This is a genomic window from Collimonas sp. GW821-FHT02H07, from assembly GCF_059421505.1.
Genome location: NZ_JBWKVC010000007.1, coordinates 171,055 through 226,615, shown reverse-complemented (window position 1 = coordinate 226,615; position 55,561 = coordinate 171,055). Strand labels below are relative to the sequence as shown.

The following is a 55,561-nucleotide window of genomic DNA, read 5'->3' as shown; positions in this document are numbered from 1 at the left end:
TGCTGAATCAATTAGGATTCCCCTGGAAGCTGGCCTGGATCATGTGGCCGCTGCCGGCGTTCATACGGGATGCCGTCTACCGCTGGTTCGCCCGCAACCGCTATCGCCTGTTTGGCCGCAGCGACGCCTGTTTCCTGCCTGCCGCCGCAGACCGCCTGCGCTTCATCGAAGACAAGGCGGATACGCTTCGCCCTTGAACGCAGCCGGAATGCAAAAGGCAGGACCGCCGCAAAGTGGTCCTGCCCTTTTAATACCCGCCAGCGGCCAGGCCGCCGCGGATCACTTCAACAATAATTTCAAATCATGCGCGATCGGCTCCGGTCCCTGACCATGGCGTATGAACAGACGGATGTGGCCTTCCGGATCGAACACATAGCTGCCGGCGGTGTGGTCCATGCTATAGCTGCCCGGGGTCTTGCCGGGTACTTTCTGATAGAACACGCGGAATTCCTTGGCCACCTTTTCGGTCGCTGCCGCATCGCCATACAGGCCGACGAAGCTCGGATCGAAGGCCGGCACATACTTCGACAGCAACTCTTGCGTATCGCGCTCCGGGTCGACCGTGACAAACAATACCTGCACCCTGCTCGCCAGCGGGCCCATTTGCTTCAGCACATTGGCCATTTCCACCATGGTGGTCGGACAGACGTCGGGACATTGGGTGTAGCCGAAAAACACCACCACGGCCTTGCCCTTGTAATCGGCCAGCGTGCGCGGCTTGCCGGTATGGTCGGTGAGAGCGAAATCGCGGGCGTAGCCGAGACCGGTGACGTCGGTATTGTTGAACGCGGTCTTGGCCGGCGACAAGGTCATTTCCTGGCCGCCGCCGGACGATTTGTCGCCGCAGGCGGCCAGCGACAAAGCCATCAACAAGCCGGCAAACAGGGAAATGACAGGGGTAATACGCTTCATGATTGCTTTCAGAATTTGAGGTAGTGATCGACCAGCAGCGCGGCGAACAGCAGCGACAGGTAGATGATCGAATAGGCGAAAGTCTTGCGTGCGATCAGATCGGTGTAGTGCCGGTAGATCTGCCATGCATACCACAAGAAAACCAGCCCGAGCAGGGCCGCGCTGGCCAGGTAAATCAGGCCGCTCATGCCGACGGCGAACGGCAGCATGGTGGTGGCGACCAGCGCGATCGTATACAGCCAGATCTGCAGCTGGGTGAATTTCATGCCATGCGTGATAGGCAGCATCGGCAGGCCGGATTTGGCGTAGTCGTCGCGGCGGTACATCGCCAGCGCCCAGAAATGCGGCGGGGTCCAGACAAAGATGATCAGCACCAGGATCCAGGCCTGCATCGGCACGTCGTTGGCGATCGCGGCCCAGCCCAGGGCCGGCGGCATGGCGCCGGCGAGACCGCCGATGACGATATTCTGCGGCGTCGCCGGTTTCAGGACGATGGTGTAGATGATGGCATAACCGACAAACGTGGCGAAAGTCAGCCACATGGTCAGCGGATTGACGAAGTTGTACAGCACCCACATGCCGCTGCCGCCAATAACCCCGGAAAACACCAGGGTCTGGTTGACCGTGATCTCGCCGCGCGCCATCGGCCGCCGGGCGGTGCGCGCCATGCGGGAATCGATCTCGCGCTCGACCAGGCAGTTGACGGCAAAGGCAGCGCCGGCCAGCAGCCAGATGCCGATCGTGGCCGCCACCAGCCGTTGCCAGTCAGGCAAGCCAGGCGTTGCCAGGAACATGCCGATCACCGCGCAAAACACCGCCAGCTGCGTCACCCGCGGCTTGGTCAGCGCCCAATACTGGGCAATTCGATTAGGAGGTATGGTCAATGCGGTCATGGATGCGGGTTGAGGCTGTCAACAATTGCTGAATGGCTAGCTGCCGCCGAAACGGCATGCCGGCCGGGAGCGAGTCTAGCCTTGTAGTTTAACATGACCAGCAGCACCAGCAGCGCCGCCGCCCCACCGTTGTGCACGACGGCTATCGCCAGCGGCCAGTTAAAGTAAATGGTAGACAAGCCGGTCAACAATTGCAATCCAATAACAATCAGCAGCCAGCGCCCGGTATTCCGCAAGCCGGCGGTGCGCAGCGCTTTCCAAGCCAGCCAGACGATAACGGCGATCACCACGAAGGCAAAGCTGCGATGGGTCCAATGGATCGCCGTCAGCGCCTGGAAGGTCAGGAAATCGCCGTCGGCAGTCATGCCCAGGTGTCGCCACAACGTAAAGCCGTTGGCGAAATCCATCTGCGGCACCAGCGCGCCGTGGCACAAGGGAAAGTCGGTACAGGCCAAGGCGGCATAGTTAGTACTCACCCAGCCGCCGAGAGCGATCTGGATCACCAGCAGGACAAGCGCAATCGCGGCTGGCCGGACCAGGCCGGCGCCGCTGGCAGCCACCGGCGCATGGTCGTTCTGGCGCGCTGCCAGCCAGGCCATCATCGCCAGCAAGCTCAGGCCGAGCAAGAGATGGGTGGTGACGATCGCCGGCTGCAGTTTCTGCGTCACGGTCCAGGCGCCGAAAGCCCCTTGCAGGCAAACGCAGAAAAACAGCAGGGTCGGATACCAGGGCGAAAACTTGGCCAGCCTTTGCGCCGGCTGCCGGCGCGACTTCAGCCAGCGCAGCCAGCTGATCGCCATCAGGGCAATGATCAGCACGCCAACGCCCATGGCAAAATAGCGGTGGATCATTTCGATCCAGGCCTTCTTCACCGTCACCGGCCCGAACGGCATGGCCTCCTGCGCGGCGCTGATGTGCGCATGCGCCAGCAGCGGGTTGGAATGGCCATAGCAGCCTGGCCAGTCGGGGCAGCCGAGGCCGGAATCGGTCAGCCGGGTAAAGGCGCCGAACATGATCAGGTCGAAGGTCAGGAACAGCGTGACCCACACCAGCTTGCGGTATTTATTGGTGTCGCTGGAAGCCCAGACGACGCAGAACGCCAGCACGGCGACCAGCACTCCCATGCTGCCGAGCTGAACTAACATTGGTGCTGTCATTGAAAACCCGTCATGGCAAAATCATCCTATCGCCGAAGCGCGCAGCAGCTTGGACAGATCTTTCTTCACCTTGTTCGGATCGGCATCCTTGGGGAAGCGCATCATCAGGTGGCCGAGCGGATCGATCAGATAAATATGGTCGGCGGCGCTGGTGCCCTCTTCCGTCGGCAGCCATGCTTTCAACAGCTCCGGCTTGACCCGTAACAGCTTGGTGCCGTCGTATTCGCGCATTACCATGGTTTCCAGGGGCTGCGCGTCAGTAATCAGCCAGACCCGTTCGATGCGTTCCATTTCCTTGCCCTGCATCAGGCGCAGCTGGCGCATTTCAAACAGCTTGTCCTGGCAAGCCTTCTGGCAATCGCTGCCATCGACCTGCACCATCAGCCATTTGCCTTTGTAGGATGCCAGCGATTCCGCTGTGCCGTCGAGCGCGGTGCTGCCCAGTTCGGGAATCGGATATGCGCGCGGATCGATCAGCGCGCCGTAATTGGTGCGGCTCTGCGGCTTGATCACGTAATACGTGAAGTAAGAGGCGAGCATAGGCGCCGCGCATACCGCGATCACCGCGAACAGTTTCCAGCGGCCGCTCTGGCGCTGCTTGTCCGGCGCCGGCGGATTAGCCGGACTGCTGAGCGGCTGGCTTCTTGGTATTTTCTGATCCACGTCTAAATCCTGTCACAACAAAAAAAATGAATGCCGTCACCGCCAGCGCATACCACTGGAAGGCATAGCCGCGGTGCTTTTCTATTCCTAGCGAGGGCCTTGGCCAGGTCCGCTGCAAATGATCGCCAACGTCGCTGGTCTGCTCCACCACGAACGGCTGCAGCTTGAATTTGCTGGCCGCGGCAAATTCGCCGATAGCCAGGTTCTGCACAATCGCCTTGGGCTGCAGCGGGCCGGCGTCGCCCAGCTGCATCACATGGCCGAAATCGCGCCTGACCAGCCCTTCTATCTCGATCGTGCCGGCCGGCGTCGGATAGGACGGCAGCTTGCTACGGTCGGACGGGTCGCGCGGCAGCCAGCCGCGCGCCACCAGTACATAATTATCCGGCCCAGTGCCCGCGTCAGCCAGCTTGAACGGCATCAGCACATAGAAGCCGGCCACGCCGTTCAGCGGACGGTTGTCGAGATAGACAGGCCAGGCGCCAATAAATTCACCGCGCAGCGCCAGACGGCGGTATTCGAGCTGATCGAGGTCGGCCGGGCCGGCGCCAAACTGGAGCACCGGTTCAGCCTGCCGTTGCAAGAGCTTGCTTTCAATCAGCTGCTTCTGGTCGCCGCGCCGCGTTTGCCATTGCGCCAGGGCGATGCCGAGCACTACCAGGATGACGGTCGCGATAAAGGGTATCAGGCGGAAACGGAAGCTGGGCCTGGAGTCGGGTGTAGAGCCGATTAGCATTACAATATTGCCTTAGTCAACATTTCCCCTGGCACAAAATGAAAATCGTCGTCGCCATTGCCTTCATCCTGATCATCGGCAGCCTCTTCTCCGCCTTGCTGTTCCTGATGCGCGACAAAGGTAAAAGCAACCGTACGGTGCAAGCCCTGACCTGGCGCGTCGGCCTGTCGGTCTGCCTGTTCCTCATGATACTGCTCTTGTACAAGCTGGGTTATATCCAGCCGACCGGCCTGCACTGAAACGCATGCCAACACCGTCGTAAAAAAGGCCGCACCGAGGTGTGGCCTTTTTTTCATGCTGCTGCCGCGCCGGCTTTACAGCCAGTACACCACGACATACAAGCCAAGCCAGACGACGTCGACAAAGTGCCAGTACCAAGCCGCGCCTTCAAACGCGAAGTGGTGATCCGGAGTGAAATGGCCCTTCAGCACGCGGTACAGCACGACCGATAGCATGATCGCGCCGATGGTGACGTGGAAACCGTGGAAACCGGTCAGCAGGAAGAAGGTCGAACCGTAGACGCCGGACGTCAGCTTCAGGTTGAAATCGGTATAGGCCTCGATGTATTCGGCAGCCTGGAAGCCCATGAAGGTGGCGCCCAGCACGATAGTGGCAAACAGCCAGGCCGCGGTCTTGGCGCGATGGCCGGCGCGCAGCGCATGGTGGGAAATCGTCAGCGTCACGCCGGAAGTCAGCAGCAGGAAAGTGTTGATGGTCGGGATCGGAAACGGACCCATGGTGCTGAACGGCTCGATCGTGCCGGCCGGGCCGGCATTGCCCCAGTGCGCGGCGAAATCAGGCCACAGCACCTTGTTGTCCAGGTCGCCCAGCCATGGCATCGAAATGCTGCGGGCATAGAACAGGGCGCCGAAGAACGCGGCGAAAAACATGACTTCCGAGAAAATGAACCAGCTCATGCTCCAGCGGTACGAGGTATCGATGCGCGCACTGTACATGCCGCCTTCGGATTCGCGGATGGAATCGCCGAACCATTTGTAGAGCACGACCAGGAACGACAGCAGGCCGAGGCCGCACAGCTCCGGCCCCCAGACAACGCCGTTGACCCATGCCGCGGCGCCGGCCATGGTCGCCAGCAACGCCGTGCCGCCCAGCACCGGCCACTTGGACGGACCGGGAACGAAATAGTAAGGTGCACTGCCTTGTCGAGAACTCATTGCCATCTCCAGATACAAATTTAATTAGTAATTTCAATATTTGCGGTCTTGTGCTGCACTTACCTGTTACTTGGCGACCACCAGCTTGACGATCGTGATCAGTATCCCAATAAAAATCAACACCCCGAGGATGGCGGCGATAACAACATGCACCGGATTGAGCTGCGCCGCATCGCTTTCATAATCTTTCCTCTTGCGCACACCGAAGAACGACCAGAAGATCGCTTTCATGGCGGCGCCAAACGAGGCTTTACGGCGACTTGCTTCTTTCAGATCCGACATTCGACACCCCTGCCTGGCCCCACTGGTTTAACTTGCCGGCTTGTCCGGCTGGCCCGCAATTTCAAAAAACGTGTACGACAGCGTAATCAGCTTCACATCCTTAGGTATAGCAGGATCTATGTAAAACACCACCGGCATTTCCTTGGCCTCATTCGGGCCCAGGGTCTGCTGGGTGAAACAGAAACATTCGACCTTCTTGAAGAAAGCCGCCGCCTGCATCGGCGCATAGCTAGGAATCGCCTGGGCGTCCATCTTGCGCGGCTGCTTGTTCACCACTTCGTACACCACCGTGGTCATCTCGCCCGGATGCACCTGCACGCTGTTGACGGTCGGCCGGAAGCGCCATGGGCCTTGCGTATTAGCATCGAATTCAACAGTAATGGTGCGGCTCTTGTCGACCTGGGTATTGGCCGGCGCTGCCACCGTGCCATCCTTGGGCGTCAGGTAATTGACGCCGGTGATTTCGCAAATCTTCTTGTACACCGGCACCAGGCCGTAGCCGAAACCAAACATCATGACGGCAATCACCAGCAGCTTGCCCAGCATCTGCCAGTTCAGTTTCCGCGATTCTTCCTTGACGCCGTTGTCTTCCGGATTGCTCATCTACTTGAACCACAACATCTTGACGAAGATCGCGATGAAGAAACTCAGGGCAAGCAAGCCCACCAGCAAGCCGGTGCGCAGGTTATTCGGTTTTTTCTGCTGATTCATGTTGGATACCCATGCAGAGCCGGCGGTGGCATGCGCCCCCGCCGTTTCCATTATTTAAAGACTGGCGGCGTTTCGAAGGTGTGGAAAGGTGCAGGACTTGGAACGGTCCACTCCAGGCCTTCAGCGCCTTCCCATGGCTTGTCAGCCGCCTTCTTGCCGCCCTTGATCGATGGAATGATCACGAAGAACAGGAAGTAGACCTGGGTCAGGCCGAAGCCCAGCGCGCCGATCGAAGCCACCATGTTGAAGTCGGTGAACTGCGCCGGATAGTCAGCATAACGACGCGGCATGCCGGCCAGGCCCAGGAAGTGCATAGGGAAGAAAGTGACGTTGAACCAGACCAGCGAATTCCAGAAATGGATCTTGCCGCGGGTTTCGTTGTACATGAAACCGGTCCACTTCGGACCCCAGTAGTAGTAGCCGGCGAACAGCGCGAACAGGGAGCCGGCCACCAGCACGTAGTGGAAGTGCGCCACCACATAGTAAGTGTCCTGCATCTGGATGTCGATCGGCGTCACCGCCAGGATCAGGCCGGTGAAGCCGCCCATGGTGAACACGAAGATGAAGCCGATCGCGAACAGCATTGGCGTTTCGAAAGTCATCGAACCGCGCCACATGGTGGCGATCCAGTTGAAGATCTTGACGCCGGTAGGCACCGCGATCAGCATCGTCGCATACATGAAGAACAGCTGCGCAGTGACCGGCATGCCGGTGGTGAACATGTGATGCGCCCAGACGATGAACGAGAGGATCGCGATCGATGCGGTTGCGTACACCATCGATGCATAGCCGAACAGCTGCTTGCGGGCGAAGGCCGGGATGATCTGCGAAACGATGCCGAAAGCCGGCAGAATCATGATGTACACCTCAGGATGGCCGAAGAACCAGAAGATGTGCTGGTACATCACCGGATCGCCGCCGCCGGCCGCGTTAAAGAAGGATGTGCCGAAATGACGGTCGGTCAGGGTCATGGTGATGGCGCCTGCCAGCACAGGCATCACGGCGATCAGCAGGTAAGCGGTGATCAGCCAGGTCCAGCAGAACATCGGCATCTTCATCAGGGTCATGCCAGGCGCGCGCATGTTGAGGATGGTGGTGATGATGTTGATCGAACCCATGATCGACGAAGCGCCCATGATGTGGATCGCGAAAATCGCCATATCCATGCCAGGGCCCATTTGCGTCGACAGCGGCGCGTACAGGGTCCAGCCGGCCGCGGTGGCGCCGCCGGGCACCAGGAACGAGGTCGCCAGCAGCAGCGCCGCAGGCGGCATCAGCCAGAACGAGAAGTTGTTCATCCGCGCAAACGCCATGTCGGAGGCGCCGATCTGCAGCGGGATCATCCAGTTGGCGAAGCCGACGAAGGCCGGCATGATGGCGCCGAACACCATGATCAGGCCGTGCATGGTGGTCAGCTGGTTGAAGAATTCCGGCTTGAAGAACTGCAGGCCAGGCTGGAACAGCTCGGCGCGGATCAGCAGCGCCAGCACGCCGCCCGATAGCAGCATGGTGAACGAGAACCACAGGTACAGGGTGCCGATATCCTTGTGGTTAGTGGCGAACAGCCAGCGGCGCCAGCCATGAGGATGGTCATGCGCGTGGTCGTCGTGAGAATGATCGTGTGCGTGATCGACTGCGGTAGTGCTGCTCATCTCAATCTCCTGAATTATTTACGCGCAGCCAGCACTTCTGCCGGTTGGACAATATTTTCTTGTGCCTTGTTGGACCAGTTGTTGCGGGTATAGGTGATCACCGCGGCAATTTCTGTATCCGACAACACGGCTTTCCAGGCCGGCATCTGCATGGCGCCGTCGACCTTGCCGTTCAACACGACATTGATCTGGGCCGCGCGCGGGCCATTCACGACCGGGTCGCCGTCGAGCGGCGGGAAGGCGCCAGGGACGCCCTTGCCGCTAGCCTGGTGGCAAGCCGCGCAATTGGCGGTGTAGACCTTTTCGCCGCGCTGTTTCAATTCATCGATAGTCCAGGTCTTGCTCGGATCGTCCGCCTGCGCAGCCATTTCCTTTTTCTTGCCGTCGACCCAGGCCTTGTAGTCGGCGTCGCTCAGGACGTTGACGACGATAGGCATGAAGGCGTGATCCTTGCCGCACAGCTCAACGCACTGGCCGCGGTAGACGCCGACCTTTTCCGCCTTGAACCAGGTGTCGCGCACGAAGCCGGGAATCGCATCCTGCTTGACGCCGAAAGCCTGCACGGTCCAGGAATGGATGACGTCGTTGGCGGTAGTGATGATGCGGATCTTCTTGTTGACCGGCACCACCATCGGATTGTCGACTTCGATCAGGTAGTTGTCGTTCTTGACCTTGGTCGAATCGACTACCTGTTCGTGCGGTGTGGAGAGATTGGAGAGGAAGGAAATGCCGGCGCCATCGCCGTTGAGGTAGTCATAACCCCATTTCCATTGCATGCCGGTGACCTTGATGGTGATGTCGGCATTGGAGGTGTCTTTCATCGCCACCACCGTCTTGGTGGCCGGCAAAGCCATGCCGATGACGATCAGGAAAGGAATCACGGTCCAGGCGATTTCGACGCCGGTGCTTTCATGGAAACTGGCCGATTTGGCGCCCAGCGACTTGCGGTGCTTCAGGATGGAGTAAAACATCACCCCGAAAACCGCCAGGAAAATCACCAGGCAGATGATCAGCATCAAATTGTGCAGATCGTAGATTTGCTGTGCAATTTCGGTGACTGGCGGCTGAAAGTTCATCCCGAGTACTTTAGGACCACCCGGACTATCGACCACCGCCCATGAAGGCATTGCTGCCGCCAGGAGCGACGCACCGAGCGTCAACGATGTAAGGCGCTTCGCATATTCCATGATTTCCTCAAAAGCCCAAAAATTATAATTTTATCAAGCACCAGGCAATGATCTGCGCTGTATCTCCTGCTTCAGCTCTCGCACAAACTCACGCCGCTTCCATTCCGTCAAAAACTGGCCTACTTCTACCCGTGTGCCTAGCGCTTCCAGGCCGATGAGGCCCTTCTTTGTCTCCTGCACTGCAATCCGGATGGAACGCAAATCCAGTTTAAATTGTCGAATTTCCTGCGCCTGTATCAGTTCTACAAGCAGATAGTCGTCGTCCAGCATCGCGATATGCTCGCGGTCCGTAGCGTGCCGCGCATAAATCAGAAATGCGACAGCCACCGCCGACATTTCCAGCACCGCGAACAGCAATACGAACCAGGCCCCGCGCAAAGTAAAAGCTATCGCCACGGCCATCGAGGTCGCACAGAGGATTACGTAGAAAAAACCAAGCTGGCGCGGCGCGATAGCGCAGTTACGCCTCAAGTCCCATTCTCGCTTAATCATGATGCACCATCGACATCAAGCATGTTGCCTGTACGCACAAGCTAAAACCTTTGAAGTATAAGGGCTAATCGAACTTGTTATCAAGGAGAATCAAATCCTCGGAACCAGCCCCGCAAACACCCCCAAAACCCCGTTTTCAAGCCGCCCCGCCAACCCCAGACTCACGCTCCGCCAGCCCCGCAATAACCGGTTTCAGATAGTCGCTATATGCGAAAACCAGTATATCTGCCAGGACCGGAACACGGCTCACGAGGCAAATTGACAACACTTTCCTTTATACTTTAAAAACAATTAGGGTCAGAGTCGATTTACTACCAGCCAGCGGCGTACAAATCGATTCCATCAAGAAAGGGAGCAGCCTCAAGGCCGCAAGTAGGCGTAACCCTGCGATTGCAGGTCTGCCAGCATTACCACCGCGCCCTTGTCGGCCACGCCGAAACCTGGCAACAGGTCTTTCAGCTCGACTTTCTGCGCTTTCATGGTGTTGATGCAGGCGTTCATTTCCAGGCCGGTTTTTGCCAGCTCGGCGACTTGCGCAATGAAATCCGGGCTGGCCTGGGCGGCATGGAAGGCCCTGAGCGCGGCGCCGTGTATCACCAGCACGATCTTCACTTTGTCCGGACCGCCCATGCCTTCGAAATGGCTCTGGATATTGCCGAGCACGAAGGCGACCCGGCCCTGCTCGCTCAAGTGATAGACAACCTTGGCTTTATCCACCGCGGCGGCATGCGCCGGCTTGGCGCCCGCCGCCAGCACGGAAGCCGCGCCGATTGATGAAAACATAGTCCACAGGATGCTGCGTCGTTGCATCTTCACTCCCGGTCGGAAAAATGAAACAGGATAAGCCGGCCTTGTCCAAGGCCGGCCAGGCAGTCAACCTTAACCCAAATCCGCCAGCGGGTGATCGTTCGCTGGCCACGGATCGTCGAAAAAGCCGTTGCCCCATTCCGTGCTGACGTCCGCCAGGATAGCCGGCTGCCATTTCGGCTGGCGGTCCTTGTCGATGATCAGGGCCCGTATGCCTTCGGCAAAATCGGCACGGGCGGCGCAATGCAGCGACACCACGTATTCCAGCCGGAACACTTCGGCCAGCGACATGTGCAGCGCGCGCCGTTGCAGCGCATGCGACAGCCACGCCGAAGCCGGACTGCCGGCAACCAGGGTGGCGATGCCTTTTTGCAGCCAGGCGTCGTCGGTTTGCAAGCCGACGATGTTTTGCACGACTTCATCCAACGTAGGCGCGCTGCACAGCTGATGTATCAATTCGAAATGCTGGCGCAACGGCGCCGGCGCGGCGGCGAATGCCGGCTGCGCCCGCTGTTCCGCTGCCAGCAATACCCGCGTCAGCAGCACATCATCCTGCTTGCCGTCCCACGGCTGGCTCAACAAGCTTGCCAGCAGCGCCTGCTTCTGACCGTGTTCGATCTGATAGTCCGCCAGGCGGGCGAAGACAGCGTCGGCCGCGCCGAAGGAAGCGCCGGTCAAAGCCAGGAACAGGCCGAGCTGGCCCGGCATGCGGTTCAGGAACCAGGTGCCGCCGACATCCGGGTACAGGCCGATGGTGATCTCCGGCATGGCCAGCCGCGACTTCTCGGTCACCACGCGGTGGCTGGCGCCAGCCATCAGGCCGACGCCGCCGCCCATCACGATGCCGTGCGCCCAGGCCAGCATCGGCTTGGGATAGGTATGGATCAGGTAGTCGAGGCGATATTCGCGCTCGAAGAAATCGCAAGCGTAAGTGTTGCTCTTGATGTCCGCGCTCTGGCCGGACGCATGCTGGTCCAGCATGGTGCGATACAAATCCTGCAGGTCGCCGCCGGCGCAGAACGCTTTTTCGCCGGCCGCCTGCAGCAGCACCATGGCGATCTGCGGATCGCCGGCCCAGGCGCGCAATTGCGCATCGAGCAGATCGACCATTTCCAGCGAGATCGCATTCAGGGTCTTTTCAACATTCAGGGTGGCGACGCCGATGCGCTTGCCGTTGGCAGCGACCAGTTCTTCAAACAACGCCGGCGCGGCAACCTTCACTACATCTTCCATTATTCATTACTCCAGACTGGCGGACGTTTTTGCAGGAAGGCGTTGACGCCTTCCTTTTGATCCTTGGTGTCGAACAGATCGAGGAACAGCTCGCGCTCCACCGGCAGCAATGTGGCCAGCGGATTGGCGCGCGCGCCCTGGATCAATTTCTTGCAAGCGCTGACGCTCGACGGACTTTGACGGGCAACCTGCTCTGCCAGCGCCAGTGCGCGCTGCCGGGCTTCGCCTTTTTTCACCAGTTCTTCGACCAGGCCGATGCGCAATGCGGTGTCGGCATTGACGCGCTCGCCGCACAAGATCATGCGCTTGGCCCAGCCTTCGCCCACCAGCCATGGCAGGTTCTGGGTGCCGCCGGCGCAGGGCAGCAAGCCGACCGCGGCTTCCGGCAAGGCCATCTGCGCCTGCTCCTCGGCGATGCGCAGGTCGCAGGCCAGCGCGCATTCCAGGCCGCCGCCCATGGCGTAACCGTTGATGGCGGCAATCGAGACGCCGCGGAACGCCGACAAGGCTTCGAATGCTGCGCCGAAGCGGCGCGCCATTTCGCGCGCCACGACCTTGTCGCCATCGGCAAACAGTTTCAGGTCGGCGCCGGCGCTAAAGAATTTCTCGCCTTCGCCGGTGAGCACCAGGCTGTAGATATTGTTGTCGGCATTGAGCGCCTGCACCAGCCGCGTCAGGTCGCGCAGGGCGTCGCCGGTCCAGGTGTTGGCCGGCGGGTTGGCCATGGTCACAACGGCTGTGTGGCCGATGATTTCCAGGCGCAGGTTGGCGTAGTGATCTTCAGTGTAGGAGCTGCTCATCGGATGTCCTCGTTGGATGCATTGCCCAGCAACTGACGGGCGATAATCACGCGCATGATTTCGTTGGTGCCTTCCAGGATCTGGTGCACGCGGACGTCGCGGAAATGGCGTTCCAGCGGATACTCGCGGATGTAACCATAGCCGCCATGGATCTGCAGCGCTTCATTGCAGATCTGGAAGCCGATGTCGGTGGCGAAGCGTTTCGCCATCGCGCAATAGGTGGTGGCGTTGGGATCCTTGGCGTCCAGCTTGCAGGCAGCCAGGCGCACCATCTGGCGCGCTGCGACCAGCTCGGTCTGCATGTCGGCCAGCTTGAATTGCAGCGCCTGGAAATCCGACAGCGGCCGGTTGAACTGGCGGCGTTCGCTCATGTAGGCATGCGCTGCATCGAGCGCGGCCTGGGCCGTGCCGACCGAGCATGTCGCGATGTTGATGCGGCCGCCATCCAGGCCGCGCATCGCCAGCCGGAAACCTTCGCCTTCCTGTCCCAGCAGGTGGTCGGCGGGAATCCGCACATTGTCGAAACTGATAGTGCGGGTCGGCTGGCTGTTCCAACCCATTTTTTCTTCCTTGCGGCCGTAGCTGATGCCTGGCGCATCGGCCGGCACCACGAAGGCTGAAACGCCATGGGCGCCGCCGGCGCCGGTACGTGCCATCAGCACCAGCACATCGGTAGAACCCGCGCCGGAGATAAACGCCTTGGAACCGTTGATGACGTAATGGCCGTCGGTCAGCACCGCGCTGGTCTTGAGGGACGCGGCATCGGAGCCCGAGCCCGGCTCAGTCAGGCAGTAGGAACCGAGTTTCTGGCCAAGCGCCAGCTTGCCGCACCAGGCGTCTTTCACGGCCGGCGTCGCCCAGTTGGCGATCATCCAGCTCACCATGTTGTGGATCGTCAGGTAGGCCGTGGTGGAAGTGCAGCCGCGCGCCAGTTCCTCGAACACGATGGTGGCGTCGAGCCGCGACAAGCCCAGGCCGCCGACCTCTTCCGGCGTGTACAAGCCGCAAAAGCCAAGCTCGCCGGCCTTGGCGATGACGTCGACCGGAAAGATCGCCTCGGCGTCCCATTTGGCCGCGTGCGGCGCCAGTTCTCCTGCGGCGAACTCACGCGCGGTCTGCTGGAATGCGCGTTGATCTTCTGATAATTCAAAGTCCATGGTGGTCTGTCTCCAAAACGAATAAGGGGCGGTGATTGCTGCTGACGGCAATTTATATCCCAGCAGAATAACAATAATTGACGTTAACGTAAACGTCACCCCTTACCCTTGGGACGAAAAAAAGGGCGACGGGGAGGATGCCGTCGCCTAACTCGCTGCCACTGAAACGCTTAAATAAACGCTTGAACCCGGCCTATCCGCCTTGCTTATTTAGGCAGCAACACGGTATCGATCACGTTGATCACGCCGTTCGACTGATTCACGTCATAGGTGCTGATATTGGCAGCATGGCCGCCATCGTCCACGACATAGATGTTACGCGGGCCGTTCTGCATGAAGGTCAGCTTGCCGCCGCTGGCGGTGGCCAGTTCAGCCTTGCCGCCGCCCTTCTTGATTTCGCTTTCCAGCTTGGCGTAACCGTAGCGGCCAGGCACCACGTGGTAAGTCAGGATCTTGGTCAGGGTGGCCTTGTTTTCAGGCTTGACCAGGGTTTCCACCGTACCGGCCGGGAGCTTGGCGAAAGCGGCGTTGGTGGGTGCGAAGACGGTGAACGGGCCCTTGCCCTTGAGCGTATCGACCAGGCCGGCGGCTTTTACCGCCGCCACCAGGGTGGTGTGGTCAGCCGAATTGACGGCGTTATCGACGATGTCCTTGCTGGGGTACATGCTTTGCCCGCCCACCATCACGGTGTCTTCTGCATGAGCCGCGCTGGCGGCGATCAAAGCGGCGGACAAAGTCAAAGCATAAGTAAGTTTGCGCATGATGATTCCTTCGAATGAGATTCAGATTTCGGAGCCTGCACAGTCATATACGCAACTGGCCCGAAACTGGATTCGCCGGATTCAAAAAATCATGCACGAAGATGATGGCGATGCCGATGTTGCATCTGCCGAAAGAAAATGAAGTAAGCCGATAGGCCGGATTCTGTTACGACACTCAGGCTTGCGCCCTCGCGTTATGACAGCCATTCCTCTAGGCGCTGGATTGCTCCAGCGCTCCAGCTCTCTACCCGCACGCTCCGCGAGCAACATCAACGCGTGCCTATTTGAGATTGCTCCGAGTGGAGGTTACCGCGTTTCACCGTAACTTAATACGCTCGTCTCTGTGGCCCTATTCCTCGCCTCGCGGCGGACGGCCGTTAACCGTCACCCTGCTCTATGGAGTCCGGACCTTCCTCCCGCCGGCGCCTTGCAGCGCCAGCCAGCGGCTGTCTGGCTTACTTCAGGCGGCATTCTACCGCAATGCGCAGCCGGGCCCGCCGATACCGTGCTGATATTTCGCTATTATTTGATTAGAGGCAGCGATTTGCGGCGCCCGGCGCAGTCCGGCGATGCCAAATTGGCATGAGACAGACGCCCTGCGCCTACGTATAGTATCCAGGAATTATTGCAGTGCAAAACCGCAAACGCTGGACCGATCGACAGCGCGGCGGCTTGCAGCGGCGCCTTTCAAACCTTGCGCAACAGGATAGAACACATGCATATCTGCGTACTCGGCGCCGGCATCATCGGCGTGACCTCCGCCTACCGCCTGCTGGAAGCCGGCCACCAGGTGACCCTGGTCGATGCGGCAGCGCAGCCCGGCAGCCAGACCAGCCTCGGCAACGGCGCGCAGCTGAGCTACTCGTACGTGGCGCCGCTGGCCGATCCCTCGGTCTGGACGCACTGGCCGGAATATCTGTTCAGTGCCGATTCGCCGCTGACCCTGCGGCCGAAAATGGATACCGCGCAGTGGCGCTGGCTGCTCAAATTCCTCGGCGCCTGCAACAGCAAGCGCGTGCGCCAGACCACCATCGACCTGCTGCATCTGTCTTCCTTCAGCCGCGATCAATTGCGGCAGCTGACCACGACCGTTCCGCTCGATTTCCAGCACCGCACCGCCGGCAAGCTGGTGCTGTACAGCGACGCCAAAGGGCTGGAAGGCGCGCGCAGGCAAATCGCATTCCAGGCGCAGCATGGTTGCGAACAAGAGATCATCGACGCCGCGCGCTGCCTGCAGATCGAACCGGCGCTGGCCGGCGCCAAACGCGACTGGGCCGGCGGCGTCTACACCGCCAGCGAAGAAGCCGGCGATTGCGCCAGGTTCTGCCAGCAGCTGGTGGCGGCAATGTCGCAGCAGCCCGGCTTCCGTTTCGCTCATTCACAGCGCATCGGCAAGCTGGAAATGCGCGCCGGTACACTGACCGCGGTGCATGCCGGCGCTGAAAAAATCGAAGCTGAAGCCTTCGTGCTGGCGCTCGGCGCCGACAGCGCCGGCTTCGCACGCCAGGCCGGCTTCTCGCTGCCGCTGTATCCGCTCAAGGGCTACAGCATCACCGTGCCCTTGCACGACGCCAGCCATCAGGCCGCGGCGCCGCAAGTGTCGATCACCGACCTTTCCAGGAAAATCGTCTACGCGCGGCTCGGCGACCGTCTGCGCGTTGCCGGGCGGGTGGAACTGGTCGGCATGGATCGCAGCATACCGGCCGCCGCCATCGACGAACTCAAGCGCGGCGTCGGCGAACTGTTTCCCGGCTGCGCCGATCTGTCGGACAGCGCCAGCCTGTCGCCATGGACCGGATTCCGGCCGGCGACGCCAAGCGGCGTGCCAATCGTCGGCGCCTCGCCACTGAAGAACCTGTACCTGAACGTCGGCCACGGCAGCCTCGGCTGGACCCTGGCGCACGGCAGCGCGAGCCTGCTGGCGCAGTTGATTGCCGGCAAGGCTACTGCCATCGACGCCAGTCCCTTTGCATATATCACCTGAACAGCGATCCCAACCATAGGCCGAGGACAAACATGAAACTCATCACCAACCAGCAAGTCGCCGAACTGATCAACACCGGCGATGCGATAGACGCCATGCGCCAGGCTTTCAAGGGCATAGGCCAGGGCGCGCAGCAAGCGCGCATGCGCACCAGCGCCGCCGGCAGCAACGGCCCTATCATGATGTCCAGCATGGGCGCCCTGCTGCCCGCCGCCGGCATCGCCGGCTACAAGGTCTACACCACCATCAATGGCAAGTTCCATTTCGTCACCGTGCTGTTCTCCACCGAAGACGGCCGGCCGCTGGCGACGATCGAATCCGACACCATGACCGGCCTGCGCACCGCTGCCGCCACCGCCGTCGCCGCCGACCATCTGGCCAGCCAGGATGCCGCCACGCTGGCGGTGATCGGCACCGGCGTCCAGGGCCACTCGCACGTACCGGCCTTGCTGGCGGTGCGCAAGTTCAAGGAAATCCTGATCGCCGGCCGCAGCGGCCAGCAACAGTTTGCCGAGCAGATCACGCAACAGACCGGCGTGCCGGCGCGCGCCGTCAGCATCGACGAAGCGGCGCAAGCGGGCGACGTGGTGGTGACCGTCACGCGTTCCGCCGAGCCGCTGTTTGCCGGCGACTTGCTGAAGTCCGGCGCTTTCGTCGCCGCCGTCGGCGCCAGCAAAGGCAACCTGCGCGAACTCGACGACCGCGCGATCGCCCGCGCCAACGCGCTGGTAGTGGAATGGAAGCCGCAAGCACAGCAGGAAGCCGGCGACCTGCTGCTATGCCAGCCAGGCACGTTCGCCTGGGAGAATGTGTGGGAACTGGGACAGATTGTCGACGGCAGCAGCGGCTACCAACGCCGGCCCGACGATCTGGTGATCTACAAGGCGATCGGCGTCGGCGTCGAAGACATCGCGCTGTCCGGCCTGGTCTACCGGCGCGCATGCGAGCGCTTCGGCTGGTAACAGCACTTATCATTGCGCGCCTGGCGGCATCACTTGCCGCCGCCAGGCCGGCGGTCTAGAATCGGGCTCTCACCGCCGGCGGCGCTGCAAATCGCCGCCGGCAGTCAATGCACGATTACCGACGACTAGCACACATGGAATTCCACTTACTCAGCTTCATGAAGACGGTGCTCTTTGTGCTGGCGGCGCTGTTGCCGATCATGAACCCGCCCGGCGGCGCCCCGATTTTCCATTCGCTGACCATCACCGCCTCCGACACCACCCGCAATTCGCTGGCGCGACGGGTCGCCATCAACTCCTTCCTGCTGCTGATAGGCGGCATGTTCATCGGCACCCACGTGCTGGCCTTCTTCGGCTTGTCGCTGCCGGTGGTGAAGGTCGCGGGCGGCCTGCTGGTGGTGGCCACGTCCTGGAAAATGCTGAACTCTGACGAAATGCCGAAAGGCGAAGCGGTGCCGGAATCGCTCTGGACCGAGGAGCTGGCGTCAAAGAAAGCGTTCTATCCGCTGGCTTTTCCGCTGACCGTGGGACCGGGATCGATATCAGTGGCGATCACCCTGGGCGCCGGCGTACGCGTGCCCAACGTACCGCTGCCGCTGTCGCTGGTGGCCGCCGTGGTCGGCCTGGCGCTGGCGGCGCTGGCGGTCTATCTGAGCAACCGCTTTGCCGGCGTCCTGATCCGACTGCTGGGCGACACCGGCACCACCGTCATGCAGCGCATGACCTCGTTCATCCTGCTCTGCATCGGCGTGCAGATCCTGTGGGATGGCGTCAGCGGTCTCTTGATGTTATGGCAAGCGCATTGATTTAAGCGTGGACAAAGCAGGGGCTGATGATAAGATTATTGCCTCACCAACCCACACGGAGAACACAATGCTCAAGAAAATCATGGTCATTGCAGCAATGTTTGGCATGTTTGGCGCGATATCCGCTTGCAACACGGTAGCAGGCATGGGTAAGGATGTGCAGACCGGCGGTGAAAAGGTGCAGGACGCTGCGCAGGATGTGCAGAAGAAAATGTAATTCCGGGAGGATAAGCTTGGGGCGGGCAGTGTTATCGGCCGCTCCTTGCCGGTCCCCATTTCAGTAATATCTGGTTATTAAACGTCGTTTCGTAAGCCCGGCTCGGACAAAAAACTTCATCCCGCATTTGGCTACGCCAATCAGCGTCAGACATACACATCCAATTTTAGAGTCGTTCCAATCACCCAGAAATGACGATCATCGAACTGCCTTTTCGAGCGACAACTGAGCAGGCTTGCCACTGGCTTGCACAGCAAACCGGCGAGCCATGGACATTGGCGCGCATGATAGAAAGCGGCTTGACGCCCTACGTTTGGCTGGACTATGACGCCGACTATCCGGCGCTCTTCGGCGACGCCAACGGCGGTTATGCAGCGCCGATCTTTTTCGAAGGCGACACCAGACGGCTCGCGGCCGGCAGCGAAGATGTGCTCATCACGATCACCAAAGACGTCTACAAGATCGTGGCGCAACTCAAGCCGCCAGGATTTCGCAGGGCTTTGCATGAGCTGCGTTTTCTGAAAAAGGATCTGGAGCGCATGCCAGGCAAGCTAAAGCGCGAGGCCGAAGCCAAGTCCCAACCAGTCAAGATTGAAGCGGCGATGGAATCGCAGACTGGCGTCAACAAAGATCAAGTGTTGATGGCATTTTCCAATCTGGTGAAAATTGATTTAGCGCAGGCCCTTAGCGATGGCGGCGGCATATTCGGCGATGAAGGTGCGAGGGTTAAAGGCAGCGCCAAAAAGGCAAAGAACAAGGCCGTGTGGAATCCGGTCACTTTGGCGCTGGGATTAAACGATGTGTATCGGGTCCCAATACCGCATCTGAAAAGAGCATTTAATGCGCATGATTTTCTGTGCGCATGGACTACGGAATGGAATCATTCTCTGGCGCTGCTGGGGAAATAAGGCGCCGATCCACACACTTCAGGAGAACTCATGTTTGACCACGTTAAATTCGGCGTCAGCAACTATGCAGCGAGCAAAGCGTTCTTCCTCAAGGCACTTGAACCGCTCGGCGTAGCTGTTGCCTCTGAGGGGCCGCCGGCGTACGGTGTCGAGCTTATTGGCCCGACGAGTAAGGCTTCATTGTGCCTGTACCAGACCGAAGAGAAACCGGCGCATCTTCACTTGGCGTTCATGGCCGAGAATCGCCAGCAAGTCGAAGCTTTCTATCGCGCGGCCCTGGAGGCGGGTGGCAAAGACAATGGTGCGCCGGGTCTGCGCCCGCACTACAACGCGAACTACTATGCAGCCTTTGTCATTGGTCCGGACGGGCACAATATCGAAGTGGTGTGCCACGAATCCGAGGCCTAACTCTTACTTCACGCAACACAAGCAACTTCGGGTACAAAATATGCCTGTAAAAATGCGCGTATTCCGTGCATCCATAAAAAAACCCGACTTGTCGTCAGGCTCCTTATGCGTGCAATGAAAACGCTACTCAGCAAAACTTGCTGAAATCAGGCTTACGCCGCTCAAAGAACGCAGTAAATGCCTCAGCCGCCTCAGGCGCTTTCAGCATGGCGCCGAAATGCTCAATCTCCTGCGCCATCCGCGCTTCCACTTCAGCAGTCTGCGCACCCTTCATCAAGCGCTTGGTAATGCGGATAGACGCTGCCGGCAAAGCCACCAGCTTGGCTGCCTGCGCCTGGGCAAACGCCAGCAGTTCTTCCGCTGGCAAGACCTTGTTGACCAAGCCCATGGCGGCGGCTTCTTCCGCCGTGAAGGCTTCGCCCAGCAGCAGTTTTTCGGCTGCGCGCTGATAGCCGGCGATCTGCGGCAGGATCAGGCTGGAGGCGGCTTCCGGGCACAAACCCAGCTGCGTGAACGGCATCGAGAAACGGGCATTATCGGCTGCGTACACCAGGTCGCAATGCATCAGCAGGGTGGTGCCGATGCCGACTGCGGCGCCGGCGACTGCCGCCACCATCGGCTTGCTGGCATGGCTGATCTGCCACAGGAACTGGAACACCGGGCTGTCGGTGCCGGTAGGCCGGTTCTTCATGAAATCTTCGAGGTCGTTGCCGGCGCTGAAGATCTGCGGCTTGCCGAGGAACAGGATGGCGCGCACCGCGTTGTCCGTTTCCGCGTCTTTCAGGGCGTCGACCATGGTCTGGTACATGGCGGCGGTGATGGCGTTCTTCTTTTCGAGACGGTTGAATTCAATCGTCAGAATGCCGTTTTCCTTGCTGGTCAAAATATCCATCTGGTGCTCCGGTTCAGCGCGCGCGATTCGCGGCGACATGATTAAGTGAGAGAAGACAAAAAAGCCGTGCGGGGGATGGCTGCACGGCTTTTTCGTTTTTTACGATTGCTTATGACAATCTGCTAATTCAAACGCTGATTCAAACGATTACATACGTTCGAAAATACCTGCAGCGCCCATGCCGGCGCCAACGCACATGGTGACCATGCCGTACTTCTGGTTGCGGCGGCGGATGCCGTGGATCGCAGTGGCGGCACGGATGGCGCCGGTTGCGCCCAGCGGGTGGCCGAGTGCAATGGCGCCGCCCAGCGGGTTGACCTTGGCTGGATCCAGGCCGAGGTCCTGGATCACTGCCAGCGCTTGCGCTGCGAATGCTTCGTTCAATTCGATCCAGTCCAGCTGGTCCTGGGTCAGGCCGGCGGCGCGCAGCGCTGCCGGGATCGCTTCCTTAGGACCGATGCCCATGATTTCCGGCGGGACGCCGCGTACTGCAAACGAGACGAAGCGCGCCAGCGGGGTCAGGTTGAATTCCTTGAGGATTTTTTCGCTGACCAGGATCAGGGCGCCGGCGCCGTCCGACATTTGCGAGCTGTTGCCTGCAGTGACAGTGCCTTTGGCTGCGAATACCGCCTTCAGCTTGCCCAGCGTTTCCATGCTCGACTCGGCGCGTGCGCCTTCGTCGCGGTCGACGGTGCGGTTCTTGAGGTCGATCTGGCCGGTGGCCAGATTCGGGAAGCGCTCGATGATGTCGAAGGAAGTGGTTTCATCCTTGAACTCGCCGGCTTGCTGGCCAGCGATGGCGCGGCGGTGCGATTCGACCGAGAAGGCGTCTTGCGCTTCGCGCGAGACTTTCCACTGCTGGGCGACTTTCTCCGCAGTCAGGCCCATGCCGTAGGCCATGCCGACGTTTTCATCCTTGAAGGCGTTCATGTTGACTGAAGGATGGAAGCCCATCATCGGCACCATCGACATCGATTCAGCGCCGCCGGCGATCATGACATCGGCCTCGCCGACGCGGATGCGGTCAGCCGCCATGGCGATGGCGGTGATGCCGGATGCGCAGTAGCGGTTGACGGTGACGCCGCCGATGGTGTTCGGCAGGCCGGCCAGCAGCACGGCGTTACGCGCCATGTTCAAGCCTTGTGCGCCTTCCGGGAAAGAACAGCCGATGATGGCGTCCTGCACCAGCTTAGGATCCAGGCCAGGCACTTGCGCCATGGCGGATTGCATCACGCGCACCAGCAGGTCGTCCGGACGGGTGTTCTTGAACATGCCGCGCGGCGCCTTGCCGATTGGCGTACGGGTAGCGGAAACGATATACGCTTCTTGAAGTTGTTTGCTCATTGTGATCTCCTGATCAGTTGGGGACAGAGTCATTCGCCACGCTTCGGTGGCTCTTAAACTCTGTCCCGCAAATAGTTAACTTAGTTGCGCACTGGTTTACCGGTCTGCATCATGCCCATGATCCGCTCTTGCGTCTTGGGGTTGTTCAGCAGTTCGACGAACGCTTTGCGCTCCAGGTCCAGCAACCATTGTTCATTCACGATGCTGCCTTCGTTGACTTCGCCGCCGCAGACGATGTTGGCAATCATGTGGCCCAGTTTGTAGTCATGTGCCGAGATGAAGCCGCCGTCGCGCATGTTGACCAGCTGCGCCAGGATGGTGGCGATGCCGTCGCGGCCTACGACCGGGATCTGCGCCTTCAGCGGTGGACGGTAGCCGGCGTCGAACATGGCGCGTGCTTCAACCTTGGCCACATGCAGCAGCTCGTACGCGTTGAATACGATCACATCGGTGGCTTTCAGATAGCCCATGCTTTGCGCTTGCAAGGCCGACTTCGACACATTGGCTGTCGCTGCATTCATGAAGGAAGTCTTCAGGAATTGCAGGATGTCGTTGCCCTTGGCGTCGTTGGCTGCGCGTACTGCCGCTTCCTTCAGGCCGCCGCCGGCAGGGATCAGACCAACGCCGACTTCAACCAGGCCGATATACGATTCGATCGATGCGACACGCTTGGCTGTGTGCAGCGCCAGTTCGCAGCCGCCGCCCAGCGCCAGGCCGGCCACCGCGGCCACTACCGGGACGCTGGCGTACTTGAGGCCCATGAAGGCTTGCTGCAATTCGGCGACCATCGGTTCGATCGCCTTGGCGCCACCCGACATGAACAATGGCAGCATCGATTGCAGGTCGGCGCCGGCAGAGAATGCGCCGCCTTCAGCTGCATCCGCGTGCCACAGCACCAGGCCCTTGTAATTCTTTTCTGCTTCGGCCACTGCCTTGTTCAGGCCGGCGATGACGCCAGGTCCGATCACGTGCATCTTGGTCTTGAACGACAGGACCAGTACGTCATCGTTTTGATGCCATGCGCGTACCGAGTCGTCTTCGAAGACGGTAGTGCCGGCGGTCTTGCCGTCGGCTACGCCTTCGCCCAGCAACGGTGCGCGGAATACCTGGCGCTCGTAGACTGGCAGAGTGGAACGGGCAACGTTGGCTTTCTTCGCTGGCGAATAAGAACCGTCGGCAGCGTGCACGCCGGTGCGGCCGTCGAATACCCAGGCTGGCAGCGGTGCATTGCACAGCGCCTTGCCGGCGTCGATGTCTTCCTTGACCCAGCCGGCGATCTGCTTCCAGTCAGCCGCTTGCCAGATTTCGAATGGACCTACGCTCCAGCCGAAGCCCCAGCGCATGGCGAAATCGATGTCGCGCGCGTTGTCGGCGATCGATTCCATATGGACGGCGATGTAGTGGAAGCCGTCACGGAAGATGGCCCACAGGAACTGCGCTTGCGGATTGGTCGATTCGCGCAGGGTTTTCATGCGCTTGACCGGATCCTTGTCTTTCAGGATGCGCGCCACCAGTTCGTCGGCCTTGCCGCCGCCGGTCACATACTCGCCCTTGGCGGCGTCGATGCGCAGGATGTCCTTGCCGACCTTCTTGTAGAAGCCCGCGCCGGTCTTTTGACCCAGCGCGCCCTGCTCGACCAGCTTGGCCAGCAGCGGCGGCGTCGCGTATACGCCGTAGAAAGGATCGTCCTTCAGAGTGTCCTGCATGGTCTTGATGACATGACCCATGGTGTCCAGGCCGACCACGTCGGCGGTACGGAAAGTACCGGACTTGGCGCGGCCCAGCTTGGCGCCGGTCAGGTCATCGACAACATCCACCGACAGGCCGAATTTTTCAGCCTGGTGCACGGTCGAGAGGATGCCGAACACGCCCACGCGGTTGGCGATGAAGTTAGGGGTATCTTTTGCGCGCACAACGCCCTTGCCCAGCGTGGACGCCAGGAAGCCTTCCAGCTGATCGAGGATCTCTGGCTTGGTGGTGGCGGTCGGGATCAGTTCCACCAAGTGCATGTAGCGCGGCGGGTTGAAGAAGTGGACGCCGCAGAAGCGTGCTTTCAGTTCAGCGTCGAAACCTTCCGACAAGGCGGTGATCGACAGGCCAGAAGTGTTGGAAGCGAAAATCGCGTTCGGTGCAATGTGCGGCGCGACCTTCTTGTACAGGTCGTGCTTCCAGTCCATGCGCTCGGCGATGGCTTCGATGATCAGGTCGCAGCCGGCCAGCACATCCAGGTTGTCTTCGTAATTGGCGACTTCGATCAGCGATGCGTCATCCTTGTTGCCCAAAGGCGCAGGGCTGAGCTTCTTCAGGTTTTCGATGGCGCGCAGGACGATGCCGTTTTTCGGGCCTTCCTTGGCTGGCAGATCGAACAGCACCACCGGCACCTTGGCGTTCAGGCAGTGGGCCGCGATTTGCGCGCCCATCACGCCGGCGCCGAGGACGGCGACTTTTTTAACGATGAAATTCGACACTTGTTTCTCCTGAGTAATTGAGTAATCCATTCGTAGGGTGGGCACACCGTGCCCACGCGTGAATTCACTTCATGTACATCCCTATTGCGCTCTGGTTATTACGGCCACGCGTGGGCACAAGTGCCCACCCTACTAGAACAAATCCGCGTCCAGCGCCATCAGGCTGCCCGAACCGGAACGTGCCTGACGAATCAACATTGCGGTTTCCGGCAGCAGGCGGGCGAAATAGAAACGTGCGGTCGCCAGCTTGGAAACGTAGAACTTGTCGCCAGAATCTTGCTTGGCCAAAGCGATCTTTGCCATTTGCGCAAAGAAGTAGGCGTACACCAAGTGGCCAACTACGCGCAGGTAAGGTACTGCTGCTGCGCCGGCTTCGTCCGGATTCTGGAAAGCCTTCATGCCGATTTCCATGGTCAGCTTGCTGACCTTGTCGCCCAGGTCGGCCAGCGGCGTGATGAATTCCGACAGCGCTTCGTCGGCGCCGTTCTCTTCGATGAAAGCCTGCACCTTGGCGCCGAATTTCTTCAGCTTGGCGCCGTTGTCCATCAACACCTTGCGGCCCAGCAGATCAAGCGACTGGATGGTGTTGGTGCCTTCATAGATCATGTTGATGCGGGCATCGCGCACATACTGCTCCATGCCCCACTCGGCGATGAAGCCGTGGCCGCCGTACACCTGCATGCATTCCGATGTCGCAGTCCAGGCGTTGTCGGTGATGAAGGCCTTGATCACCGGGGTCAACAGGGCGACTTCATCGGCGCAGTCCTTGCGTACTTGCTCGTCCGGGTGGTTCAGTTCCTTGTCCAGCTGCAGGGCGACGTAAGAACAGAAAGCGCGCGCGCCTTCAGCATACGCTTTTGCCGTCAACAGCATGCGGCGCACGTCTGGATGGACGATGATCGGATCGGCTGGCCGGTCCGGCGCCTTGATGCCCGACAGGCTGCGCATCTGGATGCGGTCTTTCGCATACACCAGCGCGTTCTGGTAAGCCACTTCAGTCAATCCCAGGCCTTGCATGCCGACGCCGAGGCGGGCTGCGTTCATGAACACGAACATCGCGTTCAAGCCCTTGTGCGGGCTGCCGATGAGCCAGCCGGTGGCGCCGTCCAGATTCATCTGGCAGGTCGAGTTGCCGTGGATGCCCATCTTTTCTTCAATCGCGCCGCAAGTAATAGGATTGCGCGCACCCAGCGAGCCGTCCGCGTTAGGCAGGAACTTCGGCACCAGGAACAGCGAGATGCCCTTGGAACCTTCCGGTGCGCCCGGCAGGCGCGCCAGCACCAGGTGGATGATGTTTTGCGACATGTCGTGCTCGCCGGCCGAGATGAAAATCTTGCTGCCGGTGATGCTGTAGGAACCGTCGGCCTGCGGCTCGGCTTTCGAGCGCAGCATGCCAAGGTCGGTGCCGCAATGCGATTCGGTCAGGCACATGGTGCCGGTCCATTCGCCGGACACCAGCTTCGGCAGGTACAGGGCCTGCTGCTCTGGCGTGCCGTGTGCGTGCAGACACTCGTAGGCGCCGTGCGACAGGCCCGGGTACATGGTCCAGGCCTGGTTGGCCGAATTCATCATTTCGTAGAACGAATTGTTGATCACCAGCGGCAGGCCCTGGCCGCCGAATTCAGGATCGCACGACAGCGATGGCCAGCCGGCTTCCACGTACTGCTTGTAGGCTTCCTTGAAACCCTTAGGCGCGGTGACGGTGTGCGTGGCCTTGTCGTGGTGGCAGCCTTCGCGGTCGCCGGAATGGTTCAGCGGGAACAGTACTTGGGAGGTGAATTTACCGCCCTCTTCCAGCACTTGATTGATGATGTCGGCATCGATCTCGGCATGCTTCGGCAATTGTTTCAGTTCATCTTCTACATGCAGCAGCTCGTGCATGACGAATTGCATATCCCGCAGTGGCGCGACGTATTGACCCATGGTGCTCTCCTGATGATTGTTTGTATTTACTGGATTGATCTGGCTGCCGGTTTGGCAGCGATTTTTTGATTCGTTTTTTGCTTGGGATCCTGCAGCACCGGCTTGCTGCCGGCGGCCGACGGCTGTGTGTTGCGGTAGCTGTCGATCAGGCGGTCAAAGCCTTTTTGCGCGCGCTCCACGCTACCGGCCTTCTTGAGGAAGCGGGCGTCATGGTGCAAGCCCAGGATCAGGCCGTACATTTCATACACCAGCTGGTCGGCATCGGTATCGGCCCGCAGATGACCGGCCTCGACCGCCTGCAAGGCGCAGCGGTGCAAAGCCAGTTGCCAGGTGCGCACCATGGTCACCAGCTGTTCGCGAATTTCACCAGGCCGATCGTCATACTCGACCGCGCCGCTGATATAGATGCAGCCAGAGGCGATTTCAATCGTCACCTGGCGGATCCAGCGCGCAAACATGCATTCCAGGCGCGGCAGGCCACGTGCTTCCTTGATGCTGGGATAGAACACTTCTTGTTCGAACTGGCGGTGGTACAGCTTCACCACTTCGATCTGCAGGTCTTCGCGCGAGCCGAAATGGGCGAACACGCCGGACTTGCTCATGTTCATTTTTTCAGCCAGCAAACCGATGGTCAGGCCTTCGAGACCGTCGCGGCTGGCCAGCGTGATGGCGACATCCAGGATCGCTGCGCGCGTCATTTCGCCTTTACGCATGAATTTTGGCGGCGTGTCGGTATGTGCCACGATAGTCCTGTCTCTGCCTGGTTGGCTCTGGTTAGCTTTGGTTAGGAGCGGCGCCTGCTCGCTTTGGCATGATGGTGTTACTCATGCCGGCAAGAATGCGAACGCTCGTACTATTATGCACCAGAATCGAAATGTCAAACAGCGACTTAGAGGGGCGGTTCTACCGAGAGCTCCTTCGAATTTGATCGGGAGTTCATTTGCGCTGCTTGAGTCCGACGCCTGGCGTGTGCCGCAAGGCCGCCAGCGCCGGGGAAACGCTCCGGGCAGTTCCACGCTACCGGGAAAACTGCACGAAAGCGATGTCAGATCGCCATTGGAAAATCGCCTCAGGATTGTGCTTTATCCAACAAGCGGCGGTCGCGCTTGGTGGGGCGGCCTTTGATCGCCATGGTGGGTTCCTTGAAGAATTTCCGGTCCTCGGCCAGCACGCTGCGCCTGGCCACGCTTTGCGCGGTTTCCCGGTACAGCGTTTGCGCGATCGCGGCCGAGCCGCGGACGTCGGCCAGCAGCAATACCTCGACCTCCCAGACGCTGGCGCCGTTGTCGATCGCCAGGGTATCGCCTGCCTTGAGGTTGCGCGCCGGCTTGACGCGCTCATCGTTCAACTTCACCTTGCCGTTATCGACCGCATCGCTGGCCAGGGTGCGCGTCTTGAAAAACCGCGCCGCCCACAGCCATTTGTCGATCCTGACGCTGTCCACTGTTTTGCTCATGCCTTGTTGCCTATGCCGTGATCGCGCTCAAACCGGGTTGTCGATATCGATGAACTGGTGCTGCAGGCCGAAGCGTTCCGCCAGGTGCCGTCCCAGCGCCTGGACGCCGTAGCGCTCGGTGGCGTGGTGCCCGGCCGCCAGGTAGGCCACGCCGCTTTCGCGCGCCAGGTGCACGGTCGGCTCGGATATCTCGCCGCTGATGTAGACGCTGGCGCCGGCCGCGATGGCGTCGCCCAGCATGCCTTGGGCGCCGCCGGTGCACCAGGCGACGCGTGCCAGCGGCTGCGCCGGATCGCCGATCAGCAGCGGCGCCCGGCTCAGGCGGCGTTCGATGATGGCGGCAAGGTCGCCCACGGTTTTCACCTCGGGAGCGGCGGCATGGCCCAGCCAGCCCAGCTGATCGTCGCCGAAGCGGCCATCCGGCACCAGCCCCAGCTGCTGCGCCAGCTGCACGTTGTTGCCGAATTGCGGATGGGAATCCAGCGGCAGGTGATAAGCGAACAGGTTGATATCGTGTGTTAACAACAACTTCAGCCGTTTGTGCTTGCTGCCGATGACGCGCGCATCCTCGCCGCGCCAGAAATAGCCATGGTGCACCAGGATCGCATCGGCGCCTGCCTCCACTGCCGCTTCCAGCAAAGCCTGGCTGGCGGTGACGCCGCTCACCAGATGCCTAATTTCCGCGCGTCCTTCCACCTGCAAGCCATTTGGGCAATAATCACGGAACTGTATAATGTTTAATGCTTCGGCAAGATACTTCGCCATTTCGGTGTGGCTTAACGATTTCTGACTCACGATTTTGACCCTCTTCTAAGACTCCACTATGCGACGTTTCTGGCTGTTATTTGCACAAACCGTGACCGTCGGTTTAGCGATCCTGTTCATTGTAACGACCTTGAAGCCGGATTGGCTAACCGGGTCGCTGACCAGCTCGCGCCTGCATATCGCCGCCTCCAAGGTGCCGCTGCAGGAAGCTGCGCCGGGCACGCTGGCGCCGAGCTCGTACCGCCAGGCTTCGCAGCGGGCGATGCCGTCGGTGGTGAATATCTTCACCAGCAAGGAAGCCAAGGCAGCCAGTCCGGAAGTGCTGGAAGACCCGCTGCTGCGCAAATTCTTCGGCGACCGCGGCGACGATTCGGAGGACAAGCAATCCAGCCTGGGTTCCGGCGTCATCGTCAGTGCGCAAGGCTATATCCTGACCAATAACCACGTGGTCGAATCGGCCGATGAAATCGAAGTGGCGCTGGCCGATGGCCGCACTACTACCGCCAAGGTAGTCGGCACCGATCCGGAAACCGACTTGGCGGTGATCAAGATCGAGCTGCCGAACCTGCCGGCAATCACGCTGGGCCGGGCGGACGAAGCCAGTGTCGGCGACGTCGTGCTGGCGATCGGCAATCCGTTCGGCGTCGGCCAGACCGTCACCATGGGGATTATCTCGGCGCTGGGCCGCAGCCATCTCGGCATCAACCAGTTTGAAAACTTCATCCAGACCGATGCCGCCATCAATCCCGGCAATTCGGGCGGCGCCCTGATCGACACCAACGGTAACCTGCTGGGCATCAACACCGCCATCTATTCGCGCACCGGCGGCTCGCTCGGGATCGGTTTTGCCGTGCCCATGACGACCGCCAAGACCGTGATGGAATCGATCATCAACACCGGCCACATGGTGCGCGGCTATATCGGCGTCGAACCGCAGGACATCACACCGGAACTGGCGGAAAGCTTCGGCCTGACGCGCAAGACCGGCGCCATCATCGCCGGCGTCATCAAGAGCGGTCCGGCCGACAAGGCCGGCCTGAAGCCGGGCGACATCCTGGTGGCGATCGAAGGCAAGCCGATCACCGACAGCACCGACATGACCAACCTGATCGCCCAGCTGCAGCCGGGCAGCAAGGCGAAACTGACGGTGCTGCGCAAGACCCAGGAAAGCACGGTGGAAGCCATCATCGGCAAGCGGCCGCCGATGAAGCGCGAAGCCGAGTAGTCGAATCGCGCTGGCCCGGGCCAAGCGCCCAGGCCAGCTTTCATTCCATGGTCTCAAGCTCGTCCTGAGCGACTTGCTCCGCCACCGGCTGCGGCGCTCTCCGCAGCAATACAGCGCCCAGCATCGCCGCCGCTCCGGCAAATATCGCCCCGCCCAGAAAGGCCAGCTGATAGCCGCCGTTGAGCGCCGCCTGCGCTGCCACGCCGGCCTTCAGCAAGCCGTCGCTGCGCGCGTCCGCCAAACTGGCCAGCAGCGCCAGGCCAAGCGCTCCACCCATCATGAAAGATGTATTGACGACGCCGGAAGCCAGCCCGGATTCGCTGGTCGCCACTTCGCTCATTGCCGCCAGCAGCATCGGATTAAACGCTATCCCAGCGCCCAGTCCAAGCAGCAGCATGCCCGGCAGCACATCCAGCAGGAAACTGCCATCCACCGGCGCCCGCGCGAAGAGGGCCAGGCCGACAGCCGCCACCAGCAAGCCGGTGGCCAACGGCAGGCGGATGCCGAAATGCATGACCAGCTTGGCGGACAGGCCGAGCGAAAAAACCGCCATGATCAGGTTGGCCGGCAAGAACGCCAGGCCGACCTGCAGCGGCTGGTAACCGCGCACCCGCTGCAGGTACAGTGCGGAAATAAAAAACCAGGCGAACATCGCTGCCGCCCACATCACGCCGACGATATTGGCGACCACCACGCTGCGCAGGCGGAACAGCGCCAGCGGCACCAGCGGCGCCTTGACTCGCGCTTCGATGGCGAGGAACAGGATCAGCAGCGCGACCGCCGCCAGCAGCATGACGATAGTCTGGGTCGAATCCCAGCCGGCCTGGTTGCCGTTGACGATCGCATACACGGCGAGCATCAGCGCAACGGTGATGCTCGCCGCGCCGGCCACATCCAGCTTGTGATGGCTGGCGGCGCCGCTGCCGTGCGGCAGCAGGCCGGCGCACAGCGCATAGACGGCGATCCCTATCGGCAGGTTGACCAGGAAAATCCAGTGCCAGCTGAGGGCGCTGGTCAACAGTCCGCCCAGCAGCACGCCGATGCTGCCGCCGCCGGCGCAGACGAAACCGTACACACCCATGGCCTTGGCGCGCTCGCCCGGCTCGGTGAACAGGTTCATGATCAGCGACAGCGACACCGCCGACACCACGGCCCCGCCCAGCCCCTGCACCGCCCGTGCGCACACCAGCAGCACTTGCGAATTAGCCAGCCCGCAGGCCAGCGAGGCTAGCGTGAACAAGGTGATCCCGAGCAGGAACATGCGCCTGTGGCCGTACAGGTCGCCGAGCCGTCCGCCCAGCAACAGGAAGCCGCCGAAGGTCAGCATGTAGGCGTTCACTACCCACACCAGCGAGGTCTCGGAAAATTTGAGATCGGCGGCGATCGAGGGTAAGGCGACGTTGACGATCGTGGTGTCGAGCACGATCATCAGCACGCCAAGACAGAGCACTATCAGGGCTGACCAGCGCTTGCGGTCGTCAATACCATGCGTCATGAGAGAGTCTCCTGTGAAGCGCGCCAGGCTGGCGGTACGCGATTTTTTGAAAATACTAGCACGGCCATCGAATATCGGATCTGGTGCGATAATTACCGATTCGCCATGTCCGTAGCCGCGACCACGCCACCTAATAGGCTTTCATAAAAACAATCGCATAAAGGAAAACTGCAATGCATGTCCGCGACCTGACCCAATACCTTGCCGAACTTTCTGAAAACAACAACCGGGCCTGGTTCGTCATGAACAAGCCGCGCTACGATATCCTGCGCGCGGAATTCCTGGAACTGGTGACGCGCCTGATCGGCGAGGTCAGCAAATTCGACCCCTCGATTGCCGGCTGCAATCCGAAGAAAGCGCTGTTCCGCATCAATCGGGACATGCGTTTTTCGCACGACAAGAGCCCGTACAAGACCTACTTCTCGGCGTCCATCATCGCCAGCGGCTTGAAAAAACCGAGCCAGGGCGGCGGTCCGTCCTACTATTTTCACATAGATGCCAGCGGCACGCTGCTGGTGGCCGGCGGCGAATACATGCCGCCGGCCGACCGCTTGCGGGCGATCCGCAACCAGGTGGTGGCGGATGCCGGCGGCTTTGGCAAGCTGTTGAAGAACAAGAAACTGGTGGCGACTTACGGCACCCTGCAATCCGAGGGCAAACTGATACGCCCACCGAAGGGATTCGACGCCGATGCGCCGCACATTGAATACATCAAGCTGAAGAATTTCATCGTCTGGAAGGAAACGCCGATCAAGAAGATGCTGTCGGACGCGCTGGAGAAGGAACTGCTGAACGGCTTCAAGGATGCCTATCCGCTGGTCAGTTGGCTGCGACAGATCAAGACGCCGGTTGCCGCTGAATGATATTTTCTTAAATCATGGCAAATATTGTTGACCCATTGCGCTCGTAGGGTGGGCACGTGTGCCCACGCGTGACCTATGCGCATCGAAAGTCCCATGTGAATCTGCCGTCACGCGTGGGCACACGTGCCCACCCTACGGCTTAGATCGTTTCTTCGGCGTCGGCCGGCGCCTGGGTCGCCTTGACGAACAGCGGCGCCACCAGCAAACCAATCTCGTACAGCAGGCACAGCGGCACCGCCAGCAGCATCTGGCTCATGATGTCCGGCGGCGTCACGATGGCGGCCACCACGAAAGCGCCGACGATCACGTAGGGACGGATCGACTTCAGCTTCTCCAGCGACACCAGGCCCATGCGCACCAGCACGATCACCACGATCGGCACTTCAAAAGTCATGCCGAAGGCGATGAACATGGTCATCACGAAATCGAAGTAGTTGTCGATGTCCGGCGTCACCGAAATCGAGGTCGGGGCCACCTTGTTGATGAAGTGGAAAATCACCCCGAACACCAGGTAATAACAGAAGGCCACGCCGGTGACGAACAAGATCGAAGACGATACCACCAGCGGCGCGATCAGCTTCTTTTCGTGGGCGTACAAACCCGGCGCGATGAAGGCCCACAGCTGGTACAGCACCCACGGCAGGGCAATGACGAAGGCGACCAGCAAGGTCACCTTGACCGGGATCAGGAATGGCGTGATGACGCCGGTGGCGATCATCTTGCTGCCGTGCGGCAGCGCGTTCAGCATAGGCGCGGCCAGGAAGTCGTAGATGTTCGCCGACCACGGCATCAGGCACAGGAAGATCACGATGATCGCGATCGATGCCTTCATGATGCGATTGCGCAATTCCACCAGGTGCGAAATGAACGTCTCTTCGACGCCGCTGGATTTTTGTTCTTCAGTCATGGGGGCAGATAATGTGCGAACAAGCTATTGTGCGGATATCAGGCGTCGACCGTAAGTACATTGGGCAGACGCATGAGATCATGAAAAAAACGAAGCGGAAGACTTGCCCTGGCTGGCCGGGCGGTATTTCGCCACGCGGGCGGCGCCGGACAGCACGCGCGATTTCTGGCCGCTTTGCTGCTTGTACCAGGCTGGAACAGCGCTGCTGCGCGCCAGCTTTTTCTTGCGAAAACTCTTGGCCTTGATCGCCAGCTGTTCAACCTTGTAGGTTTCCGGCGTCATGCTGGCGCTATCGTCCCAGGCGGCATGGACGTATTTGTTGGCGTCGGACATGCTGCTGGCAATGCTCTGCTCGATATCGCTGGCGGCTTCCTGCACGTCCTGCTGCATCTTGCGCAGCTCTTCCAGCTCGATTTCGCGGCTGACTTCCGATTTCACTTCGTTGATATAGCGCTGCGCGCGGCCGAACAGCGAGCCGGCCATGCGCGCGACGGTCGGCAGCTTTTCAGGGCCGACCACGACCAGAGCGACAACGCCGATCAGAGCAAGTTTAGTGAGGCCAATATCGATCATGGGGAGGAGCGGCAAGCATCAGGCCGGGCCGGCAGCATGGATTTGCGCCGGCGGCGGCCATGACTCAGTTGCCGGACTTGTCCTTTTCTTTGGCTGCCACATCAATCGTTTGTTTGTCAGCGGCGGCTTTTTCTTCCTCGCCCTTGACGCCATCCTTGAAGCCCTTGACGGCCTTGCCGAGGTCGGAGCCCATGTTGCCGATTTTTTTGGTGCCAAATACCAACATCACGATAACCAGCACGATCAACCAGTGCCAAATACTGAACGAACCCATTTTTTTCTCCTTGCCGGACATCCTGTGCCCGGACCTGCTAAGTCAACACACCGTTATATTACTTACAATCCCGACAGCATTTTTCACCGGCGCAAAACCGGTTTAGCGCTGTCCGCGCCACGGCTTAGGTCCGCCGATGACGTGCATATGCAAATGGTACACCTCTTGGCCGCCATCCGGTCCGGTGTTGAACAGGGTCTTGAAACCGCCGCTGGCATGGCCCTGCTCATCGAGCTGATAGCCACAACCCAGCTCTTTTGCAAGGCGCGGCGCCAGGAGCGCCATTTTACCCAGCAAAGCGGCGTGCTGCTCACCACAATCCGCAAGCGTCGCGATATGTTGTTTCGGCACAATAAGGAAATGGATGGGCGCCGCCGGATTGATGTCGTTGAAGACGACCAGGTCGTCGTCTTCATAGATCAGCTTGGACGGAATCTGCTTGGCCGCGATTTTGCAAAAAATACAATTTTCCAAATTATCTCCAGATATCAAACAGCCGAAAGGAATCAGGATGCTATAACAAAGTAGCCTTGCGCGGGCCTCAATTCTTGCCTGTATCGGAAGCCTGCGGTTCGTGCTCGCTCAGCTTGCGGCTGGCTTTTTCTTCGATCCCGGACAAACCCTCGCGCCGCGCCAGTTCCTGCAGCACGTCCTGCGGCGTCAGGTTGAATTGCGCCAGCAGGATCATCGAATGGAACCACAGGTCGGCGCATTCATACAGGACATGTGAAACGTCGCTGTCGACGCGCGCATCCTTGGCGGCCATCACGGTTTCGGTGGCTTCCTCGCCGATCTTCTTCAGGATCGCATCGTCGCCCTTGGCGAACAGGCGCGCCACATAGGAAGTCGCTGGATCGCCGCCGTTGGCCGGCTTGCGCGACTCGATGACGGCCGCCAGGCGCTGTAAGGTGTCACTCATGATTGCAATCGCCGTCCATTGTGCTCAATGCTCATTTGTAGATCTCGTCCGGCTCTTTCAACACCGGCTCGACCGCTTCCCAGCTCTTGCTGTCGCTTTCATACTTCTGAAAGAAGCAGGAATGGCGGCCGGTGTGGCAAGCGATGTCGCCGGCCTGGGTCACTTTCAGCAACACGACGTCTTCGTCGCAATCGAGACGGATTTCATGCACTTTCTGCACGTGGCCGGACTCCTCGCCCTTGTGCCAGAGTTTCTTGCGCGAGCGGCTCCAGTAGACTGCCTCGCCCAGCGCCACCGTCTTCGCCAGGGCGTCGCGGTTCATCCAGGCGAACATCAGGACATCGTTCGAACCCAGTTCCTGGGCAATCACCGGCACCAGGCCGTGTTCATCCCATCTGACCTTGTTTAACCAACTCACGCTGCTCATGCTAGCCTCATCGGAATCTGCTGTGCCGCCATGAACTGCTTGGCTTCCTGCACAGTGTGTTGACCATAGTGGAAAATGCTCGCCGCCAGCACCGCATCGGCACGGCCGATCTTGATGCCGTCAGCCAGGTCCTGCAAGCCGCCGACGCCACCGGAGGCAATCACCGGTATCGTTACGGCATTGGACACGCTGCTGGTCAAGGCCAGGTCGAAACCAACCTTGGTGCCGTCGCGGTCCATGCTGGTCAGCAGGATTTCGCCCGCTCCCAGCTGTTCCATCTTTTGCGCCCATTCGATCGCATCCAGGCCGGTCGCCTTGCGGCCGCCGTGGGTAAATACTTCCCACTTGCCGGGCGCGACCTGCTTGGCGTCGATGGCGACCACGATGCATTGCGAACCGTACTTGGCGGCGGCGTCCGCCACCAGCTGCGGATTGGTCACCGCGGAGGTGTTGATGCCGACCTTGTCGGCGCCGGCGTTCAGCAGACGGCGCACATCTTCCACCACGCGCACGCCGCCGCCCACCGTCAGCGGAATGAAGACCTGCGACGCCACCGCTTCGATGATCGGCAGGATCAGGTCGCGGTTGTCCGAGGATGCCGTGATGTCGAGAAAGGTAAGCTCATCGGCGCCCTGCTCATCGTAGCGGCGGGCGATCTCGACCGGATCGCCGGCGTCGCGCAGCTCCAGGAAATTGACGCCCTTGACGACGCGGCCATTGGTCACGTCCAGGCAAGGAATGATGCGTTTGGCAAGAGTCATGACTTGTCAGCTGCGGGCTGCTCCGATAAATCTTCGCCCTCGGCATAGTCGCCGAGGTCGTCGCTCAGTTCGTCGGCGCGCTCCTGCGCCGAACGCAGATCGAGCGTGCCTTCGTAGATCGAACGGCCGCAGATCACCGCCTCGATGCCTTCATCCTGCACCGCGCACAATGCTTCCACATCGTGGACGTTGTGGACGCCGCCGGAGGCGATCACCGGAATCGTCATGCTTTGCGCCAGCTTGACGGTAGCGTCGATGTTGACGCCGCCCATCATGCCGTCGCGGCCGATGTCGGTGTAGACGATGGAAGCGCAGCCGTAGTCTTCGAATTTCTTGGCGAGGTCGATCACTTCGTGGCCGGACAGCTTGCTCCAGCCGTCGGTCGCGACCTTGCCGTCCTTGGCGTCCAGGCCGACAATGATCTGCCCCGGAAACGCGCTGCAGGCATCATGCAGGAAGCCGGGGTTCTTGACCGCGGCGGTGCCGATGATGATGTAGCTGAGGCCGTCGTCGAGATAGCGTTCGATGGTGTCGAGGTCGCGGATGCCGCCGCCCAGCTGCACCGGGATTTCTTCGACGCCGTTGAGCAGGGCAAATTCGCGCACCGCCTTGATGATGGCCTTGACCGCAGGTTCGTTCTTCGGCTTGCCGGCAAAGGCGCCATTCAAGTCCACCAGGTGCAGGCGACGGGCGCCCTGCATCAGCCAATGTCGGGCCATCTCGCCCGGATCGTCGGAGAATACAGTGGCTTGGTCCATATCGCCTTGTTTCAGGCGTACGCAGTGACCGTCTTTGAGGTCGATGGCAGGTATCAGCAGCATGGCTACGTTAATTGGTTGAGTTCAGTTAAAAATCAGGTCGGATCAGTCGCGGACAGATTCTTGCAAGCTGTCGCGCAATCGCTTAGATGCGCCATTCCACAAAGTTCTTGTACAACTGCAAACCGGCGGCGGCGCTCTTCTCCGGATGGAACTGTGTAGCGAAAATATTATCACGGCCGACGGCGCAGCTGAATGCGGCGCCATAAACGGTCTCGCCGAAGGTGTGTTCCGCCAGCGCCGGCGCAGCGTAGTAACTATGCACGAAATAAAAATAGTCGTCGTCGGCAATGCCGTTCCAGAGCGGATGAGAGCGCGACTGGCGCACCCGGTTCCAGCCCATCTGCGGCACTTTGAAACGCGAGCCGTCATCCTGCAGCTGGCCGTCAAGCTGGAAGCGCACCACTTTCCCCGGCAACAGGCCGAGGCCGTTAGTCGGACCTTCTTCGCTGCTGTCGAACAGCATCTGCTCGCCCACGCACACACCCAGCAAAGGCTTGTTGCGCGAAGCTTCCAGCACGGCTTCCTGGACGCCCGACTCGCGCAGGCAGCGCATGCAGTCCGGCATCGCGCCCTGGCCCGGCAACACCAGCCGGTCGGCAGCCTGGATATCGGCGATGACGCCGGAGATACGGACATCGGCTTCCGGCGCTACCTGGCGCAGGGCTTGCGCCACCGAGCGCAGGTTGCCCATGCCATAGTCAACCACAACGATTTTGTTCATGATAAAAATTCAAGTCTTGAGAAACAAACCTGGTGCGCATCCGCGTTGCGAGATCTGCCGGTATAAGGTCAAAGTCAGAGCCAAGACCGGCGCAACGATTTGCCAGAACGACCGCACAGGACGAAAGCGCTGCTTTAGTGATTACATTAGTCGTCAAACAACTACTGATCGCTACAGACTACCCTTGGTCGAAGGAATCGTCCCGGCGGAACGCGCATCCAGCTCAGCGGCCATGCGCAGCGCCCGGCCAAACGCCTTGAAGACGGTTTCGCATTGATGGTGGGCATTCTCGCCGCGCAGGTTGTCGATATGCAAAGACACCAGGGCGTGGTTGACGAAGCCCTGGAAAAATTCGTGGGTCAGGTCGACGTCAAAGCCGCCGATCATGGCGCGCTTGAACGGCACGTGGAATTCAAGTCCGGGACGGCCGGAAAAATCGATGACAACGCGCGACAAGGCTTCATCCAGCGGCACGTAGGCATGGCCGTAGCGGCGGATCCCCTTCTTGTCGCCGATCGCCTTGGCGAACGCTTGTCCCAAGGTAATGCCGACGTCTTCCACCGTGTGGTGGGCGTCGATATGCAAGTCGCCGTTGGCTTCGATATCCAGGTCGATCAGGCCATGCCGCGCAATCTGGTCCAGCATATGGTCCAGGAAGGGCACGCCGGTATTCAGTTTTTGCTGGCCGCTGCCATCCAGATTGATGGAGACGCGGATTTGCGTCTCGTTGGTGTTGCGGGTGATCGATGCTGTTCGAGGCGTAGACATGTTGAGCTTGAGACCAATTTACGATGTGGTGACGCACACGGCGCCGTGGAGGTAATGCTAAATAGTACAGCTTCTCCGTTATTGAAGCATGGTAGGCGCAGCCTTTTGAGTCGCACCGCCATTTTACCGGCTTTTTGCGGCTTTCCTGCCAAGAGCCGTCTTGATAATCCTTATCAGCGTTGCCAGCGTTGCATTTTACGGAATTTCAGGCGCGCACCCGCTCATCCGGTTTCTTGCCGTCAAGTTGCGCCAGGCGCCGTTCTATCAGCGCGCAGTACTCGGGATTCAGCTCGAACCCGACGAAATTGCGGCCGCAGCGGCGCGCCGCCACCGCCGTGGTGCCGCTGCCCATGAAGGGATCCAGCACCACCCCGCCCGGCGGGCAGGATGCCTTGACCATGCGCTCGACGATTTCCAGCGGCTTCTGGGTCGGATGGTCGGCACGCTCGCGGTGTTCGCGGTGCAGGCGCGACACGCTCCAGACATCTTTCGGGTTGTAGCCCAGCTCCAGCCATTTGGCGCCGACAAAGATCGAGCGCGAACGAGCTTTCTTGGTTTCAGCATCGTAGGGGATGCGGATGGCGTCGAGGTCGAAGTGATAATCCTTGGCGCGGGCAAAGAAACCTATCGTGTCGTGCACCGAAGAAAAACGCCGCGTACCGCCGCCCATCGAAGGCACCCGCCGGTCCCAGACGATTTCATTGATCATGGTCATGCGCTGCTTCAGCATGACGAATATTTCCGGCGAAAAGCGCCAGGTCAGGAAGATGTACAGGCTGCCGTTCGGCTTCAGCTTGGGCAATGCGGCGTCTATCCACTCCTCGGTCCAGCGCAGGTAGGCGGCGGTATCGAGCTTGTCGGAATCGTTGCCGTAATCCTTGCCCAGGCCATACGGCGGATCGGCCAGCAGCAGGTCGACCGAACCGTCGGGGATGCGCTGCAAGCCTTGCATCGCATCTTCGCCGAAGACGCGGTTGAGCCAGTCGCCGCCGGCAGTCGTCACGCTGGACACACTGAGCGCGCCGCAGCGAGCCTCATCATTGCTTGCCATCTTCCAGGCGGTATTCCGCCGAGCGCGCATGCGCCTGCAAGCCTTCGCCGTAAGCCAGTTCCGCAGCCACCTTGCCCAAGGTCTGGGCGCCGGCTTCGCTGATGTTGATCATGCTGGAACGCTTCTGGAAATCGTAAACGCCGAGCGGCGACGAGAAGCGCGCAGTGCGCGAGGTCGGCAGCACGTGGTTCGGACCGGCGCAATAGTCGCCCAGGGCTTCCGAAGAAAAACGGCCCAGGAACATGGCGCCGGCATGGCGGATGCGGTCGGCCCAGTGCTGCGGATTCTCGGTCGAGATTTCCAGATGCTCGGCGGCGATGTGATTGGCGATTTCGCAGGCTTGTTCCAGGTCGCGCACCTTGATCAGCGCGCCGCGGTCGGTGAGCGACGTCCGGATCACTTCATGCCGCGGCATCAGCGCCAGCTGGCGGTTGATGCTGGCTTCCACCGCGGCGATATAGCCGGCGTCCGGGCACAGCAGGATGGACTGCGCCAGCTCGTCGTGCTCGGCCTGCGAAAACAGGTCCATCGCAATCCAGTCGGGATCGGTCGTGCCGTCGCAGATCACCAGGATTTCAGAAGGTCCGGCGATCATGTCGATGCCGACCGTGCCGAACACACGGCGCTTGGCAGCCGCCACATAGGCGTTGCCGGGGCCGACGATCTTGTCGACCTGCGGGATAGAGTCAGTGCCATAGGCCAGCGCCGCCACCGCTTGCGCGCCGCCGATGGTGAAGACGCGGTCGACGCCGGCGATGGCCGCGGCAGCCAGCACCAGCGGATTCTTGACGCCGTCCGGAGTCGGCACCACCATGATGATTTCCTGCACGCCGGCGACCTTGGCCGGGATGGCATTCATCAGCACCGAAGAAGGATAAGCGGCTTTGCCGCCGGGGACGTAGATGCCGACGCGGTCCAGCGGCGTCACTTTTTGTCCGAGCACGGTGCCGTCGGCTTCGGTGTAGCTGAAGCCATCCGAACCGCATTCGCTCTTTTGCCGCAGATGATAGGCACGCACGCGGTCGGCGGCGGTCTGCAAGGCGCTGCGGCGCTGCGGCGACAGCTGCGCCAGCGCATCCTGCAATTCCTGCTGGCCGATTTCCAGGGCGCTCACGCTGCCGGCGCTGAGGCGGTCGAAGCGGTTGGTGTATTCCAGCACGGCGGCGTCGCCGCGCGCCTTGACGTCGGCCAGGATGCGCGCCGCGGCCTGATCGATGGCTTCGTCTTCGCCGGCCTCGAAGGCCAGCACGGCAGTCAGTTGCGCCTGGAAATCCGGCTGCGCCGCATCGAGTTTTCTGATTGCTATGCTCATGTTGCTGCTTCCAGTGTGCCGCTTATGGGCTTTAATTGGGCTTTATTTGATTGAAGCCTGTTCGAATGCATCCAGGATAGGCTGCAGCCGTTCGCGCTTCAGTTTCAGCGCCGCCTGGTTGACCACCAGGCGTGACGAAATGTCCATGATGTGTTCGACTTCGACCAGATTGTTGGCGCGCAGGGTGCCGCCGGTGCTGACCAGGTCGACGATGGCGTCGGCCAGCCCGACCAGCGGCGCCAGCTCCATCGAACCGTACAGCTTGATGAGGTCGACGTGCATGCCTTTGGCGGCAAAGTGCTCGCGCGCGGTCAGCAGGTATTTGGTGGCCACGCGCAGGCGCGCGCCCTGGCGGATCGCGCTAGCGTAGTCGAAGCCGGCCGAGACCGCGACCGACATGCGGCACTTGGCGATTTCCAGGTCGATCGGCTGATACAAGCCTTCGCCGCCATGCTCCAGCAGCACGTCCTTGCCGGCTACGCCGAAATCGGCGGCGCCGTATTGCACGTAGGTCGGCACGTCGGAAGCGCGCACGATGATCACATTGACCAGCGGATCGTTGGTCGGCAGGATCAGCTTGCGCGAGGTTTCCGGATCTTCAGTGACCTCGATGCCGGCCGCCTTCAGCAGCGGCAGCGTCTCTTCAAAGATGCGGCCCTTGGACAGGGCCAGAGTCAGTTTCTGGCTCATTTGATTCTTTCGATATTGGCGCCGACGGCCGACAGCTTGCGCTCCATCTGGTCGTAGCCGCGATCGAGGTGATACACGCGCTCGATCATGGTCTGGCCCTGCGCCACCAGACCGGAGATCACCAGCGAAGCAGACGCGCGCAGGTCGGTCGCCATGACCGGCGCGCCGACCAGGTGGTCGACACCCTTGATGATGGCGGTATTGCCTTGCACATCGATGGCGGCGCCGAGGCGGTTCATTTCCTGCACGTGCATGAAACGGTTTTCAAAAATGGTTTCGGTGACGTGGCTGGTGCCGTCGGCGATGCTGTTCAGGGACATGAACTGGGCTTGCATATCGGTCGGGAAACCCGGGTATTCGGTGGTGCGGAAGCTGACCGCCTTCGGCCGCGCCGCCATCTGCACGCGGATCCAGTCTTCGCCGGAAGTCAGGATCACGCCGGCTTCGCGCAGCTTGTCGAGCACTGCGTCGAGGATGTGGCTGCGGGTGTTTTTCAGCATGACGTCGCCGCCGGTGGCCGCCACCGCGCACAGGAAAGTGCCGGTTTCGATGCGGTCGGCAATCACCGAATGCTCGGCGCCGTGCAGCTTGTCGACGCCCTGGATCACCAGGCGGTCGGTGCCGATGCCGTCGATCTTCGCGCCCATAGACACCAGCAGGTTGGCCAGGTCGCTCACTTCCGGTTCACGCGCAGCGTTTTCCAGCACGGTTTCACCATCGGCCAGAGTCGCGGCCATCAGCAGGTTTTCGGTGCCGGTGACGGTGATCATGTCGGTCACGACACGGGTGCCCTTCAGTTTCTTGGCCTTGGCATGGATGTAGCCGGCTTCGATGGAAATCTCGGCGCCCATCGCCTGCAAGCCCTTGATGTGCTGGTCGACCGGACGCGAACCGATGCCGCAGCCGCCCGGCAACGATACCCGTGCTTCGCCGAAGCGCGCCAGCAGCGGGCCCAGCACCAGGATCGATGCGCGCATGGTTTTCACCATTTCATAGGGCGCTTCCAGCTTGCTGATGGCGTCGCCCTGCAAGGTCACGAAATGACCGTCCTGCGTTGCTTTCAGGCCCATCTGGCGCAGCAGCTTGAGGATGGTCGAGACATCGTGCAGGTTCGGCACATTGCTCAGTTGCAGCTGGTCGGAAGTCAGCAGACCGGCGCACAAGATAGGCAGCGCCGCATTTTTTGCGCCGGAAATAGTGATTTCACCGGAAAGGCGGTTGCCGCCTTGTATCAATAATTTATCCATGATTACTTCTCTCTCTGCTACACGTTATGCCTGGCCATCCGGACCAGAAATGTTCATCGGGCTGCGCCGGCGATGACAAGCCGGCGCACAATTAATTAGTCGGTAAATTGAGCGGTAAATTAAGTGGCAAACTCTTCGGGCGTCAGGGTCTTCATCGACAGCGCATGGATCTCTTCGCGCATGCGGTCGCCCAGCGCCGCGTAGACGATCTGGTGGCGCTGTATCGGGCGCTTGCCGGCAAACGCCGCCGACACGATCACCGCCTTGAAATGCTGGCCGTCGCCCTCGACTTCGAGGTGCGAGCATTCAAGACCGGCGGCGATGTAACTTTTAACGAGATCGGGTGTAGGGAACATGATATTTTCTTACCGGTTAACTGTACGAACTGAATGTAATTGTAATGATCTGGCTTAGTGGCGCAGCTTGTAGCCGCGTCTCAGCATCTGCACCGCCAGCGTCGACAGCAGCGCCAGCGCGACGCAGATGATCGCCAGGCTGATCAGCGGATTGACGTCGGACTGGCCGAAGAAGCCGTAGCGGAAGCCGTCGATCATGTAGAAGAACGGATTCAGGTGCGACACCGCTTGCCAGAACGGCGGCAACGACTTGATCGAGTAAAACACGCCGGCCAGGAAGGTCAGCGGCATGATCAGGAAGTTCTGGAACACCGCCAGCTGGTCGAACTTGTCGGCCCAGATGCCGGCGATCAAACCCATGGTGCCCAGCAGCGCCGCGCCGAGGAAGGCGAAAATCACGATCCACCACGGCGCCACGAAGGACAGGTTGCCGAACCAGGCAGTGATCACGAACACGCCGAAACCGACCGCCAGGCCGCGCACCACGGCCGCCAGCACATAGCCGCCATACAGCTCCCAGTGCGACAGCGGCGGCAGCAGGACAAACACCAGATTGCCGGTCATTTTCGACTGTGTCAACGATGACGAGGTATTGGCGAAGGCATTTTGCAACACGCTCATCATCACCAGGCCCGGGATCAGGAAGGCAGTGTACTGCACGCCCGGATAGACTTCGACATGGTCTTTCAGCGTGTGGCCGAAAATCAGCAGGTACAGCATGGCGGTCAGGATGGGCGCGCCGATGGTTTGCGTCGCGACTTTCCAGAAGCGCAGTACTTCCTTGTAAAACAGCGTTTGAAAACCGACCATCATTTGCCACCGCCCGCACTGTATTCTTCAGCGTAGACATTGAAGCCGTTGGCGCTGACCTTGCTATCCATGATCTGCAGGAACACGTCTTCCAGATCGGCTTGTTGCAGCTGCATGTCTTCGATCACCGCGCCGGACTGCCGCAAGGAGGCCAGGATCGGTTCGACGTCGGCATAGTGGTTGACGCGCAAGGCGAACTTGCCGCCGTCCGCATGCAGCACCAGATGCTGCAAAGGCGCCGGCAGGCTGCCGCTGGCGAGCTGCACGATCAGCTGGGAGCCGGCGATGCGCTTGATCAGCGCCGAGGTGGTGTCGAGCGCGACCACCTGCCCCAGCTTGAGCATGGCGATACGGTTGCACTGTTCCTGCGCCTCTTCCAGATAATGCGTGGTCAGGACCACGGTATGGCCTTCGCGGTTCAGGCGCGAAATGAAGCGCCACAAGGTCTGGCGCAGTTCGACGTCGACGCCGGCGGTCGGCTCGTCCAGCACGATCACCGGCGGCTTGTGCACCAGCGCCTGCGCCACCAGCACGCGCCGCTTCATGCCGCCGGAGAGCGCGCGCATATTGGTGTCGGCCTTGTTGGTGAGGTCGAGGTTTTCCATCACCTCATCGATCCACTTGTCGTTGTTCTTCAAGCCGTAGTAGCCGGACTGCATGCGCAGGGTTTCCCGCACCGTGAAGAACGGATCGAATACCAGCTCCTGCGGCACCACGCCGAGATTGCGGCGTGCGGCGCGGTAGTCGCTGACGACATCGTGGCCGTGGATGGTGACATTGCCGGAATCGGGACGATTCAAGCCGGCAATGATGGAAATCAAGGTAGTCTTGCCGGCGCCGTTGGGGCCCAGCAAGCCGAAGAACTCGCCTTCTTCGATGGTCAGTGAAACGCCGCCCAGAGCCTGCAAGGACTGGTAACGCTTCTTGACGTTGGTAATCTGAATCGCCGCCATGGATGCCTGGATACTCTGTGTGGGTGCCGCCGCATCGCTGCCGCTTGCGTGCCTGGAAACAATGCATCCAGCCGCTCTGGCGCTCTGCCTAATGGCGTAACCCTTGATTATATTGGATTTTTGCTGCCGAGGCCGGGCAACGACGACAAACCCGGCGGACTAAGGCCCCCGTCAGGGAGAGAGAAAGGATGAGGTCAGTGATGTCGTGTACTGGCAGCAACAACTACTGCCCCCGGCGCCAGCAACTCGGTCACGCCGTACAGGTCGATCAGGCTTTCCAGGTTGGCTGGCAAGCTGGAAAAATGCAGGGTAAGGCCTTGATTCAACGCCGCGACTTGCCAGGCCAGCAAGGTTGCGACGGCGGCCGAGTCGACCGCCACCACGTCGCTCAGGTCGATCTCGGTCTCGCCACCGGCGATCGCGCGCAAGCCCTCTTCGAGAGTGACTTTGGCGTTACCGACAGTAAGCGAGTGAGATGGCCTGAACATGGTAATCAATCAATAAAATCTACAACTTGGATATAACTTGGAATTACTTGCCCTGAGCAGCACGGGTTTTGTTCTTGTCCGTCAGCACCTTGATCAAGCCGTCGATGCCGGATTTGCCGATTTCCGAGGCAAATGTACCCTTATATGACTCAACGAGCCAGGCGCCCAATACGTTGACATCATAAATCTTCCAGCTGGTGCCGGATTTTTCCATGCGGTAATTCAGCTGGATAGGCTCGCCGCGCGGCTGGATCACCTGCGAGCGGACTTCGACGTCGCTATCGGCCGGATCGTTGCGCATAGGCTTGAAATCGATCTTCTGGTCGCGCACCTGGCGCAGGGCGCCGGAATAGGTATAGATCAGCAGACTGCGGAACTGCGTGATCAGCTGCTTCTTCTGGTCATCGGTGGCATCGCGCCAGTAACGGCCGGCTGCCAGCGAAGTCATGCGCTCGAAGTCGACGTAAGGAATGATCTTTTCTTCCACCAGCGCCAGGATGTGTTTTTGATCACCCCCCTGGATGCTTTTATCCGCCTTGGCGGAATCGATCACGTCCTGGCTGATGCGCTTGACCAGGGCGTCGGGCGCTTCTTGTGCTTGCGCCGCTGCGGTGAACAACAGGCTGCCGACAGTCAGCGACAGCGCCAGATATTTTTTCAGAATTTTCATATTTTCAACAATCTTGGTGGTTGTTAGAGGACGCCTCAAACAGCTGGAAGGTGGGGGCTAAGACGCCGAATTCAAGCGCCGGTTCCAGCTGTCGGCAAATCACTCGTCCGATGATTTGGTTTTGGCTGGCTTATCACCCTTGTCGCCGCCCTTATCGCTATTGTCGTCGTCGTTGCCGCGGATCTGGCTTTGGCGACGTTGCGTGTAGGCATCACGCATAAATTCATATTTATCCAATGCAGCATCTTCCAGCAGGTCGCCGGCATCCAGCAGATTGGCGCGCTTGTCGATCAGACGCACCACTGAGCCGGTGTTGCGCCAGCGCACCGGGTACTTGTAGGACCAGATGTCGCCATACATATCCACCGGCAAGGCAGCGGTATCGCGAATGTTCGATGGGCCGAACAAAGGCAGCACCAGGTAAGGACCGGAGCCTACGCCCCATTTGCCCAGGGTCTGGCCGAAATCCTTGTTGTGTTTCTGCAAACCGGCTTCCGAGCCGATATCCAGCAAACCGCCGAGGCCAAGAGTGGAATTGACGGCGACCCGCATCACGTCCGACGTACCATCAGCAACGTTCCCCTGCAGGAAACCGTTGACCGAGCTCCAGACGTCGCCCAGGTTGCCGAAGAAATTGTTGACGCCGGTCTGGACGAAACTTGGCAGCCAGTTCCGGTAAGCGGTGGCGACCGGCTTCAGGGCGACTTTATCGAGCGTGTCGTTGAAGCTGAACATGGCGCGGTTGAAGCCTTCCAGCGGGTCTTGCGGATTGCTGGTGGTGGCGCAGCCGCTCAATGCGGCGATCAGGGCCAGCGAGCCGAAGCGAGTCATTGTTTTCATTGTTCAGTGTCCTTTACATCCGCGGCCTTGCTGTACAGGAACTGACTGATCAGGTTTTCCAGCACAATCGCGGATTGCGTTAATTTAATACGATCGCCGGCAGCCAGGTTCTTGGTGTCGCCACCTGCCTCGATGCCGATATATTGTTCACCCAGCAAACCTGCGGTCAGGATCTTGGCCGAACTGTCTTGGGGAAACAGATAGCGCTGATCCATGTTCAGGGTCACTACGGCCTGGAAATTCTTGTCGTCGAAATTGATCGCCGCCACCCGTCCGACCACCACGCCGGCGCTTCTTACGGAAGCACGCACCTTCAAACCGCCGATATTGTCGAACCGTGTAACTACCGGGTAAGTCTTGTTGAAAGTCGAGGTGCTGAGGTTACCGGCTTTCAGCGCCAGAAACGCCAAAGCCAGGACGCCGACCAGGACAAATATGCCAACCCATACGTCTACTGTTTTTTGTTGCATGATTCATCACCTTAAAAATACCACCTGAGGCGAATAATTCCTCAAGAGAATAGTAACGAGAAGTAAAGCGCCCTGCTGCCCGCTGCAGCAAATGTGACTGCGGCCGAAACCGGCAACCCGGTCGCAAAAACCTAATTAAACATCAGCGCCGTCAGCAGGAAATCCAGTCCCAGCACCGCCAGCGAGGCGATCACGACCGTGCGCGTGGTTGCCCGGGAAACACCTTCCGGCGTCGGCTTGGCTTCGTATCCCTGCCAGACCGCAACGAAAGTTACGGCGATGCCGAACACTACGCTTTTCACCACGCCGTTCGCCACATCCAGCCAGACGTCTACGCCGCCCTGCATCTGCGACCAGAACGCGCCTTCATCGACGCCGATCAGCTTGACGCCAACCAGGTAGCCGCCATAGATGCCGAGGGCGCTGAACAGCGCCGCCAGCATCGGCATCGCCACCACGCCAGCCCAGAATCGCGGCGCCACGACCCGTTGCATCGGGTCTACCGCCATCATTTCCATGGCCGACAACTGCTCGCCGGCTTTCATCAAGCCGATTTCTGCGGTCAGCGAAGTACCGGCGCGGCCGGCAAACAGCAGCGCGGTCACCACCGGCCCCAGTTCGCGCACCAGCGACAAGGCCACCAGCAAGCCCAGCGCCTGCTCGGAGCCATATTTATTCAGAGTGTAATACCCCTGCAGGCCCAGCACGAAACCGACGAACAAACCGGAAACGCCGATGATCACCAGCGAATAATTGCCGATGAAATGAATCTGGTCGGTAATCAGCCGCGGCCTGCGCCACAAACCGAGCGAAGCGCGCAGGATCGCCAGGAACATGCGGGTGGCGACACCCAGTCCGGTAATCGATTCGCGCACCGTGCGGCCGATTGCCGCAAGGGAATTGCTTACAAATTTAACGATGGAACCCATCAGCCGCGCCCCTTCATGCCCAGATCCTCGCCCAGCGACTTGCCTGGATAGTGGAACGGCACCGGCCCGTCGGGTTCGGCGTTGACGAATTGCTTCACATACGGATGTTCCGATGCCTGCATCTCTGCCGGCGTGCCCTGCGCCACGATCTGCCCTTGCGACAGGAAATACACATAGTCGGCAATGCCGAACGATTCGTGGACATCATGCGACACCAGGATGCTGGTGGAACCGAGCGCATCGTTGAGCTTGCGGATCAGGTTGGCGGTGACGCCCATCGAAATCGGGTCGAGGCCGGCGAACGGTTCATCGTACATGATCAGCGAAGGATCCAGCGCAATCGCGCGCGCCAGCGCCACGCGCCGCGCCATGCCGCCGGAAATCTCGGACGGCTTGAGCTGGGCAGCATTGCGCAAACCGACCGCGTTCAGCTTCAGCAGCACCAGCTTGCTCAGCAGGTCTTCCGGCAGATCGGTGTGTTCGCGCAGCGGGAAGGCGACATTTTCAAATGCGGTCAGGTCGGTAAACAAGGCGCCGCTCTGGAACAGCATGCCCATCTTGCGCCGCAGCGCGTACAGGCCCGCGGTCGACAAATTGTGCACGGTTTCGCCGTCGACCTTGACGCTGCCGGCCTGCGGGCACAACTGCCCGCCGATCAGGCGCAGGATAGTGGTCTTGCCGGAGCCCGAGCCGCCCATGACGGCAATCACCTTGCCGCGTGCAAAGTCCATGTTGAGACCCGATAAAATCGACCTCTCACCATAGCCAAACTGCAGATCACGAATTTCGACGATATTTGCCACACTGCTCACCGGATAAATCAAAGGGGCTATTGTAGTGCAAATGCGACAATCGTTCAGGGCCCGGCAATAGTAGCCAGAGCGACATGTGCCTCTATTACAACAGTTTGACTATTGCCTGAATGCATGAACAAAATGCCGCTGACAGAAAAAAGAGTATGTCGGTGTTGCCACGGACATACTCTTCTTTGAATACTACCCCGCCGATTTCAAGCTGCGGCGCAGCAAAAATCAGCGCGGCAAGACCGACGCGCCCATCAGGAACTCATCCACCGCACGGGCGCACTGGCGGCCCTCACGGATCGCCCACACCACCAGCGACTGGCCGCGGCGCATGTCGCCGGCAGCGAAGACCTTGTCGACCGAGGTCTTGTAGCAGGCATCGCCTTCGGTCGTCGCCTTGGCGTTGCCGCGCGCATCCTTGTCGACGCCGAACGCTTCCAGCACCTGCGCCACCGGCGAGACAAAGCCCATCGCCAGGAACACCAGGTCGGCCTTCATCTCGAATTCCGAGTTCGGCACTTCCTGCATCTTGCCGTCTTTCCACTCGACGCGGGCGGCGATCAGTTTCTCGACCTTGCCGTTCTTGCCTTCCAGGCGCTTGGTCGCCACTGCCCAGTCGCGCTCGCAGCCTTCATCGTGCGAGGACGAGGTGCGCAGCTTGGTCGGCCAGTAGGGCCAGACCAGCGGCTTGTTTTCCTGTTCCGGCGGTTGCGGCATCAGTTCGAACTGCTGGATCGATACGGCGCCCTGGCGGTTGGAGGTGCCGACGCAGTCAGAACCGGTATCGCCGCCGCCGATCACCACCACGTGCTTGCCGCCGGCCAGGATCTGATCCTTGACCTTGTCGCCGGCATTGACCTTGTTTTGCTGCGGCAGGAAATCCATGGCGAAATGCACGCCCTTGAGTTCACGGCCGGGCACCGGCAGATCGCGCGGCTGCTCGGCGCCGCCGGCAATCACCACCGCATCGAATTCGGCATTGAGCTCTTCGGGCGAGACGGTTTTCTTGGCCCAGTTGTTAACGTTGGCGGGAAAATCCTTGCCCACCAGCACGCTGGTGCGGAAAGTCACGCCTTCCGCTTCCATCTGCTCGACCCGGCGGTCGATATGCGATTTCTCCATCTTGAAATCGGGAATCCCGTAACGCAGCAGGCCGCCGATGCGGTCGCTCTTCTCAAACACCGTGACGTCATGGCCGATGCGCGCCAGCTGCTGCGCCGCCGCCAGGCCCGCAGGACCGGAACCGACCACCGCCACCTTCTTGCCGGTTTTCACCAGCGCCGGCTGCGGCACGATCCAGCCGTTTTCCCAGCCCTTGTCGACGATGAAATGCTCGATCGACTTGATGCCGACCGGGTCGCTGTTAATGCCCAGGGTGCAGGCGCTTTCGCAAGGCGCCGGGCAAATGCGGCCGGTAAATTCCGGAAAGTTGTTGGTCGAATGCAGCGTTTCCAGCGCTTCGCTGTAGGCGCCGCGATACACCAGGTCATTCCAGTCCGGGATGATGTTGTTGACCGGGCAGCCGTTGTTGCAGAATGGAATACCGCAATCCATGCAACGCGCGCCCTGCGTCTTGGCCTCGCTGTCGCTCAGGCTGAGGATGAATTCCTTGTAGTGCTTCTTGCGTGCCTGCGGCGCTTCATAGGTTTCGCCGACCCGCTGAAATTCCATAAATCCAGTTACTTTTCCCATTTTCTTCCGCTTTCTGGCTGCAGGATGCACCGCGGCAAAACCGGCCGCGGCGCTCCTTATCTTTACTTGGCTATATTTGGCTTTAACTGCGTAGCTTTAGCTGCGTGCGCATAATCTTGCGACTACAGGCGATTATGCGGCGACTTTCTCTTTGGCTGGCGCCGCGCTCGCGACTGCATTCAACTCGCCCAGCGCCCGCTTGTACTCAGTCGGGAACACCTTGACGAATTTGCTGCGCGACACAACCCAGTTATCCAGCAAATTGCGCGCGCGCGTGCTGCCGGTGTACTTGAAGTGGCGTTCGATCAGGCCCTTCAGGATCGCTTCGTCGGCCTGCACTTCGCCGCCGCGCGTGGTGCTGTGCCAGATCGCCTTGTCGATGGTGGCTTCCTGCTCGCCCTGGCTCAATACCGATTCCAGCGTGACCATCGCCATATTGCATTGCGCCGCGAAAGCGCCGTCCGGATCGTAGACATACGCCAGGCCGCCCGACATGCCCGCGCCGAAGTTGCGGCCGGTTTCGCCCAGCACCACCACCGTGCCGCCGGTCATGTATTCGCAGCCGTGATCGCCAGTGCCTTCGACCACCGCGACGGCGCCCGAGTTACGCACCGCGAAGCGCTCGCCGGCAACGCCGTTGAGGAAAGCCTCGCCGGCGATCGCACCGTACAGCACCGTGTTGCCGGCGATGATGTTGTCGACCGCGCGGCCGCGGAACTCGGTGTTCGGACGGACGATGATGCGGCCGCCCGACAAGCCCTTGCCGACGTAGTCATTGCCCTCGCCAACCAGATCCAGCGTCACGCCATGCGCCAGGAACGCGCCTGCCGACTGGCCGGCGGTGCCTTGCAGCTGGATGTGGATGGTGTCGTCGGGCAGGCCTTCGTGACCGTATTTTTTTGCCACTTCGCCGGACAGCATGGCGCCGACGGTGCGGTTCAGATTCTTGATCGGCGAGATGAACGATACCCGCTCGCCCTTGTCCAGCGCCGCTTTCGCTTGCGCGATCAGCTTGTGGTCAAGCGCCTTGGCCAGGCCGTGGTCCTGCTCTTCGGTGTGGTAATACACGCCGCCTTCAGGCAGCGCCGGCTGGTAGAAAATCCGGCTGAAATCCAGGCCCTGCGCCTTCCAGTGGGTCAGCGCGCGCGATTTGTCGAGCAAGTCGGCGCGGCCGATCAGTTCGTTGAAATCGCGCAGGCCGAGTTGCGCCATGATCTGGCGCACTTCTTCGGCGATGAAGAAGAAGAAGTTGACCACATGTTCCGGCTTGCCGGAGAACTTGGCGCGCAGCACCGGGTCTTGCGTCGCAACGCCGACCGGGCAGGTGTTCAAGTGGCACTTGCGCATCATGATGCAGCCTTCCACCACCAGCGGCGCGGTCGCAAAACCGAACTCATCGGCGCCCAGCAGCGCACCGATGACAACGTCGCGGCCGGTCTTCATCTGGCCGTCGGCCTGCACCCGGATACGGTTGCGCAAGCCGTTCAGCACCAGCGTCTGCTGGGTTTCGGCCAAGCCCAGTTCCCAAGGCGTGCCGGCATGCTTGATCGAGGACAGCGGCGACGCGCCGGTGCCGCCGTCATGGCCTGCGATCACCACGTGGTCCGACTTGGCCTTGGCCACGCCTGCAGCCACCGTGCCGACGCCCACTTCCGACACCAGCTTGACCGAGATCGACGCGCGCGGATTGACGTTCTTCAGATCGTGGATCAACTGCGCCAGGTCTTCGATCGAATAGATGTCATGATGCGGCGGCGGCGAAATCAGGCCGACGCCCGGCACCGAGAAACGCAGCTTGGCGATGTATTCGGATACCTTGTGACCCGGCAGCTGGCCGCCCTCGCCCGGCTTCGCGCCTTGCGCCATCTTGATCTGGATCTGGTCGGCCGAAATCAGGTACTCGGCAGTCACGCCGAAACGTCCGGACGCCACTTGCTTGATCTTGGAACGCAGCGAATCGCCGGCCTGCAGCGGAATATCGACTTCGATGCGATCCTTGCCGATCACCGACGCCAGCGTCTCGCCCTGCTTGATCGGGATGCCCTTGAGTTCCTGGCGATAGCGGTTCTCGTCCTCGCCGCCTTCGCCGGTATTCGACTTGCCGCCGATGCGGTTCATCGCTACCGCCAGCGTGGCATGCGCTTCGGTCGAGATGGAACCGAGCGACATCGCGCCGGTGGCGAAACGCTTGACGATTTCCTTGGCTGGTTCGACTTCGTCCAGCGGGATCGCCTTGCTCGGATCGATCTTGAATTCAAACAGGCCGCGCAGGGTCATATGACGCTTGGATTGATCGTTGATCAGCTGGGCGTACTCTTTATAGCTGTTGAAGTTGTTGGAACGGGTCGAGTGCTGCAGCTTGGCGATCGCATCCGGCGTCCACATGTGTTCTTCGCCGCGGATACGGAAAGCGTATTCGCCGCCGGCGTCGAGCGCGTTGGCCAGCACCGGATCGTCGCTGAAGGCAGCGCGATGCAGGCGCAAGGCTTCTTCCGCCACTTCAAACACACCGATGCCTTCGACATTCGAGGCGGTGCCCTTGAAGTATTTCTGGGTCATCGCCTTGTTGAGGCCGATGGCTTCGAAAATCTGCGCGCCGCAGTACGACATGTAAGTCGAAATACCCATCTTCGACATCACTTTCAGCAAGCCCTTGCCGACCGCCTTCTGGAAGTTGTAGATGGCCTTTTCCGGCGACAGCGCGCCCGGCAGACCATGCGCCAGTTCAGTCAATGTATCCATCGCCAGGTAGGGATGGATGGCTTCCGCGCCGTAGCCGGCCAGCAGTGCAAAGTGATGCGTCTCGCGCGCCGAACCGGTTTCCACCACCAGGCCGGTCGAGGTGCGCAGGCCCTTGCTCACCAGATGCTGGTGGATTGCCGAAGTGGCCAGCAATGCCGGAATCGCCACCTGCTCGGCATCGACCTTGCGGTCCGATACGATCAGGATGTTGTGGCCGGACTTGACCGCATCGACCGCCTTGGCGCACAGCGATGCCAGGCGCGCTTCAATGCCTTCCTTGCCCCAGGCCACCGGATAGCAGATATTCAATTCGTGCGATTTAAATTTGCCCCCGGTGTGGGCGCTGATGTTGCGCAGCTTGGCGATATCGTCGTAGTTGAGGATAGGCTGCGACACTTCCAGCCGCATCGGCGGGTTGATGTTGTTGGTGTCCAGCATGTTCGGCTTCGGTCCGATGAAGGACACCAGCGACATCACCATCGCTTCGCGGATCGGATCGATAGGCGGGTTGGTGACTTGCGCGAACAATTGCTTGAAGTAGTGATACAGGGTCTTGTTCTTGTTGGACATGACAGCCAGCGGCGAGTCGTTGCCCATGGAGCCGATCGCCTCTTCCGCGGCGGCGGCCATCGGCGACATCAGGAACTTGATGTCTTCCTGGGTGTAGCCGAACAGCTGCTGGCGATCCAGCAACGGGATGGTGGAACCGGATTCAGAGGGCTCCGACTTCAGCTCGTCCAGCTTGACCCGCACCGATTCAATCCATTGCTTGTAGGGCTTGGCGTTGGCGAAGGTGTCTTTCAATTCCTTGTCGTCGATGATGCGGCCGGCGTCGAGGTCGATCAGGAACATCTTGCCCGGCTGCAGGCGCCATTTCTGGATGATCTTGGATTCCGGGATCGGCAGCACACCGGATTCGGACGCCATCACCACGAAATCGTCGTCGGTGACGATGTAGCGCGCAGGACGCAAGCCGTTGCGGTCCAGGGTGCCGCCGATATGGCGGCCGTCGGTGAACGCCATCGCCGCCGGGCCATCCCATGGCTCCATCATGGCGGCGTGATACTCATAGAAGGCGCGGCGGTTGTCATCCATCGTGGTGTGGTTTTCCCACGCTTCCGGAATCATCATCATCATCGCCTGGGCGATCGGATAGCCGGACATCAGCAACAGTTCCAGCGCGTTGTCGAAGCAGGCGGTGTCGGACTGGCCTTCATAGATCAGCGGGAACAGCTTCTTCAGGTCGTCGCCCAGCACGTGCGACTTCATCACGCCTTCGCGCGCGCGCATCCAGTTGAAGTTGCCCTTGACGGTGTTGATCTCGCCGTTGTGCGCCAGCAGGCGATAGGGGTGGGCCAGCGGCCATTCCGGGAAAGTATTGGTGGAAAAGCGTTGGTGCACCAGCGCCAGCGCCGACAGGCAGCGCGAGTCCTGCAGGTCCTTGTAATAGACGCCGACCTGGTCGGCCAGCAGCAAGCCCTTGTAGACCACGGTGCGGGCCGACATCGACGGCACGAAGAATTCCTTGCCGTGCAACAGGTTCAAGGCCTGAATCGCGTGGCCCGACGATTTGCGGATCACATATAGTTTACGTTCAAGCGCATCGGTCACCATGATGTCCGGACCGCGGCCGATAAAGATCTGGCGGATCACCGGCTCCTTGTCGCGCACGGTCGGCGACATCGGCATCTCGATATCCACCGGCACATCGCGCCAGCCCAGCACGACCTGCCCCTCAGCCAGCACCGCGCGTTCGATTTCCTGTTCGCAGGCGATGCGCGACGCATTCTCTTTCGGCAGAAACACCATGCCAACGCCGAATTCGCCTGGCGGCGGCAAGGTCACGCCCAGCTTCGCCATCTCTTCGCGATAGAACTGGTCCGGCACCTGGATCAGGATCCCCGCGCCGTCGCCCATCAGCTTATCCGCCCCGACCGCACCCCGGTGATCGAGATTCTTCAGGATCAGCAAACCCTGCTCAATGACCGAATGGCTCTTGTTGC

60 protein-coding genes and 1 other RNA gene (2 of these 61 running past the window's edge) are annotated in these 55,561 nt (G+C 60.3%); 11 read left to right on the top strand and 50 right to left on the bottom strand.

Going from position 1 to position 55,561, the window contains the following annotated elements; translation table 11 throughout:
- Positions 1-197, top strand: the 3' portion of a protein-coding gene (locus tag AC07V8_RS13470; protein ID WP_494678540.1) for a thiol-disulfide oxidoreductase DCC family protein. The gene continues 217 nt to the left of window position 1, outside the view; the window shows 197 of its 414 coding nt (coding positions 218-414); its start codon lies beyond the left edge, outside the window; it ends in the stop codon at positions 195-197.
- An 82-nt stretch (positions 198-279) separates the two neighbouring features.
- Here AC07V8_RS13470 and AC07V8_RS13465 read toward each other — a convergent pair whose 3' ends face one another.
- The 5 genes from AC07V8_RS13465 to AC07V8_RS13445 are packed head-to-tail and all read right to left on the bottom strand — an operon-like array spanning position 280 to position 4,361.
- Positions 280-912 carry an SCO family protein gene (locus AC07V8_RS13465; RefSeq protein WP_494678541.1) on the bottom strand — a complete coding sequence of 211 codons (633 nt, stop codon included), beginning with the start codon at positions 910-912 and terminating at the stop codon, positions 280-282.
- 8 nt (positions 913-920) lie between these two features.
- Positions 921-1,805 (bottom strand): heme o synthase, encoded by an 885-nt coding sequence (gene cyoE / locus AC07V8_RS13460; RefSeq protein ID WP_494678542.1) that lies wholly within the window; start codon positions 1,803-1,805, stop codon positions 921-923.
- The gene (locus AC07V8_RS13455; protein ID WP_494678543.1) at positions 1,802-2,962 is read right to left on the bottom strand and encodes a COX15/CtaA family protein; all 1,161 of its coding nucleotides are present in this window, start codon (positions 2,960-2,962) and stop codon (positions 1,802-1,804) included. Before AC07V8_RS13455 ends, cyoE begins: the two co-directional genes overlap by 4 nt.
- Before the next feature lie 21 nt (positions 2,963-2,983).
- Complete coding sequence (locus AC07V8_RS13450) at positions 2,984-3,625, bottom strand: SCO family protein (protein ID WP_494678544.1); 642 nt, start codon at positions 3,623-3,625, stop codon at positions 2,984-2,986.
- Positions 3,579-4,361 (bottom strand): SURF1 family protein, encoded by a 783-nt coding sequence (locus AC07V8_RS13445; protein ID WP_494678545.1) that lies wholly within the window; start codon positions 4,359-4,361, stop codon positions 3,579-3,581. Before AC07V8_RS13445 ends, AC07V8_RS13450 begins: the two co-directional genes overlap by 47 nt.
- Before the next feature lie 38 nt (positions 4,362-4,399).
- Here AC07V8_RS13445 and AC07V8_RS13440 point away from each other — a divergent pair, with 38 nt between their 5' ends.
- Entirely contained in the window at positions 4,400-4,600 is a 201-nt protein-coding gene (locus AC07V8_RS13440; RefSeq protein WP_494678546.1) for a twin transmembrane helix small protein, read from the top strand.
- Between the two features lie 75 nt (positions 4,601-4,675).
- On the opposite strand, the gene AC07V8_RS13435 is transcribed toward AC07V8_RS13440, so the two are convergent.
- The 11 genes from AC07V8_RS13435 to AC07V8_RS13385 all read right to left on the bottom strand — a co-directional run bounded on the left by AC07V8_RS13435 (position 4,676) and on the right by AC07V8_RS13385 (position 14,618).
- Positions 4,676-5,542, bottom strand: a complete 867-nt coding sequence (locus AC07V8_RS13435) for a cytochrome c oxidase subunit 3 (protein ID WP_407928064.1) — start codon at positions 5,540-5,542, stop codon at positions 4,676-4,678.
- 60 nt (positions 5,543-5,602) lie between these two features.
- A complete protein-coding gene (locus AC07V8_RS13430) occupies positions 5,603-5,818 on the bottom strand; it encodes a DUF2970 domain-containing protein (RefSeq protein WP_098495257.1) in 216 nt (71 codons plus the stop codon).
- Between the two features lie 27 nt (positions 5,819-5,845).
- Entirely contained in the window at positions 5,846-6,421 is a 576-nt protein-coding gene (locus tag AC07V8_RS13425; RefSeq protein ID WP_494678547.1) for a cytochrome c oxidase assembly protein, read from the bottom strand.
- Positions 6,422-6,579: 158 nt separating this feature from the next.
- The gene (gene ctaD / locus AC07V8_RS13420) at positions 6,580-8,181 is read right to left on the bottom strand and encodes a cytochrome c oxidase subunit I (protein WP_211442851.1); all 1,602 of its coding nucleotides are present in this window, start codon (positions 8,179-8,181) and stop codon (positions 6,580-6,582) included.
- A gap of 14 nt (positions 8,182-8,195) precedes the next feature.
- Positions 8,196-9,368, bottom strand: a complete 1,173-nt coding sequence (gene coxB, locus AC07V8_RS13415) for a cytochrome c oxidase subunit II (RefSeq protein WP_494678548.1) — start codon at positions 9,366-9,368, stop codon at positions 8,196-8,198.
- Between the two features lie 33 nt (positions 9,369-9,401).
- A complete protein-coding gene (locus tag AC07V8_RS13410; RefSeq protein WP_494678549.1) occupies positions 9,402-9,860 on the bottom strand; it encodes a DUF2244 domain-containing protein in 459 nt (152 codons plus the stop codon).
- 360 nt (positions 9,861-10,220) lie between these two features.
- On the bottom strand, positions 10,221-10,670 hold the full coding sequence (locus AC07V8_RS13405) for a DsrE family protein (RefSeq protein ID WP_494678550.1): 450 nt from the start codon (positions 10,668-10,670) through the stop codon (positions 10,221-10,223).
- A gap of 69 nt (positions 10,671-10,739) precedes the next feature.
- Positions 10,740-11,900, bottom strand: coding sequence for an enoyl-CoA hydratase/isomerase family protein (locus AC07V8_RS13400; protein ID WP_494678551.1), 1,161 nt, complete (start codon positions 11,898-11,900; stop codon positions 10,740-10,742).
- Positions 11,900-12,700, bottom strand: coding sequence for an enoyl-CoA hydratase (locus AC07V8_RS13395; RefSeq protein WP_494678552.1), 801 nt, complete (start codon positions 12,698-12,700; stop codon positions 11,900-11,902). The genes AC07V8_RS13400 and AC07V8_RS13395 overlap by 1 nt, the downstream gene beginning before the upstream one ends.
- Entirely contained in the window at positions 12,697-13,857 is a 1,161-nt protein-coding gene (locus AC07V8_RS13390) for an acyl-CoA dehydrogenase family protein (protein WP_494678553.1), read from the bottom strand. Before AC07V8_RS13390 ends, AC07V8_RS13395 begins: the two co-directional genes overlap by 4 nt.
- A gap of 206 nt (positions 13,858-14,063) precedes the next feature.
- Positions 14,064-14,618, bottom strand: a complete 555-nt coding sequence (locus AC07V8_RS13385) for a fasciclin domain-containing protein (RefSeq protein ID WP_494678554.1) — start codon at positions 14,616-14,618, stop codon at positions 14,064-14,066.
- On the opposite strand from AC07V8_RS13385, the gene AC07V8_RS13380 reads away from it, so the two are divergent.
- A complete protein-coding gene (locus AC07V8_RS13380; protein ID WP_494678555.1) occupies positions 14,617-14,760 on the top strand; it encodes a hypothetical protein in 144 nt (47 codons plus the stop codon). The two genes, AC07V8_RS13385 and AC07V8_RS13380, sit on opposite strands and share 2 nt — an antisense overlap.
- On the opposite strand, the gene rnpB is transcribed toward AC07V8_RS13380, so the two are convergent.
- Positions 14,755-15,080, bottom strand: an RNA gene (gene rnpB, locus AC07V8_RS13375) — RNase P RNA component class A. The genes AC07V8_RS13380 and rnpB overlap by 6 nt on opposite strands.
- Positions 15,081-15,333: 253 nt before the next feature.
- Here rnpB and AC07V8_RS13370 point away from each other — a divergent pair.
- From AC07V8_RS13370 to AC07V8_RS13345, 6 genes are all read left to right on the top strand, one after another.
- Complete coding sequence (locus AC07V8_RS13370; RefSeq protein WP_494678556.1) at positions 15,334-16,602, top strand: D-amino acid dehydrogenase; 1,269 nt, start codon at positions 15,334-15,336, stop codon at positions 16,600-16,602.
- A 32-nt stretch (positions 16,603-16,634) separates the two neighbouring features.
- A complete protein-coding gene (locus AC07V8_RS13365; RefSeq protein WP_494678557.1) occupies positions 16,635-17,564 on the top strand; it encodes an ornithine cyclodeaminase family protein in 930 nt (309 codons plus the stop codon).
- 134 nt (positions 17,565-17,698) lie between these two features.
- Positions 17,699-18,370 (top strand): MarC family protein, encoded by a 672-nt coding sequence (locus AC07V8_RS13360; RefSeq protein ID WP_494678558.1) that lies wholly within the window; start codon positions 17,699-17,701, stop codon positions 18,368-18,370.
- A gap of 67 nt (positions 18,371-18,437) precedes the next feature.
- Positions 18,438-18,587: an entericidin A/B family lipoprotein gene (locus AC07V8_RS13355; RefSeq protein WP_211474418.1), complete on the top strand. Its 150-nt coding sequence runs from the start codon at positions 18,438-18,440 to the stop codon at positions 18,585-18,587.
- Positions 18,588-18,778: 191 nt separating this feature from the next.
- Positions 18,779-19,495 (top strand): hypothetical protein, encoded by a 717-nt coding sequence (locus tag AC07V8_RS13350; protein ID WP_494678559.1) that lies wholly within the window; start codon positions 18,779-18,781, stop codon positions 19,493-19,495.
- A gap of 30 nt (positions 19,496-19,525) precedes the next feature.
- Positions 19,526-19,903, top strand: coding sequence for a VOC family protein (locus AC07V8_RS13345; RefSeq protein ID WP_494678560.1), 378 nt, complete (start codon positions 19,526-19,528; stop codon positions 19,901-19,903).
- A 127-nt stretch (positions 19,904-20,030) separates the two neighbouring features.
- Here AC07V8_RS13345 and AC07V8_RS13340 read toward each other — a convergent pair whose 3' ends face one another.
- The 7 genes from AC07V8_RS13340 to AC07V8_RS13310 all read right to left on the bottom strand — a co-directional run bounded on the left by AC07V8_RS13340 (position 20,031) and on the right by AC07V8_RS13310 (position 28,751).
- The gene (locus AC07V8_RS13340) at positions 20,031-20,795 is read right to left on the bottom strand and encodes an enoyl-CoA hydratase (RefSeq protein ID WP_494678561.1); all 765 of its coding nucleotides are present in this window, start codon (positions 20,793-20,795) and stop codon (positions 20,031-20,033) included.
- A 147-nt stretch (positions 20,796-20,942) separates the two neighbouring features.
- Positions 20,943-22,139: an acetyl-CoA C-acyltransferase gene (locus AC07V8_RS13335; protein ID WP_494678562.1), complete on the bottom strand. Its 1,197-nt coding sequence runs from the start codon at positions 22,137-22,139 to the stop codon at positions 20,943-20,945.
- 80 nt (positions 22,140-22,219) lie between these two features.
- Complete coding sequence (locus AC07V8_RS13330; RefSeq protein WP_494678563.1) at positions 22,220-24,607, bottom strand: 3-hydroxyacyl-CoA dehydrogenase/enoyl-CoA hydratase family protein; 2,388 nt, start codon at positions 24,605-24,607, stop codon at positions 22,220-22,222.
- Between the two features lie 132 nt (positions 24,608-24,739).
- The gene (locus tag AC07V8_RS13325) at positions 24,740-26,530 is read right to left on the bottom strand and encodes an acyl-CoA dehydrogenase C-terminal domain-containing protein (RefSeq protein WP_211442865.1); all 1,791 of its coding nucleotides are present in this window, start codon (positions 26,528-26,530) and stop codon (positions 24,740-24,742) included.
- A 26-nt stretch (positions 26,531-26,556) separates the two neighbouring features.
- Positions 26,557-27,243 carry a TetR/AcrR family transcriptional regulator gene (locus tag AC07V8_RS13320; RefSeq protein WP_494678690.1) on the bottom strand — a complete coding sequence of 229 codons (687 nt, stop codon included), beginning with the start codon at positions 27,241-27,243 and terminating at the stop codon, positions 26,557-26,559.
- A gap of 356 nt (positions 27,244-27,599) precedes the next feature.
- Entirely contained in the window at positions 27,600-27,986 is a 387-nt protein-coding gene (locus AC07V8_RS13315) for an RNA-binding S4 domain-containing protein (RefSeq protein WP_494678564.1), read from the bottom strand.
- Positions 27,987-28,013: 27 nt separating this feature from the next.
- Positions 28,014-28,751, bottom strand: coding sequence for a Nif3-like dinuclear metal center hexameric protein (locus AC07V8_RS13310; protein WP_494678565.1), 738 nt, complete (start codon positions 28,749-28,751; stop codon positions 28,014-28,016).
- A 58-nt stretch (positions 28,752-28,809) separates the two neighbouring features.
- On the opposite strand from AC07V8_RS13310, the gene AC07V8_RS13305 reads away from it, so the two are divergent.
- Complete coding sequence (locus tag AC07V8_RS13305) at positions 28,810-29,976, top strand: Do family serine endopeptidase (RefSeq protein ID WP_494678566.1); 1,167 nt, start codon at positions 28,810-28,812, stop codon at positions 29,974-29,976.
- A gap of 40 nt (positions 29,977-30,016) precedes the next feature.
- On the opposite strand, the gene AC07V8_RS13300 is transcribed toward AC07V8_RS13305, so the two are convergent.
- Positions 30,017-31,471 (bottom strand): DHA2 family efflux MFS transporter permease subunit, encoded by a 1,455-nt coding sequence (locus tag AC07V8_RS13300; RefSeq protein ID WP_494678567.1) that lies wholly within the window; start codon positions 31,469-31,471, stop codon positions 30,017-30,019.
- Positions 31,472-31,644: 173 nt separating this feature from the next.
- Here AC07V8_RS13300 and AC07V8_RS13295 point away from each other — a divergent pair, with 173 nt between their 5' ends.
- Entirely contained in the window at positions 31,645-32,334 is a 690-nt protein-coding gene (locus tag AC07V8_RS13295; RefSeq protein WP_494678568.1) for a DUF2461 domain-containing protein, read from the top strand.
- 139 nt (positions 32,335-32,473) lie between these two features.
- Here the strand turns inward: AC07V8_RS13295 and tatC are convergent, their stop codons facing one another.
- The 25 genes from tatC to AC07V8_RS13170 form a co-directional block, all read right to left on the bottom strand.
- Positions 32,474-33,241, bottom strand: a complete 768-nt coding sequence (tatC, locus tag AC07V8_RS13290; RefSeq protein WP_494678569.1) for a twin-arginine translocase subunit TatC — start codon at positions 33,239-33,241, stop codon at positions 32,474-32,476.
- 78 nt (positions 33,242-33,319) lie between these two features.
- Positions 33,320-33,814 carry a Sec-independent protein translocase protein TatB gene (gene tatB / locus AC07V8_RS13285; protein ID WP_494678570.1) on the bottom strand — a complete coding sequence of 165 codons (495 nt, stop codon included), beginning with the start codon at positions 33,812-33,814 and terminating at the stop codon, positions 33,320-33,322.
- A gap of 64 nt (positions 33,815-33,878) precedes the next feature.
- Positions 33,879-34,088: a Sec-independent protein translocase subunit TatA gene (tatA, locus tag AC07V8_RS13280; protein ID WP_098497497.1), complete on the bottom strand. Its 210-nt coding sequence runs from the start codon at positions 34,086-34,088 to the stop codon at positions 33,879-33,881.
- A gap of 102 nt (positions 34,089-34,190) precedes the next feature.
- Positions 34,191-34,562 (bottom strand): histidine triad nucleotide-binding protein, encoded by a 372-nt coding sequence (locus tag AC07V8_RS13275; protein ID WP_494678571.1) that lies wholly within the window; start codon positions 34,560-34,562, stop codon positions 34,191-34,193.
- Between the two features lie 67 nt (positions 34,563-34,629).
- Positions 34,630-35,007: a phosphoribosyl-ATP diphosphatase gene (locus AC07V8_RS13270; RefSeq protein ID WP_494678572.1), complete on the bottom strand. Its 378-nt coding sequence runs from the start codon at positions 35,005-35,007 to the stop codon at positions 34,630-34,632.
- Positions 35,008-35,038: 31 nt separating this feature from the next.
- The gene (hisI, locus tag AC07V8_RS13265) at positions 35,039-35,434 is read right to left on the bottom strand and encodes a phosphoribosyl-AMP cyclohydrolase (RefSeq protein WP_038485021.1); all 396 of its coding nucleotides are present in this window, start codon (positions 35,432-35,434) and stop codon (positions 35,039-35,041) included.
- Positions 35,431-36,195 (bottom strand): imidazole glycerol phosphate synthase subunit HisF, encoded by a 765-nt coding sequence (gene hisF, locus AC07V8_RS13260; protein WP_062111780.1) that lies wholly within the window; start codon positions 36,193-36,195, stop codon positions 35,431-35,433. The genes hisI and hisF overlap by 4 nt, the downstream gene beginning before the upstream one ends.
- Complete coding sequence (hisA, locus tag AC07V8_RS13255; RefSeq protein ID WP_494678573.1) at positions 36,192-37,016, bottom strand: 1-(5-phosphoribosyl)-5-[(5-phosphoribosylamino)methylideneamino]imidazole-4-carboxamide isomerase; 825 nt, start codon at positions 37,014-37,016, stop codon at positions 36,192-36,194. Before hisA ends, hisF begins: the two co-directional genes overlap by 4 nt.
- An 82-nt stretch (positions 37,017-37,098) precedes the next feature.
- Positions 37,099-37,737 (bottom strand): imidazole glycerol phosphate synthase subunit HisH, encoded by a 639-nt coding sequence (gene hisH, locus AC07V8_RS13250; RefSeq protein ID WP_494678574.1) that lies wholly within the window; start codon positions 37,735-37,737, stop codon positions 37,099-37,101.
- Positions 37,738-37,908: 171 nt separating this feature from the next.
- Positions 37,909-38,505, bottom strand: a complete 597-nt coding sequence (hisB, locus tag AC07V8_RS13245) for an imidazoleglycerol-phosphate dehydratase HisB (protein ID WP_211442876.1) — start codon at positions 38,503-38,505, stop codon at positions 37,909-37,911.
- A gap of 205 nt (positions 38,506-38,710) precedes the next feature.
- Positions 38,711-39,556 (bottom strand): DNA-methyltransferase, encoded by an 846-nt coding sequence (locus AC07V8_RS13240; RefSeq protein WP_494678575.1) that lies wholly within the window; start codon positions 39,554-39,556, stop codon positions 38,711-38,713.
- Positions 39,543-40,868, bottom strand: coding sequence for a histidinol dehydrogenase (gene hisD, locus AC07V8_RS13235; RefSeq protein ID WP_494678576.1), 1,326 nt, complete (start codon positions 40,866-40,868; stop codon positions 39,543-39,545). The genes AC07V8_RS13240 and hisD overlap by 14 nt, the downstream gene beginning before the upstream one ends.
- Before the next feature lie 42 nt (positions 40,869-40,910).
- Entirely contained in the window at positions 40,911-41,558 is a 648-nt protein-coding gene (gene hisG, locus AC07V8_RS13230; protein WP_211442878.1) for an ATP phosphoribosyltransferase, read from the bottom strand.
- Positions 41,555-42,805 carry a UDP-N-acetylglucosamine 1-carboxyvinyltransferase gene (gene murA, locus AC07V8_RS13225; protein ID WP_494678577.1) on the bottom strand — a complete coding sequence of 417 codons (1,251 nt, stop codon included), beginning with the start codon at positions 42,803-42,805 and terminating at the stop codon, positions 41,555-41,557. The genes hisG and murA overlap by 4 nt, the downstream gene beginning before the upstream one ends.
- Before the next feature lie 119 nt (positions 42,806-42,924).
- Entirely contained in the window at positions 42,925-43,161 is a 237-nt protein-coding gene (locus tag AC07V8_RS13220; protein WP_494678578.1) for a BolA family protein, read from the bottom strand.
- Between the two features lie 54 nt (positions 43,162-43,215).
- Positions 43,216-43,971, bottom strand: coding sequence for an ABC transporter permease (locus tag AC07V8_RS13215; RefSeq protein ID WP_494678691.1), 756 nt, complete (start codon positions 43,969-43,971; stop codon positions 43,216-43,218).
- On the bottom strand, positions 43,971-44,924 hold the full coding sequence (locus tag AC07V8_RS13210) for an ABC transporter ATP-binding protein (RefSeq protein ID WP_494678579.1): 954 nt from the start codon (positions 44,922-44,924) through the stop codon (positions 43,971-43,973). The genes AC07V8_RS13215 and AC07V8_RS13210 overlap by 1 nt, the downstream gene beginning before the upstream one ends.
- A 194-nt stretch (positions 44,925-45,118) precedes the next feature.
- Positions 45,119-45,412 carry an STAS domain-containing protein gene (locus AC07V8_RS13205; RefSeq protein ID WP_494678580.1) on the bottom strand — a complete coding sequence of 98 codons (294 nt, stop codon included), beginning with the start codon at positions 45,410-45,412 and terminating at the stop codon, positions 45,119-45,121.
- A 43-nt stretch (positions 45,413-45,455) separates the two neighbouring features.
- Positions 45,456-46,082 carry an MlaC/ttg2D family ABC transporter substrate-binding protein gene (locus tag AC07V8_RS13200; protein WP_494678581.1) on the bottom strand — a complete coding sequence of 209 codons (627 nt, stop codon included), beginning with the start codon at positions 46,080-46,082 and terminating at the stop codon, positions 45,456-45,458.
- Between the two features lie 99 nt (positions 46,083-46,181).
- A complete protein-coding gene (locus tag AC07V8_RS13195) occupies positions 46,182-46,922 on the bottom strand; it encodes an MlaA family lipoprotein (protein ID WP_494678582.1) in 741 nt (246 codons plus the stop codon).
- Entirely contained in the window at positions 46,919-47,392 is a 474-nt protein-coding gene (gene mlaD, locus AC07V8_RS13190; RefSeq protein ID WP_211442882.1) for an outer membrane lipid asymmetry maintenance protein MlaD, read from the bottom strand. The genes AC07V8_RS13195 and mlaD overlap by 4 nt, the downstream gene beginning before the upstream one ends.
- 131 nt (positions 47,393-47,523) lie before the next feature.
- On the bottom strand, positions 47,524-48,321 hold the full coding sequence (mlaE, locus tag AC07V8_RS13185) for a lipid asymmetry maintenance ABC transporter permease subunit MlaE (protein ID WP_494678583.1): 798 nt from the start codon (positions 48,319-48,321) through the stop codon (positions 47,524-47,526).
- Positions 48,321-49,124 carry an ABC transporter ATP-binding protein gene (locus AC07V8_RS13180; protein ID WP_494678584.1) on the bottom strand — a complete coding sequence of 268 codons (804 nt, stop codon included), beginning with the start codon at positions 49,122-49,124 and terminating at the stop codon, positions 48,321-48,323. Before AC07V8_RS13180 ends, mlaE begins: the two co-directional genes overlap by 1 nt.
- 228 nt (positions 49,125-49,352) lie before the next feature.
- The gene (locus tag AC07V8_RS13175) at positions 49,353-50,816 is read right to left on the bottom strand and encodes a glutamate synthase subunit beta (RefSeq protein ID WP_494678585.1); all 1,464 of its coding nucleotides are present in this window, start codon (positions 50,814-50,816) and stop codon (positions 49,353-49,355) included.
- A gap of 132 nt (positions 50,817-50,948) precedes the next feature.
- Positions 50,949-55,561 carry the 3' portion of a glutamate synthase-related protein gene (locus AC07V8_RS13170; protein WP_494678586.1) on the bottom strand. Its footprint extends 76 nt past the window's final position, so the window shows 4,613 of its 4,689 coding nt (coding positions 77-4,689); its start codon lies off the right edge, out of view; the stop codon is at positions 50,949-50,951.

Coding starts and splice junctions, on each gene's coding strand:
- AC07V8_RS13365 (WP_494678557.1), top strand. CDS start 16,635: ATGAAACTCATCACCAACCAGCAAGTCGCCGAACTGATCAACACCGGC.
- tatC (WP_494678569.1), bottom strand. CDS start 33,241: ATGACTGAAGAACAAAAATCCAGCGGCGTCGAAGAGACGTTCATTTCG.
- AC07V8_RS13455 (WP_494678543.1), bottom strand. CDS start 2,962: ATGACAGCACCAATGTTAGTTCAGCTCGGCAGCATGGGAGTGCTGGTC.
- AC07V8_RS13380 (WP_494678555.1), top strand. CDS start 14,617: ATGATGATTCCTTCGAATGAGATTCAGATTTCGGAGCCTGCACAGTCA.
- AC07V8_RS13200 (WP_494678581.1), bottom strand. CDS start 46,082: ATGAAAATTCTGAAAAAATATCTGGCGCTGTCGCTGACTGTCGGCAGC.
- AC07V8_RS13370 (WP_494678556.1), top strand. CDS start 15,334: ATGCATATCTGCGTACTCGGCGCCGGCATCATCGGCGTGACCTCCGCC.
- AC07V8_RS13400 (WP_494678551.1), bottom strand. CDS start 11,900: ATGGAAGATGTAGTGAAGGTTGCCGCGCCGGCGTTGTTTGAAGAACTG.
- AC07V8_RS13445 (WP_494678545.1), bottom strand. CDS start 4,361: ATGCTAATCGGCTCTACACCCGACTCCAGGCCCAGCTTCCGTTTCCGC.
- AC07V8_RS13435 (WP_407928064.1), bottom strand. CDS start 5,542: ATGGCAATGAGTTCTCGACAAGGCAGTGCACCTTACTATTTCGTTCCC.
- AC07V8_RS13305 (WP_494678566.1), top strand. CDS start 28,810: ATGCGACGTTTCTGGCTGTTATTTGCACAAACCGTGACCGTCGGTTTA.
- mlaD (WP_211442882.1), bottom strand. CDS start 47,392: ATGCAACAAAAAACAGTAGACGTATGGGTTGGCATATTTGTCCTGGTC.
- tatA (WP_098497497.1), bottom strand. CDS start 34,088: ATGGGTTCGTTCAGTATTTGGCACTGGTTGATCGTGCTGGTTATCGTG.
- tatB (WP_494678570.1), bottom strand. CDS start 33,814: ATGATCGATATTGGCCTCACTAAACTTGCTCTGATCGGCGTTGTCGCT.
- cyoE (WP_494678542.1), bottom strand. CDS start 1,805: ATGACCGCATTGACCATACCTCCTAATCGAATTGCCCAGTATTGGGCG.
- hisH (WP_494678574.1), bottom strand. CDS start 37,737: ATGAACAAAATCGTTGTGGTTGACTATGGCATGGGCAACCTGCGCTCG.
- AC07V8_RS13220 (WP_494678578.1), bottom strand. CDS start 43,161: ATGTTCCCTACACCCGATCTCGTTAAAAGTTACATCGCCGCCGGTCTT.
- AC07V8_RS13320 (WP_494678690.1), bottom strand. CDS start 27,243: ATGCGTAAAGGCGAAATGACGCGCGCAGCGATCCTGGATGTCGCCATC.
- AC07V8_RS13465 (WP_494678541.1), bottom strand. CDS start 912: ATGAAGCGTATTACCCCTGTCATTTCCCTGTTTGCCGGCTTGTTGATG.
- hisB (WP_211442876.1), bottom strand. CDS start 38,505: ATGTCTACGCCTCGAACAGCATCGATCACCCGCAACACCAACGAGACG.
- mlaE (WP_494678583.1), bottom strand. CDS start 48,321: ATGGGTTCCATCGTTAAATTTGTAAGCAATTCCCTTGCGGCAATCGGC.
- AC07V8_RS13405 (WP_494678550.1), bottom strand. CDS start 10,670: ATGCAACGACGCAGCATCCTGTGGACTATGTTTTCATCAATCGGCGCG.
- hisD (WP_494678576.1), bottom strand. CDS start 40,868: ATGAGCATAGCAATCAGAAAACTCGATGCGGCGCAGCCGGATTTCCAG.
- AC07V8_RS13210 (WP_494678579.1), bottom strand. CDS start 44,924: ATGGCGGCGATTCAGATTACCAACGTCAAGAAGCGTTACCAGTCCTTG.
- AC07V8_RS13310 (WP_494678565.1), bottom strand. CDS start 28,751: ATGGCGAAGTATCTTGCCGAAGCATTAAACATTATACAGTTCCGTGAT.
- AC07V8_RS13195 (WP_494678582.1), bottom strand. CDS start 46,922: ATGAAAACAATGACTCGCTTCGGCTCGCTGGCCCTGATCGCCGCATTG.
- hisF (WP_062111780.1), bottom strand. CDS start 36,195: ATGACTCTTGCCAAACGCATCATTCCTTGCCTGGACGTGACCAATGGC.
- AC07V8_RS13385 (WP_494678554.1), bottom strand. CDS start 14,618: ATGCGCAAACTTACTTATGCTTTGACTTTGTCCGCCGCTTTGATCGCC.
- AC07V8_RS13325 (WP_211442865.1), bottom strand. CDS start 26,530: ATGGGTCAATACGTCGCGCCACTGCGGGATATGCAATTCGTCATGCAC.
- AC07V8_RS13355 (WP_211474418.1), top strand. CDS start 18,438: ATGCTCAAGAAAATCATGGTCATTGCAGCAATGTTTGGCATGTTTGGC.
- ctaD (WP_211442851.1), bottom strand. CDS start 8,181: ATGAGCAGCACTACCGCAGTCGATCACGCACACGATCATTCTCACGAC.
- AC07V8_RS13315 (WP_494678564.1), bottom strand. CDS start 27,986: ATGAGCAAAACAGTGGACAGCGTCAGGATCGACAAATGGCTGTGGGCG.
- AC07V8_RS13430 (WP_098495257.1), bottom strand. CDS start 5,818: ATGTCGGATCTGAAAGAAGCAAGTCGCCGTAAAGCCTCGTTTGGCGCC.
- AC07V8_RS13205 (WP_494678580.1), bottom strand. CDS start 45,412: ATGTTCAGGCCATCTCACTCGCTTACTGTCGGTAACGCCAAAGTCACT.
- AC07V8_RS13215 (WP_494678691.1), bottom strand. CDS start 43,971: ATGGTCGGTTTTCAAACGCTGTTTTACAAGGAAGTACTGCGCTTCTGG.
- AC07V8_RS13175 (WP_494678585.1), bottom strand. CDS start 50,816: ATGGGAAAAGTAACTGGATTTATGGAATTTCAGCGGGTCGGCGAAACC.
- AC07V8_RS13335 (WP_494678562.1), bottom strand. CDS start 22,139: ATGAGCAAACAACTTCAAGAAGCGTATATCGTTTCCGCTACCCGTACG.
- murA (WP_494678577.1), bottom strand. CDS start 42,805: ATGGATAAATTATTGATACAAGGCGGCAACCGCCTTTCCGGTGAAATC.
- coxB (WP_494678548.1), bottom strand. CDS start 9,368: ATGGAATATGCGAAGCGCCTTACATCGTTGACGCTCGGTGCGTCGCTC.
- AC07V8_RS13300 (WP_494678567.1), bottom strand. CDS start 31,471: ATGACGCATGGTATTGACGACCGCAAGCGCTGGTCAGCCCTGATAGTG.
- AC07V8_RS13270 (WP_494678572.1), bottom strand. CDS start 35,007: ATGAGTGACACCTTACAGCGCCTGGCGGCCGTCATCGAGTCGCGCAAG.
- AC07V8_RS13360 (WP_494678558.1), top strand. CDS start 17,699: ATGGAATTCCACTTACTCAGCTTCATGAAGACGGTGCTCTTTGTGCTG.
- hisG (WP_211442878.1), bottom strand. CDS start 41,558: ATGAGCCAGAAACTGACTCTGGCCCTGTCCAAGGGCCGCATCTTTGAA.
- AC07V8_RS13295 (WP_494678568.1), top strand. CDS start 31,645: ATGCATGTCCGCGACCTGACCCAATACCTTGCCGAACTTTCTGAAAAC.
- AC07V8_RS13410 (WP_494678549.1), bottom strand. CDS start 9,860: ATGATTAAGCGAGAATGGGACTTGAGGCGTAACTGCGCTATCGCGCCG.
- AC07V8_RS13440 (WP_494678546.1), top strand. CDS start 4,400: ATGAAAATCGTCGTCGCCATTGCCTTCATCCTGATCATCGGCAGCCTC.
- AC07V8_RS13395 (WP_494678552.1), bottom strand. CDS start 12,700: ATGAGCAGCTCCTACACTGAAGATCACTACGCCAACCTGCGCCTGGAA.
- AC07V8_RS13425 (WP_494678547.1), bottom strand. CDS start 6,421: ATGAGCAATCCGGAAGACAACGGCGTCAAGGAAGAATCGCGGAAACTG.
- AC07V8_RS13340 (WP_494678561.1), bottom strand. CDS start 20,795: ATGGATATTTTGACCAGCAAGGAAAACGGCATTCTGACGATTGAATTC.
- AC07V8_RS13390 (WP_494678553.1), bottom strand. CDS start 13,857: ATGGACTTTGAATTATCAGAAGATCAACGCGCATTCCAGCAGACCGCG.
- hisI (WP_038485021.1), bottom strand. CDS start 35,434: ATGAGCAGCGTGAGTTGGTTAAACAAGGTCAGATGGGATGAACACGGC.
- AC07V8_RS13345 (WP_494678560.1), top strand. CDS start 19,526: ATGTTTGACCACGTTAAATTCGGCGTCAGCAACTATGCAGCGAGCAAA.
- hisA (WP_494678573.1), bottom strand. CDS start 37,016: ATGCTGCTGATACCTGCCATCGACCTCAAAGACGGTCACTGCGTACGC.
- AC07V8_RS13350 (WP_494678559.1), top strand. CDS start 18,779: ATGACGATCATCGAACTGCCTTTTCGAGCGACAACTGAGCAGGCTTGC.
- AC07V8_RS13240 (WP_494678575.1), bottom strand. CDS start 39,556: ATGGCAAGCAATGATGAGGCTCGCTGCGGCGCGCTCAGTGTGTCCAGC.